We start from the raw sequence: 57,671 nt of genomic DNA, 5'->3' as shown, positions 1-57,671 counted from the left end.
CCCTTTTCACTGTTTTTCCATGCCCTTTATGATCATGAGCATAAACACCATATCCTGCTTCTAATAAAGCATCAATAAATTCTGTATAAACACCTGCATGTTCTGTCATACCATGTGCAATTTGAACAATTCCCCGCGGATTTCCTTCTGGTAACCATTTACGCAAGTAAATTTCCGATTTATCCAATGCCGTAACGAAATTTTCCTGTATGCTCATTCCGACAGCCTCCAAATCTATTATGTATATCTTTTTTTATAATGAATAAACATTCATTATTCTTATTATGTATTATATGCAATTGCTTTCATTATGACAAATGATCTATTTTTCCGATTACATATTAAACTATTATCTTGACGAATTTAAAATAAAATTATATAGTTACTTACATAAAGTAATTAATATATTTTTAGGAGGTTTTAATCATGATGCCCTCACTATTTTTAGCACATGGATCACCTATGCTTGCTATTCAAGATACAGACTATACACGCTTTTTAAAGACACTTGGAGAAACATATAAACCGAAAGCTATTGTTATTTTTACCGCTCACTGGGAAAGTGAAGTATTAACGATCTCCTCTTCAGATGAAGTATATGAAACAATTTATGACTTTGGAGGTTTTCCTCCTGAGTTATACGAAATCAAATATCATGCGAAAGGCTCTTCTAGCATTGCGTCTATGCTAGAAACAAAATTTAAAAACAAAGGCATTCCAGTCCATCATAATATGACGAGAGGTTTAGATCATGGCTCATGGACACTCCTGCATCGTATGTACCCAGAAGCCAATATTCCTGTCGTACAAATATCAGTAAATCCATTCCTTCCTGCAAAAGAACAATTTGAAATTGGAGAAGCACTAAAAGGACTTGGACAAGAAGATATTTTAGTAATCGGCAGCGGAGTTACTGTTCATAATTTACGAGCATTAAAATGGAATGAAACAACTCCGGAACAATGGGCGATTGAATTTGATGATTGGATTATAAATCATATGCATACTAGCGATAAAGATGCATTGTTTAACTGGGAAAGAAATGCTCCTCATGCACAATTAGCTGTACCAAGAGCGGAACATTTTGTTCCTCTATTTATCGCGATGGGTAGTGGTGAGAACGACGGTACGGTCATTCACCGTAGCTACGAGCTTGGTACATTAAGTTATCTTTGCCTTCAATTTTAATGAAAAAGGATGAAGCAATATTGCTTCATCCTTTTTCTGTTTTTCATTCACATAGTTAACTAACTTCCAAATGTCGTTTCTCTGATACCTCTTCGTTCTTACTATGAAAATAAACCCAAATGCACGCAATAAATAATAGTGATGATGTAGAGAAGAAAACATATTGGAAGCCTGCATGAGCTGCAATTTGTCCACCAAGTACTGGCCCAATCATATTTCCTAAAAACTGAAATGATTGATTATATCCAAATATTCGTCCCGTTACATGGGTTGGCGTATGTTGTTTTAGTAGAGTTTGTACGGAAGGTAATAGTCCTGCTTGTGCAATACCTAATAAAAAGCGAAGAATTAATAGTTGCCAAGCTGAGGTTACAAATGCTTGCGGAATAAAAATAATTCCTGCAGCAAACAACGCTACAACTAACGTTTTTTGAGGTCCAATATGATCTGATAATCTTCCTAGCTTAGGAGCTGCTAAAATAACTGCTAATCCTGTCGCAGACATGACTGCACCTGCAAGCATTTCAATATGATCTGTTCCTGGTCCTGCCAAATGCTTTACATACAACGTAATAATAGGTTGAATCGACATATTTGCAAGCTGAATAATAAACGTTGCTACAAATAAACTTATTATTAAATGTTTTGCAGGGACCATCGTCCATACTTTTTTCGGCTGTGCCTTTTTTTCTTTAGCAGAATGTTTCTCCTCATGTAAGAAGAAAAAGACGATAAGAAAGGACAGGAATAAGAAAGCTCCTGTAACTAGAAAAACATGGCGCATTCCGATTAACTCTGACAAATAACCTCCGAGTATCGGCCCAAGTAACGAACCGCTCACGCCTCCAGTTGAGATTGTAGAAATTGCCCAACCTGAATGTTCTTGCGGAGTTTCTGCAGCAATAAGTGTCATCGCTGTAGAAAGGAAACCTGATACCGATCCCATTAAAAACCGAAGTGCGACTAATTGATACACATCTGTCACAAACCCCATAAGCGTCATAATTATCGCCATACCAAGGCTAGCACGTATAAGCATCAATTTCCGTCCATGTATATCACCGAGCTTTCCCCATATCGGTGATACAATCGCACCCATTAAAAATGTTACACCAAATGCAAGTCCCGACCACTGTGCAATACTAGAAGTGCCGGTCACCCCTAATTCCTCAATATAAAAAGATAAAAAAGGAATTACTAAACTCATACCGGCTGCAGTGGTAAAACAACCTAGCCAACAAATCATTAAATTTCGTTTCCAGCTGGCCATTTTCACACCTTCTTTCATTAGATACCCATTCTACACTGTTTCCTGGAAAAAGTTTAGTAATTTGATTTATACGTAATATTAATTACAACTCCCGTTATTTTCAAAAAAATACAAATGTTTTTAATAAAAATCAACATCCTGATTCACAAATCCTCACTACATCGACGCACTATTTTCATAATAAAACCAACTCCACCGCAAATGGAGTTGGTTAATTATCCTCTATCGGTATTAAACGTGCATTGCAGCACCTCTCATAAAACTCAATCGGACCTGCTTGTCCTATAATTGCATACTCATATCCGCTTTTCTTCATGTTATATAAACAATGATTCAATAACGTCTTCCCAACACCGTTCACACGATTATGTTTCGCTGTACCCATCGGGCCAAACAACCCTTTCTTTCCTCTCACAACATCATAACAAGCGAAACCAATGATTTCTCCTCCTTGTTCAGCAATAAATATAGGTAACTCTTCTTTATATGTCCGAAATCCATAATCTAAAGATTTTAACCAACGCTCACCAAATTCATCCTTAACAAAACGTGCCAACTTTTCAAAATCAGAAGAGATCGCTTTTCTAATATTACAGCTTAAACTATTACAAATAGGATCAAATATTGTTAATGCAACCGTCAAGTCTCTTGGTTCAGATGTAATTTGCAACAGATCTTTTTTCATCTTTTCACTTATAACCTTATCAATAACTGTATCCCCTTGAAAAATTGCATATAAAACATGCCCTTCATTTATTACTATTTGCTGAAAACGTTCCATCCGTTTCTTCGCTACTTTTAAAACTTCTATCGTCTTATTTGAAACTTTAAACTCCCCAACATTTATGTATTCTATTTCATTTGCATAATATTGTTGGAGTAACGATATCTTTGCTAAAAAACCCATACCCACCGTGTGAAATAAATACATATGTAACTCCGCGCAAACTCCAGTACCTTCCTTACAAGCTCCTATAAATAGATGAACTGGATGGATAATACCTTTACTACACTCAGCCTCTTCTGCTGCAATCTCCAATATTTTATATGCACGTTTTGTAAATTGGAATTCCATCATCTATATCCCTTCCCCTAATGACTTATTATCAAACCATAACCGTATATAATAGAAACAATTACTCCAACCATTAATATGCCTGGAAGTAAATTTGCCACTTTAATTTTAATAAATCCAAGTAAGTTTAATCCGATTGCGAATATCATAATACCGCCAGTAGCCGTCATTTCCACTATAAATTGATTCATTAATTCTTTTGGAACAAAACTATTAATTTGTGTTGCAAAAACTGCAATACCTCCCTCATATAAAATCACTGGAATCGCTGAAAATACTACGCCAATTCCTAGAGTTGTCGTTAATATAATAGAAATGAATCCATCGATAATCGCCTTTGTAAATAAAATATCATGATTTCCGCGAATCCCACTGTCCAATGCACCAAGTATCCCCATCGCTCCGATTGCAAAAATAAGCGTGGCTGTTACAAAGCCTTCTGATATGCTCCCTTTCCCTTTCGATCCAACTTTATTTTCTAGCCAATCCCCTAACAGTTTTAACCTTTCTTCTAATTGTAGCCATTCTCCGATTACCGTACCAATAACTAAACTTAGTATGACAACAAGAAAATTTTCACTTTTTAATGCCATTTGAAGTCCAAGTACAGTAACCGCTAAACCAATTGCATGCATAATTGTTCCCTTCATACTTTCTGGAATCGCACTAAATAATTTACCAAGTAAAGTACCAAATATAATACAAATCCCATTTACAACTGCTCCTAATATAACCATTTCTCATTCTTCACCCTTCGAATTCTTTATTTCTATATTTTGGTTTATACATTGATTTACAGGTTACCTATATGTTAACGTAATATTGTGAATATTAACAAACGTTTTTCACTACATAACCCGCTATTTTTTTGTAACTATACAAAGACCGATTGCCTTTAGTAGATTCATTATTAATCTAATTGCGGGATAAACTCAAAAGGGAAGGTATTTATGAAAACTTTACTAAAACGATTTCTGTTAATAGCCTTTTTCATTACACCAATTGTTTTATTAATCAACTACTCTTTTATTTCAAAAGCGAAAGACAAACCTGATATGCAAAACAAATCTAGTAAAACAGCTTCAAAAAGTGAAAAGAAAACCGAAGACCCTGAAATCACACTCACCTTCTCTGGTGATACAATGTTCGATTGGCAATTACGTCCCGTAATCGAAAAAAATGGGGCTGATTATCCATTCCAACACGTAAAAGAAGAAATAACGAAAGCTGATATTTCTTTTGTTAATTTAGAGTCAGCATTTACAACGAGAGAAAAAAGAGTACCTGGGCAACAATTTTGGATTAAAAGTGATCCATCCACACTACAAGCCATTAAAAACACCGGATATGACATCGTGAACATTGGCAATAACCATACGCTTGATTATGGGCAAGATGGACTACTAGACACCATTTCTCACGTCGAAAAATTAAAACTACCTTACACTGGAGCCGGAAAAAATGCTGAAGATGCTTATACTGCTCGTGAACTAACTGTAAAAGGAAAAAAGTTTAAATTTCTTTCCTTTGTACGCTTTATGCCCAACTTTAATTGGGTAGCTGGTGACAATAAACCCGGCGTTGCAAACGGATATGACCTAGATCTTGTAACAAAAACGATTCAAGAGCAAAAGAAAGATGCTGATTATGTAATCGTCTATATGCATTGGGGCGTCGAAAAATCTAATCGTCCAATAGAATACCAGAAACAATATGTTCCGAAAATGGTAGAGGCGGGTGCTGATGCAATCGTTGGAAGTCACCCGCATTGGTTACAAGGATTTGAGTATTACAATAAAGTTCCTATCGCATACTCGTTAGGAAACTTTTTATTCCCGAATTATGTAAATGGAAAGAGTGCCGAAACAGGCGTATTAACTTTAACCTTTAAAGGTAAGGATGTCCAAATGTCATTCAATCCTTACATCATTCGCAACAACCAAGTTTCTCCTGTAAATGAAGAAGAAAAGAAAAAAGCACTGCAATATTTACAAACGGTTTCAACTGATGTAGAAATTGATGATACTGGGAAAATAATAAACAAACGCAACTAAACAGCACGAAATTCATTTCTCTGTAACATACATTACGGGATAGGTGATGAATATGCTGAAAAACTTATTAGAAAATATAAGTCTGTTAGAAAACGTGTATAAAATATCTATAGCGATCCTGCTTTTATGTTCATTTTTTTCTGTTAGACTTCTAAGAAAAATAAAGCGAGAGAGAAAACTTACTCCCTTTGAATTTACAATGTATGTAATCATTCGTATTGCAATACTTTTTTGGTTAACTAGCTTTATCCTTCTTGAATATGGAGCGTATTTCGTTTAACTTTCAAAGAATAAAAAAGATAGAACAAGCAGGATTTCCCTCCTGTATCTATCTTTTTTATTTCAAGTAGAATTGTATGTTAACTCTTTTCTTTTATTAAATAAGTAAATCAAACAGCACAGGATTTTTATTAAGCTCCACGAATTGAATGTTATTTTCTTGAAAACGAGTAATTAAAGCTTCATAGTCTTCCTTATGCTTTAATTCTACCCCCACTAAAGCTGGACCATTTTCTTTATTATGTTTCTTAATATACTCAAAGCGAGTAATATCATCTTCCGGTCCTAATCCTTTATCAAGAAACTCTCGTAGTGCTCCTGAACGTTGCGGAAATTCAATGATGAAATAGTGCTTTAATCCTTCATGAATAAGGGATCGTTCTTTCATTTCTTGCATTCTATCAATATCATTATTTCCACCACTTAACGTGCATACAACTGTTTTTCCCTTTATTTCATCTCTGTATAGATCAAGTGCCGCAATAGAAAGCGCACCAGCTGGCTCTGCTACAATTGCATTTTTCTTATACAGTTCTAAAATCGTCGTACAAACCTTTCCCTCTGGTACTAAAACTATGTCATCAATTACATCTTTACATGTTTCAAAAGTTAACTTTCCTACCTTCTTAACAGCTGCTCCATCAACAAAACTATCAATCTTTTCTAATGCAACATTTTCATTTTGAAGAAAAGCTTCTTTCATAGATGCAGCTCCCATCGGTTCTACACCGATTACCTTTGTAGTAGGACTAACCCCCTTTACATATGTACCAATACCAGATGCTAATCCACCACCGCCAATTGCTGTAAATATATAATCAACTGGTTTCTCCATATCATGCATAATTTCAACAGCGACTGTTCCTTGACCAGCAACGACATACGGATCATCAAACGGATGTACAAATGTCATCCTATTTTCTACACAATAGCGCTGCGCCTCTTGGAAAGAACTATCAAATGTATCACCAACTAATACAATGTCTGCGAAATCACCACCGAAAAATTCAACTTGTGATACTTTTTGCTTAGGTGTCGTTGTCGGCATGAAAATTTTTGACGGAATCTTCAATAAATTACACGTATAAGCAACTCCTTGTGCATGATTACCAGCACTTGCACAAACAACACCATTTTGTAACTTTTCTTTCGGTAAACTTTGAATTAAATTATACGCACCACGAATTTTGAAAGAACGAATAACTTGTAAATCTTCTCGCTTAACATATACGTCACATTCATATTTCTCAGATAAAACTGAATCTCGTTGTAACGGTGTTTTAATAACGATATCTTTCATGCAATTATGAGCCATTAAGATATCTTCAATTTTCACTCTCTCCTTTACATTTTGCACCATTTTATATCATCCTTATCTCTTTTTATATTGGCTCAATCAAAATTCGGGATTTTCAGAACTGCACCTGTATTCGCCGATGTTACCATTTGTGCATAACGTCCAAGCCACCCAGTTTTCACTTTTGGTTCTGGTCGTTTCCACCCTTTTTTACGCTTCTCTAATTCCTCATCACTAACTCTCACTTCTAACAAGCGTTCCTCAACATCAATACATACAATATCTCCTTGTTCAAGAAGTGCAATCGTTCCGCCAGCTGCTGCTTCTGGTGAAATGTGCCCTACCGAAATACCACGTGAAGCACCAGAGAAGCGACCATCAGTTAAAAGTGCAACATCTGCTCCTAATCCCATACCAGCAATTGCTGATGTTGGTGCTAACATTTCCGGCATACCAGGTCCGCCTCTTGGTCCTTCATAGCGAATAACAACTACATCTCCTTTCTTAACTTTCCCAAGCATAATGCCGGCAAGCGCCTCATCTTGTGAATTAAAAATAACGCAAGGTCCTTCAAATCGTTTTACTTCTGTTGCTCCGCTTTTAATAACCGCTCCGTCTTTCGCAAGGTTTCCTTTTAATATACGTAATCCTCCTTCTTCACTATGAGGATTTTCTAGAGAATGAATAACTTCCTTATCTTGAATCTCTGCATGAGCAATGTTTTCTCTTAATGTTTGCCCAGTAGCAGTTATACGATCAAGGTGAAGTACCCCTTCTTTTCGGCTCATCTCTTTCAAAATTGCACTAATCCCGCCTGCGCGATCGATATCTTCCATATGCCAATTAGAAGCTGGACTTACTTTACATAAATGCGGTACACGCCTTGAAACTGCATCAATGCGGTTCATATCGTAATCTAACCCCGCCTCTTGTGCTAGTGCTAACGTGTGTAATACTGTATTCGTTGATCCACCCATCGCCATATCAAGTGCAAACGCATCATCAATTGCTTCTTCTGTTACAATGTCGCGTGGTTTAATATCTCTTTCAATTAAAATTTTTAATTTTTCTGCTGCTTGTTTAATTAACTCCTCACGTCTTGGATCAATCGCTAAAATACTCCCGTTACCAGGAAGAGCTAAACCTAACACTTCACATAAACAGTTCATAGAGTTCGCTGTAAACATACCGGAACAAGAACCACAAGATGGACAGCCATGATCTTCAATATCCTTTAATTCTTCTTCTGAAATTTTCCCAGATTGATAGGCTCCTACCCCTTCAAAAACAGAACTTAAATCGACAACTTCCCCTTTAGATGTTTTCCCCGCTGCCATCGGACCACCTGAAACGAAAACAGTTGGAATGTTTATTCGAAGTGCAGCCATCATCATACCTGGTGTAATTTTGTCACAGTTTGGAATACAAATCATTCCATCAAACCAGTGTGCATTTACAACTGTTTCTACTGAATCTGCAATGATTTCACGACTCGGAAGCGAATAACGCATACCGATATGACCCATCGCAATACCGTCATCTACTCCAATTGTATTAAATTCAAATGGAACCATGCCTGCTGCACGTACTGCTTCTTTAACAAGTTTCCCAAACTCATTTAAGTGCTTATGACCTGGAATAATTTCAATAAAAGAATTACAAATTGCTATGAATGGTTTATCAAAATCTTCATCTTTTAAACCAGTTGCTTTTAATAAACTACGATGCGGAGCTTTATCAAAACCTTTTTTAATCATGTCACTTCTCATCTTGTCAAATCCCTTCTTACACATTTTTTCTCTTACTTAATCTATTTTTTAAAATAAAAACTCTCACCTCAGCAATCAACTACTACTTAATAGTAGCTTTGATTGCTGAGGCGAGAGTTTCGCGTTACCACTCAGCTTCCTTACACTTCTCACGAAATATAAGCTTTGTAGGTCCAACCAGACCCCCGTCCTTTTACCGGAGACGATACCGCCGCCCTCTACTCAGTTTCCCTTTCGCAAGCGATGCTCCGAGGTGATATTCAATGATTCGATGCTTACTACTCTCGCAGCCTTGGAGTAGCTCTCTGAAACGATCATAATCATCTACTTTCCTCTTCTTTGCATATACACAATACAAAGTCTGAAAATTCATAATTGACTTTTATTTGTTAAACGTATTATAGGACTTTGTTCTTTTCATTGTCAACATTTTTTTAAAAATTCATTTTTAAAGTTCAATTCATACACTAAAAGGTTGTTTATTTTTCTCAAAACAAAATCGGAATGAACTTCTTACACGTACTCATATATTACTTAAGTATGTTTGCTTTTCTACATAAAGAAAAATAACTTAAAAACATATAAAAAATTTATGAGGAGATGAGAGAACTATGTTAAAAGGTAAAATAGCATTAGTTACTGGCGCAAGCCGAGGAATTGGACGTGCTATCGCAAAACGTTTAGCAAACGATGGTGCATTAGTTGCTGTTCATTATGGTAACCGAAAAGAAGATGCTGAAGAAACTGTTCATGAAATTCAATCAAATGGCGGATCAGCTTTTTCTATCGGTGCAAATCTTGAATCTTTACACGGTGTAGAAAACCTATATAATTCTTTAGATACTGAATTGCAAAAGCGAACTGGTGCAACAAAATTTGATATTTTAATAAACAACGCTGGAATTGGACCTGGTGCTTTTATTGAAGAAACGACTGAACAATTTTTTGATAGAATCGTTTCAGTAAATGCAAAAGCACCATTCTTCATCATCCAACAAGCTCTACCGCGTTTACGTGACAATAGCCGGATTGTTAATATCTCATCAGCCGCAACTCGCATTTCTTTACCTGATTTCGTTGCATATAGTATGACGAAAGGTGCAATTAACACAATGACTTTCACTCTAGCAAAACAACTTGGCGCACGAGGTATTACTGTAAATGCAATACTTCCAGGCTTCATTAAAACAGATATGAATGCGGAACTCTTGAGCGATCCAATGATGAAACAATATGCTACTAACATTTCAGCTTTCAATCGATTAGGTGAAGTAGAAGACATTGCCGACACTGCTGCATTTCTCGCTTCTCCTGATAGTCGCTGGGTTACTGGACAATTGATTGATGTTAGCGGAGGATCTTGTTTGTAAATTCATTTACAATAAAAAAGCCAGCAAAAATGCTGGCTTTTTTATTAGTGTGTAAAACGATATCCTACTCCCCAAATTGTTTCAATGTATGATTTATCAAATGGATCGAGTTCAATTTTTTGACGAATATTTTTCACATGTACAGCAACCGTTGCTGCATCACCAATTACATCCATCCCCCAGACAGTTTCAAAGAGACGATCTTTACTAAATACTTGGTTTGGATGTTCCGCCATACAAGTTAATAAATCAAATTCTTTTCCTGTTAACATGACCTCAGTTCCATTTATAAATACACGTCGTGCCGATTTATCAATAAGCAATCCTCGAATACGAATTTCATCTTTTATTTGTTCTCGCTTCCCTGTTAAACGATCATAACGGGCTAGATGAGCGTTTACACGCGCCACCATTTCACTTGGGCTAAATGGTTTTATAATATAATCATCTGCTCCAAAACCTAACCCTTTAATTTTATCGATTTCCTCTTGTTTTGCGGACACCATAAGTATTGGTATGTCCTTTTTCAATCGAACTTGTTTACAAATTTCATATCCATCTATTCCCGGTAACATTATGTCTAAAATTAACAAGTCATAATCCTCCAGAAGAACTCTTTGTAAACCTTTTTCGCCAGAGTAATCAATATCTACTGTATACCCAGCAACCTCTAAATAATCCTTTTCTAACTCTGCTATAATAGCTTCATCTTCAATAATTAAAATTCTTTTCAAGATGCTCTCCTTTTTCTAATTGATTTTTTGTAATGTAAATGCCAGCGTCGTTCCTTTACCTTTTTTGCTTTCTACCCAAATATCACCACCATGTTGTGTGATAATCTGATGTGCAATTGACAAACCAAGTCCGCTTCCACCCGTTTTAGAATTTCTAGAATGATCTGCACGATAAAATCTTTCAAATATATAAGGCATCGCCTTCTCCTCTATTCCTATCCCATTATCTTTTATGTAAATCGTTACATAATCAATAGATTCGGTCATGCGAATTCCTATATATCCTTCTTCTTTATCCATATACTTCACACTATTCCAAATGATATTTGTAATAACACGACGTAATTTTTCACGATCACCTTTTACCAAAATAGAAGTATCCTTTTGAGCATCCCAACTCACTGCAATTCCCTTATCTTGCAATTCAAGCTGTAGTTCTTCTATACAATCAGATAAGTATTGATTAATTTCAACCTCTTCAAATTGAAACGGTTCCTCTTTCAAATCAAGTTTTGAAAAGAGAAAAAGCTCGTCAATTAATTGATCCATATCAAACACTTTATGATAAATAATCGTTAAATATTTATCTAATTGTTCTGGAGTTCGAGCGATACCTTCTTTAATTCCTTGTACATAACCTTTAATAGCCGTTATCGGCGTCCGTAAATCATGAGAAATATTTGAAAGCAACTCTTTACGATTCTTTTCATATTGCATTTGCAACTCGACCGATTCCTTCAACCTGCCACGCATCTCTTCAAACGATAAACTTAATTCACCTATTTCATCTTTCGCAAGTGGCTTTACTTGAAAATCTAAATCACCCTTTTGAATTCTTTCCGTTGCCTGCTTTAATGAATGCAATGGTTTAATAATACTCCGTGATATAAAATATGTTAATATTCCATTCGTAATAATTAACCCCAGTATTAAAGAGCATACGAAATACGGGAAAAATTCTCTAATCATTTCTTCTAAAGGATTTACATACTCAAATACAAAAATACTAACCTTATCCTTCTCTTCATCGTAGTAATCAAATTGCTTATAGTAAAAAGAATTACCCTCTATTTTCACATCCATTCCCTTTCTTTGTCCTTCCGTTTCAAATGCGGGTAGGTATTTATCAAACGAAGAGATTTTAAAATATGGGGATGAATATTTAAGCTCATCATTTTTTCGAATTAGTAATCCTGCTTGATTATCGTTTAATTCTTTATCAGTTTCCTTTAAAAAATTTATATCCTCCAATTTATCTGGAGCATACGATGAAAGAATTTTCAACCTACTAAAAATATCATCTTCATCTTCTTTTGTACGAATAGCTCCCTCCTGCTCTTTATCAATGAGAGAATGACTATTTTGATCAAGACCAATGATTGCTTTTGCAATACGAATATCACCAAATAAAGTAACACTAATTAACATAACTGCTATACCGCAAAAAACGATTGGAATAATTACCATCGCAACATACGACAACAGCAATCTAATACGGATTGACATTACAGAACTCCTATGAACATTATAATTTTAGCTAGTTACAGAATTCACCGGAAACGAAACTTGACTCATCCAAATACCAGCTAATAATACGAGTATAGCTAGAACAATTTCTAAGAGCAATAAACGGTGATTAACTGTTCCGATATCGTTACCCCATGTTTTCGTTTGTCTCCATGCTACAATTGTAATTATACATACAGTAAGAATCTTTATATTTAAAAGGTTCGTCCATATTGAATTAAAATTAAAAAGTACCCAATTCCTTGTCTGTAAAAACACAATTAATTCCCCAGAAAGAAATGCTAGAATAAATGAAGTACCAGCAATAATGCTAAAATGCTTACGGAAACTCTTTTGATCAAATGTAATTTTGTATAATGTTGTCCACGCTATAACAAGAGCTAAATAAATAAGTGCTCCTAGCCACACTGCAATACTCATAACGTGGACCATTCTAATTATAACTGCTGCCCAATTTGGATTAGTAATCCATACATGACCTGTGAAAGAAAAACTCGCAACAAGAAATCCCCAAATTAGCGCATACCATTCGTTCCCCATATGCCGCAAAGACATAAGAACTAATAATAGCAGTTGAATTATAATAATAACTGAAAATGGCGAATGAATAAGTAAACTTCCCTTTGGAATAACTGACTTATATACTATTAATTCGGCTATTAATCCTACTACAAGTATAGAGAAGAAAATCTTTTTCATATTCTTCATTCTTTGCAATATGGGAGGTAATCTATAACGCTTTACAAACATATCGAGCCACTTTACTCCTGCTCCAATTAAAATCATTCCCTCTACCACTACATTAGTTTGTACTTCTTCTCCAATTGAAAAGGGATAGCCTCCCTCACTCGGATGTCCGTCTGCAGAAATCATAGACCACCTTACTGTGTAAGTACCATTATTTAAGTTTGGTAATTTCACTTTTAATTTTGTTGGGTTATCTAATATTTCAACCTTTGATACTTGCACTCTCTTTGCACTTGCATCTAGCAATTCAATATTAACTACATTTCCCGCAACTGGTTCACTAAATTCAAGAATAATCTGTTCCGGTTGTACTGTAAGAACCTCACCCTCTTTAGGGGTGGCTCCTACAACACTTGTATGAGCAAATACACTACTATGAGAAAATAAAAATATACTTGTACTTATTACAATAAATACTATCATTCTATAAAGCATGAAAACCTCCGTATTATTATTCTGGATGATTACCCGCGTGATCTCCTGTAGAAAACGGAGTAGTTACCCCCTCATAATTCATCATCGTATGCATTCCTTTTTCCGCATGAACGAGATGATGACAATGAACCATCCATAGTCCACTATTATTTGCCTCTAGAGCAATTTCATATTCTTCTCCCGGAAAAACATTAACTGTATCTAAGTAAATCGGACTTCCCTCCATTGGTTTACCATTTTTAGAAATAACCTGGAATGTATGTCCATGCAAATGCATTGGATGAATTTCTTCCCCCTTATTTTTAAATCGAATCTTAACTTTATCCCCTTTCTCTACTTTAATTGGTGGAATGTCAGGTGATGTCTTTCCATTAATCGTATACACCCATTTTTCTTGTCCATTTACATCTTTCACACCTTCTGCCAAATCCATATCATAGACTTTTGTAAACTTTGAATCTATCGTAAACTTGCCAACTTCTTTTTCTCCATATTTCGTAAAGTCAAACCATGGATAACTCTTTATATCAACAGGTTTTTTCGGCAAAGAACCGTTCCCAATAGTCGTCGTTAACATTCGATTCATTTTCTTAGATGGATCAACATTAATAAGTTTTACACTCGTTGTTTCTGGCATTTTAAAAACAAGGTCATAACGTTGTGCAGCTCCCATCGGAAGAATTGCTTTATCTAGCTCGTCCCCACCTTTTATGTCACGACCATCTAATGCAATAATTTGAAATGGCGCCCCAACTAATGTCATTAAATGCGTATTATTCCCAGCATTAATTAAGCGAAGGCGTACTGTTTCACCTGGTTTTGCATCCAATCGTAGTCCCTCACTTGTATCATTTAATGTAAATACATCGTAATCATCTCCATCAGATAAATCTTTGAGTTGATCATTACTTGGCATCATTAACGGTCCTTCTAAAGTTTGCGCCTTTTCATTTCGAATATGATTGCTAGGGTAGCTATCCCAATCTTTATCTTGTTCGCCATTATGCTTACGGGTTTTTATGGCTCCTGTTTTCCATTCATGGATCGCCACTGTATAATCCTTTTCATATTTTACAGCTGGTTTATTCGGTTCAATAACAATGGTTCCAAATAGTCCCCGTTCCGTTTGTATTGCACTTTTTTGATGTGAATGATACCAATATGTTCCTACCTGATCAGCATTAAATGCGTATGTATATGTTTCACCTGGTTTTATAGCATTTTGCGTAACACCTGGAACACCATCTACCGCCGCAGGAACATCTAATCCGTGCCAATGGATTGTAACGGGTTCTGGCAATTCATTTTTCAAATTTACAACAATACGTTCACCTTGTTTAACTCGAATTTGAGTACCCGGTGATGTTCCATCAAAGGTCCATGCATCTACCTTTTTCCCATTTCCCAAATCTAAACTTGCTACTTTCGCCGTAATATTAAAAGTTTTTGCAACCCTTTTTTTGGCATCTGAATTCGTAAGAGATGTAATTGATTCTGAAGTAGATGTTACGTCTCTTAACTTCTTTTTTTCATTTGTACCTGGGTAATTATTAATTAAAAAATATCCGAAAATAACTAACCCTAATAGTAAGCATGCCGCAATCAATATATTTCTTAAATCACTTTGTATAAATTCCTTTTTCATATTAGTCTCTCTTTCATTTTTTGTTGTAAACTATTAATTTTCATACGTGGATTCATTGCCTATCACCTCACATATTCACTTCGATTTACATCATAACACTCAGAAAAAAAGAAACTTTGAAGGAATTTTAAAGACTTTATAAAGAAATATATTTCAATTTTTATTCACTTCTAAATCTTTTTTATTGCGCAATAAAACATTTTATATAATACTGTATAAAACATATATATTTAGGAGGATTACAGCAATGTCTGAAAAAACATACGAACTCGCAACCTTCGCAGGCGGTTGTTTTTGGTGCATGGTAAAACCATTTGATGAGCTTCCCGGTATTCAAAAAGTACTTTCCGGCTATGCAGGTGGTCATGTAGAAAACCCAACATACGAACAAGTAAAGACTGGAACATCTGGACATTTAGAAGTTGTACAAATTACATTCGATCCTTCTATTTTTCCTTATCAAAAATTACTAGATTTATATTGGCCACAAATTGATCCAACTGATGACGGCGGACAATTTTTCGATCGTGGTCCATCTTACCGCACAGCAATTTTTTATCATAATGAAACACAAAAAGAGCTTGCAGAAAAATCAAAGCAAACTCTAGCAGAAAGCGGTATGTTTAAAGGTCCTATTGTGACTGAAATCCGCTCAGCTGCACCTTTTTATGAAGCAGAGGAATACCACCAGCATTTCTATAAAAAGAATCCAGAGAAATATGCTACCGAGCAAAAAGAATCTGGCCGTGAAGACTTTATAAAAGAAAATTGGCAAAAAAAATAATAAAAACGCATCGTACCTTTTAAGTACGATGCATTTTTATCTTTGAAAAAAGTACCATACAATGATGAGAACAACCGCTGTTAATGTCCAAAGTACTATCTCGTTTTTTACTCTATTCTTTTTATTAGTCATTTCATCTCCTCCTAATAGCTATTAAACATATTCAAGATTTCCTCTGTTTAATTGTCCACCTTATATACGTGAATACATCCTTACAAATTCTTATAACAAAACCACCGACGATTCCGATTGCAATTGAAATTACTAACATCTGTACAAAACTAAGAGTAGTTGTGTATGTTATGTAGATAACAATGCATACAAGTAAAACATCCGGTAAAGAAAGCAAAAACTTTTTAAGCATTTCTTCAGCTCTCCTATGCTTTATTTGTAATTTATACTTTCTACTGTAGCTTTGAAATAAAGTTTGTTCAAAAATTCCATTTAGACACTCATTTTACGAAAAAAGAATAAGAACCTCTTTTAAAAAGGGATTCTTATCTACATATCCTATTCCATAATTACTCATAAAATAGAATAATATTACTGGTGATTTATTGTAAATTATCTATCAACAAATAGTTATTAAAAACTATTTACCGGGCAATCGGATACTGCGCCAACTACCTACATCGCATTGACCGTATGTATTATCACCTACTGCTACCACCGTGCCATCTAATTTCAGACCGACCGTATGCGCACAACCCGCCGCTATCGCTACAATATCACGCCAATCGCTTACATTACATTGACCATACTCATTCCAGCCGACTGCCACCACGGTACCGTCTGATTTAAGTCCGATTGTATGATTCGTACCAGCTGCTATTGCCATAATATCTTTCCAGCTGCCTACATCGCATTGACCAAGTTTATTATTACCCACTGCCATCACTTTGCCATCCGATTTCAAACCAACAGTATGAAGATAACCTGCCGCCAACTCCACCATACCACGCCATCCACTTACATTGCATTGGCCATATCGATTATTCCCCACAGTCGTCACAGTTCCGTCCAATTTAAGACCGACTGTATGCCAGTCACCCACCGCGACCGCCACAATATCTCTCCAGCTACTTATATTACATTCTCCTTCTTTATTTCGCCCCACTGCTATTACTGTGCCATCCGGTTTAAGGCCAATGGTACGACGCCACCCTGCCGCAACCGCTACAACATTATGCCAATCATTCACATCACATTGTTCATGCTTATTCCAACCCACTGCTACCACAGTACTGTCACATGCAAGACCGATTGTATGTGCATTACCCGTGTTCGTCGCCATATGAACATTACCCGCTGCGACTGCTTCAATATCACACCAGCTGCTTACATTACATTCTCCTTCTTTATTTCGCCCCACTGCTACCACCGTGCCATCCAATTTAAGAGCAACGGTATGACCACGACCTGCCGCTATCGTATCTTTAGGCCACCGTTTCGCTTTTAACATTTCTTTTTTCGGTGAAATGTAATTCATGTTTTACCTCCTTGTATATAAGCAACTGTATCCAAATAGATATTTTTATCTAATTTCATTATAAATGACCCGACTTTTTTTATAAATTTACAGCTACAAAAGAAGCCTATTATTACTTCTTCAAAAAATAAAAACCTCTAGTTTAAATACTAGAGGTTCCTTCTTTATTTCTTCAATCGTTCAATAAAATCGTTCAATTTATCAAGTGATTTCATATTCTGATTACAAGCTACACCATCTTTGCAAATATAGTTTCCCTTTTTCACGAAAGTTCCTGGTATATTACCTTTAATTTCAACTAAAAACATCCCTACTTCTTCATGTCCATGACATAATGAACAAATGCTCTTTTTATTTAAACTTTGGAACGTTCCTTGCAGACCAACAAACTTATTTTTATCATTTTTCGCTATAATAAATTTCCTGCTTGACCCTTTATCAATCCAGCTTAAATAAGATAATTCTTTCATGTCCAGTTCTTCCATATCAGGAAGTTTTAATTTTTTCGCTTTAGGAAATAATTTTTTTAATGTTTGCGCTGTAACTTCCTGAAACGGAATGACATACGGATTTATTTTCAGTAAAAACGATTCTGCATCTTCTCTATTTTGAACTGTTAATACCGTATCAATTAACTCTTTCTGTTCATCTGTTAAATTTTCAAATACATGTATTATTTTTTCAATCGCAAGTGATTTTAATGCTTGAATTACACCTCTATCATTTGCCGTTGCGTGCCCATTTGCTAAAATATAAGCTTGTGATTTTATAAAATTATATTGATCACTTCTAATAAAAGCTTCCATCTTTATCACTCCATACAAATTGTTGATCTAGTCTTATTGTATACAATGATTCAGCTTTTTGATATGTAAAAGATAACTTAGAAATGAACATTACATACTCTGACTATGTTCTACCGAGGCATTTCCTGACAAAAGAAACCATCATCTGTTTTCCATTCTGCATATAATACATCTTCAAATTTAGTAATCCCTTTTTTCTTTATTTGTTTATAAAGCCATCCTTCATCAAAACCTGCTTCCCTCAAATTATCTTTCACTACTTTTCCATCACTAATTAATGAAATCGGTAAGTATACAGGTTTATGTTTTAAGCTTAAATCATTTATAGTAGGAGATTCATATTTGCTTTTCTTCAGAACACTTATGTTTCCATTAGGTTCCAAAATCATATATTCAACTTCTCGGATTGAAAATATATCTTTTTGTTGTCTTAGCATTTGTTGTAGTTGATTAATATCCAAATGATTTGAACTTAGTTGTTCCCGGTCAATATATCCATTACGGATAATGATTGACGGAGAGCCTTCAAAAAAACTTCTCGTCCCCCTAAATTTTTGCGTTATCACTTCTATTGTATAAATTAACACTACCCATACAAGTACTGCATATAAAATAGACCATACTTTTATTTCCGGATCATATATAGTATTTCCTACTAATTCTCCGAGAACTATGGCAGAAATAAAATCAAATGGCGTTAACTGAGATATTTGTGTCTTCCCTAATATTTTAGTAGCAATCAATAGCACAAAAAAACCAAAAAATAGTTCTATCGTTATTTGTCCTAGATGATTCATATATGCTCACCTTTCTGCTTTTCACTCAAATGCTCTATATTCTATTTAGTAAAAAGCCGGCACATTTTTTCTATTATCTTGCCCATTCATATCCAATAGATACAAAACAAAAAGAGTCTAGTTCAATTTAATAATTGAACTAGACTCTTTTATTTTCATTTAGAATACACAATCTTTTTAATCGTTTCTCCGGAAAGAAAATGCTCCTCCGCAAGTTGATGAATGGAAATTCCACTTTTAAACGCTTCTTTAATAGCTTTGTTTCTTTCATCTAGTTGTTTTCTTCCTCCAGATTGTGTACCCCATTTATAATGTTTTGTTTCTTGTTTTGGAATGTAAATTGTTTCACCTTGTATATACTTTTGAATTTCAGCAATTAAACTTTCTGGTAAAACCGTCGCAGCTTTAACGTATTTCATTTCTGCTCGCCCCTTATTTTTTATGGTTCATTTCAATAAGGTGCAAAGCCAAATATAAAAAATGATACGAGCTCATTTAGGCGATTGTATATTACTTGTCTACCCCACGCAAAGTATCGCCATTTCCATACTTGGCTTTGCATGAGACGTTGCAGTGTCTGGCAATTGAATTATAATCGCCATATTAACACCTCCTAATATACCTTTTTCATTTTATTATATGATAAATTCCTTCCCCTTGCATCCACATCCTTTTTAAAGCACGAAGTTACTTAGTTTGATATAATACTTTTTAGTCCAATCCAAAAGTATAGTGAGGTTGCGTTATGAAAAAGAATATAATCATTACAATCGTTACATTATTCATTATTACTGTAGCATTATTCGGAACATACAAATTGATGAACGCAAGAAGTTTTCAATTGTTTGGAGGTTTAACAAACCGAGTAGAAACAAATGAAAAAGTGATTGCTTTAACTTTTGATGATGGTCCTACTAACAATGTAAAACAAATATTACCGCTACTAGATCGATACAATGCAAAAGCTACTTTCTTTTTAATCGGAAACGAACTAGAGAAAAACCTATCGTTAGGAGAAGATATCGTACAATCTGGACATCAAATTGGAAACCATACATACTCTCATAACAGAATGGTTTTCAAAACTCCTTCTTTTATTAAAGAAGAAATAGAAAAAACGAACTCGATAATCCGTCAAACAGGATATACAGATAAAATTGATTTTAGACCACCTAACGGTAAAAAGCTAATTGGTCTGCCCTATTATTTAAATAAAAACAATATCGAAACAATCACATGGAACCTTGAACCTGATACTTTTTATACATCTACAGCTGATAAAATTGAATATGTTAGTAAAAATGTAAAACCAGGTTCTATCATTTTATTACACTCTATGTATGATGAGTCTAATGAAAATTTACAGACCATTGAAGGTATTTTAGACTCTTTATCTAAGAAGGGCTATCAGTTCGTAACAGTAAACGAATTACAAAAAAGAGCAAAATAAAAAGGTAGCGTATCATAGAGCGATACGCTACCTTTCTTTTTATATAATTCCAAGTACATTTAGGAATACGATAATAATCGCAATTGGTGCAATATAGCGAAGTAAAAATAACCATAATACGAATAGTTTATAGCCTTTATTTTTACTTACACCAAGCTCTTTCATTAATACATCTTTCTTCATTTTCAACGGAACAAAGATGGAAACTAATAAAACACCAAGCGGCATTAGTATGTTACTAACTGCATAATCTGCTAAATCAAAAATTGTTTTTCCAAATGGTTTCACATCACTTAATAAACCGAATGATAAGGCTGATGGTACCCCAACAACGAAGATTAATAATCCAACGATTAAAGCCATTTTTTCACGCTTTCCTTTACCTTTTGCAGTTAAAGATGCAACACTAATTTCTAACATCGAAATTGCTGATGTAATAGTAGCAAAGAAGAATAGTAATAAGAAAACGATGAAGAATAATTTTCCGAACGCCATTTTACTGAAAATAGCTGGCAATACGATAAATAATAGTCCTGGTCCTTGAGATGGTTCCATTCCAAATGCGAACACAACTGGGAAAATTGCAAGCCCTGCAAGTAATGTAATAACAAGTGTTAAAGCTACGATAGAAAATGCTGAACGCGGTAAACTTTCTTCTTTCGGTAAGTATGAGCTATACGTTACCATAACGGCTACACCGACGGATAGCGAGAAGAACGATTGCCCCATTGCATATAAAATGATTTCTGATGTTACGTTTGAGAAATCAGGTTGTAAGAAGAATCGAACTCCTTCTCCAGCACCGTCTAACGTAAGTGCACGAACAATTAATACGAAGAATAAAACGAATAGCGCTGGCATGAAATATTTATTTACTTTTTCAACACCATTTTGTACACCTTTACTTACGATAAAAATAGTAATAAGGATGAATAATAGCTGTGATCCAACTGCTAAATATGGATTGGAAATGATTTCACCAAACGTAGCTTCGTATGCCCCATTTCCTTCCCATAGTCTACCTGTAATTGCATTCCATAAATATAATATAATCCAACCCCCTACAACGCTGTAGAAAGAAAGTAGTATGAAACAAGTTACAATCCCTAATTTACCTAACCAAGGCCATAGTGTTTTTGGTGCGATTTCTCTATATGCATCAACAGCCTCTTTTTGTGTACTTCTTCCAATAACGAATTCTGCTAATAATAGCGGTAAACCAATTAATAATGTGAATCCGATGAAAATAAGGAAGAACGCGCCGCCCCCTCCAATTCCGGCCATATACGGGAACTTCCAAATCGCTCCAAGACCAATCGCTGAACCTGCTGCAGCTAATACGAAACCTAATTTCGATGTCCATTGCTGTGAATTCATTTGTTAATCTCCTCTCTTTATCTTTTTCTGTTTTACAATCCGGTATTTATATTGTTCTATCCATACTCTTTTCTAATACGTTCACTTCCTCCCTAATAATAAAAAAACGCCCCTACGTAAATACGTAGGGACGACAAAAATATCGCGGTACCACCCTAGTTATGAAGATACAACAAAAGTAAGACCTAAATAAAAAACGTCCCTACGCAAATACGTAGGGACGATAAAATATCGCGGTACCACCCTAGTTATGAAGCCACACCAAAATTAGGACCTAAATAAAAAACGTCCCTACGTAAATACGTAGGGACGATAAATATCGCGGTACCACCCTAGTTGTGAAACAATCTTCACCACTTTATTTGATAACGGTATAAACTACCGTCTTTCATTTCCTCATAATGTGAGATTTATGAAAGATGCTCCAGGACGAACTTCATGAATAATCTATATACTGATTCACACCAAACATCAGCTCTCTGAAATAGGGAGATTTTCACTACTATACCCTTTCATTGCCCAAATATTATTTTCCGAATTGATTACTATCATTTTTATCATACATTAAAAATAGTGTCAACTTATATTTTGAAATTTTATGCATTACATTCTATTCAAAAATTCAAAATATGACTTTTGTATGAATAGTATTAGAACATTTATGGTTTATACTGTATTAACTTCTCTAGCAGGTTTATAGTAGTATACGATAAATGCAAGACAGCACGAGTAGGAGGAAAGAATTTTGTCTACTTCAAAAGTTTTAAAAGGTACCGCTTTATTAAGTGGTGCAACAATGATTTCACGAATTTTAGGTTTTATATACTTTTTCCCCTTTCAATTATTAGTTGGAACGCAAGGGGTCGCTTTATATGGATACGCATACTCTTGGTACGGTATTTTATTAAGCTTTTCAACAGCTGGTATTCCTATTGCCGTCTCAAAATTTGTTGCAAAACATAATGCACTTGGTGATTATAGTACAAGTAAAAAATTGTATAACTCGAGCGTAAAATTAATGATGTTTATGGGCTTTTTAGGATTTTTAACTTTATTTATTGGAGCACCGTACATATCACAATTTATTATTCGCTCGAAAACACCAGATCCACAATTTATCGCAGACGTAACACTTACGATGCGAGCATTAAGCTTCGCGCTTATTATCGTACCAGCTATGAGTGTTACACGTGGTTATTTCCAAGGTTTTCAACATATGAAACCAAGTGCTGTTTCTCAAGTCGTAGAACAAATCGCACGTGTCGTTTTCATTTTAGTTGGTAGTTTTATCGTCTCAAAACTATTAGGAGGTTCAGTAGCTTCTTCTGTTGCGGTTGCTACATTTGGTGCTGTTATCGGGGCACTTGCAAGCGTCTCTATTTTAATGATGTACTGGAAAAAATATAATGGATTAAAACCTCCTGAAGGTGAGCTGAAAACGAGATCATCAAACATTCCGTTAAGAAGTATTTATATGGAATTACTACGTTATGCAATTCCAATTGTATTTGTAGGCATTGCAATCCCGCTCTATACGTTAGTAGATCAATATACCGTAGCTGATGTCCTTAGAGCAATGGGAGAACCTTTAGAAACCGCGAATGCAGTTTTCGCTTATATAACGAACTATGCCCAAAAGTTAATTATGATTCCGGCTTCACTTGCAACTGGATTCTCATTAACAATTATTCCGGCTATAACGAAATCATTTACAAGCGGGAAGCTAGATGAATTACAAGGACAAATTTCAAAGATATTTCAAGTGTTGTTATTCTTCACTATCCCAGCCGCATTCGGTCTTGCTAGTATCGCTTACGATGCATTCCGCATGGTTTATGTAAATCCTGAAATTGCACTTGGTGGATCACAATATTTAATTTCATTTGCACCTTCTGCTGTATTAAGTGCAATTTTCACAGTTTCAGCCGCTATATTACAAGGAATTGATTATCAAAGAAAAACAATGATTGCATTCTCAGCCGGTATTCTCGTTAAAATTGTGGTGAACACACCGCTCTTACATTTATTCGGTGGACATGGTGCTGTACTTGGAACAATTCTTGGATATCTCGTTTCAAATATTATTATGTTATACTGCATCGTTAAGTTTGCGAAATTTAAAATTGGCGAAACAGCAAAAACAGTATTTCTAATTACGATTTACTCCGCAGCAATGTCTGCTGTTGTAATTGTATTAAGAGCAATTATAAGCTGGATTATTCCTGGACAATCTTATGTAGAATCACTGATCATTGTGTTTATATGCGCATCAGCAGGAGGACTTGTTTATCTTTTATTCGTATTAACGAGTGGACTTGCTTCGCATATTCTCGGTGATAGGATTCGACGATTACCTGTATTAGGGAAGTTAGTAAGATAACATGAAACTATAATCAGTGGGTGTTTTGTCCGTCCCCTACTGATTATTAGCCCACAAATAGCAGAGTAAATTTTGAAAATTAACTGCGGTTCTTATATTGGAAATTTTTTAGTTCTTTAAATGCATGAAGCTTGTTTTATCAACAAAAAAGTGGAGCCTCAAGAATAGCATCTTGAGGCTCCACCTTTTTTAACAATGAAATTTTAATCTCCTCTAATTCCGCCTAATTTACAACATCATAACATGACACTTATTTCAAATATTATTAGATTTTTTAAGAGTTTGATGGATACCAAGAGAATTTCGTGTCACTATCCAGCGGTTTATTCTTAGTTTCCTTTTTGATTAAGTTAAACCACTCATTTAACATTTGAGTTTTTGGCAATTGTGCGGCAGGATCATCTTCCCAGATAATATGTGAAAACCACGCTTTTGTTTCCCATTCAAATTGTAATTCTGCAAAGGAAATTGCAGGATGTTCAGCTTCATTAAATTGCTGATTTACTGCATTTGAAACTTCTGAGGCTTGAGGTAACAATTCGTTCTGAATTCTATTTTTTATATTCTCATTTTCTAATTGATCCCAAAAATACAATTGCCCGTTTATTTGATAGAAAATATCAAATGAAGCTTCACTTTTTTTCAAGTTCAGTAATACGAATGCACGTTCCACATTATTATCAGCTGCTTTTACAGCATTAATAATTATATTTTGTGCCATCGATACCCAATAACTATTTGCTTCTTCTATCGGTGATTCAACATATAATTCTTCATTCAATTCTGATAGAGTCGCCTCATGATTATTTACTTGTTCAACTTTTTTGAAAAACCTATTAAAAAACCCCATAACTGCCCCCTTGTTACCTTTTTCTCATTTAAGGTGTTTCCATCAATTTTATTCAAATAGCCCCATACTTAAATAGCGCTCCCCTGTATCAGGTGCAATACATAAAACCTTTTTACCAGCACCTAAACGCTTCGCTATCATTATTGCTGCGTAAACAGAAGCTCCTGAAGATGGCCCTACTAGTAATCCTTCTTGTCTTGCCAAGTTCCTCATTGTAGTTAATGCCTCTTCATCTGCAATTTGCATAATTTCGTTATACACTTCTGTATTTAAGTTTTTGGGAATAAACCCTGGGCTTGTTCCCACTAGTTTATGAGGGCCTGGAACACCACCAGATAACACTGGTGATCCTTTCGGTTCTACTACGGCAATATATAAGTTTGGTAGTTTCTCTTTTAACGTTTCACCGGTCCCTGTAATTGTTCCACCTGTTCCTGCGGTTGCTACAAATGCATCAAGTTCTCCATCCATTTGTTCATAAATTTCAAGTGCAGTCGTATAACGATGAATATTCGGATTTGCTGGGTTTTCAAATTGCTGCGGAATAAAACTATTTGGAATTTCTTTTTGTAACTCTACCGCCTTCGCAATTGCTCCTGGCATTCTTTGTTCTGCTGGTGTTAAAACTACTTCTGCGCCGTATGCTTTCAATAAATTAATACGCTCTTTGGACATATTATCTGGCATAATTAAAATAGCTTTATATCCTTTAGCAGCTGCATTCATCGCTAAGCCAATTCCTGTATTTCCACTTGTCGGTTCAATAATTGTATCACCTGGCTTAATGAGACCGTGTTCCTCGGCAATATGAATTAAGTTATAGGCAGCACGATCTTTCACACTGCGTGACGGATTAAACATTTCCAGTTTTACATACACATCCGCTGCGTCCTCTGGAATAAATTTAGATAATCGGACAACAGGTGTACCTCCTATTAATTCTGTAATGTTTTCACATAATTTCATAGCGCATCCCCTATTCTATCGTTTTCTTATCATTTGGCAGTAACAATGAAGTAAGTCCAATTAATGGTAAACCACTACATAATAGCATAATAAATTGAAGACTATACATATCAGCTAATTTCCCAAGGACTACAGCACCTAATGCTCCAAGACCAAACGCAAGACCGACAATTAATCCTGACACCATTCCAACTTTCCCTGGAACAAGTTCTTGTGCATATACAACGATTACACTAAAACTACTAGAGCTAATAAATCCAATGCATAAAAATAACGGTACAACCCACATAAGAGAAACGTGAGGTAACAATAGTGCAAGCGGCGCTGAACCGAGCATCGAAAAGACAATAATTTTTTTCTTACCGAATCGATCCGCTAGCGGACCACCAAAGAAAGTACCTAATACACCAGCAATCATAAAAGCGAAGACGAAATACTGTGCATTTTTTATAGATAAACCGTAATGCTCTATTAAATAAAATTGATAGAAATTCCCGATACCAGCACCGTACCAAGAACGTACGAATGTTAGAAAAACAAGAAGTATAATAACAAATTTAATGTGCGTACTTACAATCGCATTTTCAGCCTCAAGTGCAGCCCTCTTTTTCCTTCTTACAGCACCAGTGGCTAATTCATTTTTATACCAATTTGATACGAAAATTAGTAATACAATTCCAACTGCTGCAAAGGCTGTAAAACCTAAAGAACCAATTTGACCGAGCGGAACGAAAATTAATGCTGTAAAAATAGGTGCTAGAGAATTCCCTGTATTTCCCCCCACTTGATAAATCGCTTGTGCTAAACCTCGTTTTGCACCGGCTGCCATGTAAGCAACACGAGCGCCCTCCGGATGAAAGACCGCGGAACCTAATCCAATAAATAAAACAGAAATAATAACAACTATAAAGTTCGGTGCAAATGCGAGTCCAATCATCCCAAGCATACTCGAAAACATACCGAGCGGTAATAAAAATGGTGACGGCTTCTTATCTGAATACATCCCAAAAACCGGCTGCATAATCGATGACGTCATATTTAACGCAAACGCAATCCACCCTACTTGCATATAGGATAAATTCATCGTTTTTTCCAAAATAGGAAACAACGCTGGCACAACTGCTTGCATCGAATCATTCAAAAAATGTCCGAAACTAATCGCAAATAATATTCGATATATCGTCGGTGTTTCTACTGTATTTTTTTGTGAAACTGCCTGCATATGTGTATTTCTCCTTCCTGTACAAAATATATATTTATTACAGTTAGTTTGAGACTCCCACGACTAAAGTCGCAAGCCCGAATCCTTACGGAATTACGGGTGGGATTCTTGAATGACTAAACGTTCGCAGTCCATTTCTGTTTTGAACAGCCTTCAAGATGAGGGCATCTCATTGCCCCTCCTAAACCAGACCATATAGGTGCTTAGGCTGATTGACTGTTACCATCAATCACAGTTGCGTAGCGAATATTCATCGCCCCAACGATGTCACGGTGTGTCTCAAACCCACATTGACACTTGTACTTTCTGTCTTGTGCCCTGTTCTTTTCAGCGCATTTCGGACAGCTTTGACTTGTATAAGCTGGATTCACATATTCAACCTGAATATCAGCTAATATCGCTTTATATTCAATAAATTTTGACAAACGATAGAATGACCAAGTGTGTAGGTTTTTTTCGTTTTTACGGCTTGTTCTTGCCGTCTGTCTTATATTCGTTAATTGTTCTAATCGAATGACAGAAATATGATTTGCAATCGCAAAATTAATGATTTCACGACTTATTTTATGATCTTTATCTTGCATCCATCTTTGTTCTTTATCATCCAATCGCCGAATAGCATTCACTTTTTTGGCTTTTCCTAATTTCTTACGAATACACCGAAACTTACGCTTCTTACATTTGTTTTGCCTACCATTTCCAAAAAAACGAATCTTATCATCCTCTGTGATTGCTACTGCGGGGACCTTGAGACCTAAGTCTACTCCTAAAATTTTCGTTCCTGTCCTTTTATTTGTAGGAAGTGTGACAGATATTTGGGCTATCCACTTATTCGATTTCTTTGTGATGCGAAGTGTGCCTAATTTATGTTTTAATAGATTCAGATTGCGATTGTTTTTATCGCTTAATAAAGCTCGGATTTTTACACGAGTCGACTTTCCATTTACCTTAAACGGAATTGAAATATGAGTGGCGTCAAACGAATAATTTTGATTGTTCCATATACAAACAGGCCTCTTTAAAATCGGAATGATTTTATAATTGCTTTTCTTTACTTTTGTAGCAAACAAACTTTTCGCGTCTTTGATTGCTTGATTCTTCACCGCACTTGGAATATTTGCTTCGATATCTTTTGTGCTTTTTTTCGTACTTTTCTTTGCTTTAACCATTTCTGATACAAGTGTATTTATAACTTTGATATATTCGTGACTACTTTGTTCTAATAAACGGATTTGCTCTTTTGTTGGAATCAATTTCACTTTCACTGTTAGGGTCTGTGACATACGTTTCATCCCCTTGTTTTTTGATTTTCAACATCGTTCATTTGATACATTTCTAGCAATAGAAACAAAATAAGAACGTGTCCATAAACTTTACAACTACATGAGGTGAGGAGATTTTCCTCTCAAACACTTTGAAACGTACTTCTATCATCGTTGATTCTAGTTACAATGTATCATTTACTTTCGAAAAATTACAACAAAAAGACTCGAAGAAACTACCTATACTTTGGATACTTAAAGTACCACGAACCTTGCGATTTTCAGTGGCACTCCGTATCCAACCTCACTTTCATCCCATGCCTAAAGGCGATGGGCTTTCTCGTTCGGAAAGGGCTGCAATAAATTTAGACTTTAATCAGAATAAATTCTGAGTTTTGAAACATTTCTATTCTATACTGGTTTCATTTCTTTTTCCAGAAATTCAACTTCTAAAAAAATATATTTTTTCTATGTGCTTTGTCGGATTTATTTATATGAACTCTTTGTATTTTCTTTTATACTAAGGCAGGACGAAAGGAAGGCTTGCAATTATGAAGAAAAAGACGATCCTAAAACATATTAGGGTCGCCTTTTTTTATTAAATAGAAAAACGCTTATATTTCTCATAATCACTCGTCTTACATTCTAGTGCCATTTTCGTACCTTCGTTTTCATAACTCGTAGATAAAACGTGTGCATGATTGTTGAAATACGAAACTACCTGCCCTTGATCATACGGAATTAACATTTCACACTTCGTATACTCTTTATAAATGTGTGAACGAACTACTTCTACAAGCTCTTTAATTCCAACATGTTTCTTCGCAGATAGATAAACGCGATCTTCTTGCACTTTCGGAATTTCAACATCTACCAAATCTGATTTGTTGTATGCATAAATCGTCGGGATATTTTCCACGCCAATTTTCTTTAACGTTTCATTTGTAATATCAATTAATTGCTCATAATTGGGATTTGAGTAATCTACAACGTGAATAAGTAAATCTGCTTCCGCCACTTCCTCTAGAGTTGAACGGAATGCTTTCACAAGATGATGCGGTAATTTACTTACAAATCCAACAGTATCCGTTAATAAAAATGATTTATTATCCGGCAAATCAATATTTCGTACAGATGTCTCTAACGTCGCAAATAACATATCTTTTTCAAATACTTGTTTCTCTACAGTACCATTAAAAATTTCAAGCATTGTATTCATTATCGTTGATTTACCTGCATTCGTATATCCTACTAATGATACAACTGGCATTTCATTTTTCTTACGTTGTTTACGCTGCGTTTGACGCTGTGCAACAAGTGCCTCTAATTCTTTATTTAGAGCTGCAATTTGTTCTTCAATTTTACGACGGTCTAATTCCAACTTCTTCTCACCGACACCTTTATTTTTCGTGCCAACTCCCCCGCTCTGTCTTCCTAACGATTCACGAAGACCGATTAAGCGAGGCATCATGTACTGAAGATGGGCCACTTCTACTTGCAACTGCGCTTCTTTCGTTTTCGCACGCTGCGCAAAAATATCCAAAATTAAAATGGTACGATCAATTACTTTACAATCTAAATCCTCTTCTAAATTTCGAATTTGTGAAGGAGATAATTCGTCATTAAAGATGACCATATTTGCATCTGCTTCTTTCACATACGCTGCTACTTCTTCAATCTTCCCTTTTCCAATATAATGCGACGGATTTACTCGTTGTAAATTTTGCGTCACTTGACCGATTACTTCCACATCACAAGCTTCCGTAAGATTTGCTAACTCTTCCATCGAATATGCAAAATCAGCTTCCTTACCTAAATTTACTCCAACTAATATTGCTCTTTGTAATAATTCTTCCATATATTTATTCCTCCATTTCGATTACGCAAAATAAAAAACACAGGTCACTGCCTGTGTTTTTGTAAACGGATAAGGGTTGACCAAAGAAATAGAAGAAAGCAGTGCTTTCGTCCTATACATGGTCAAAAAGTCCCAAGATAGTATACGTATCCAACAAGTGTTCACCTATACTATCCCATTCTATTTATAAAGGCAAAACAAAAAGAGGGCGTATTCGTCCCTCCCTCTTTTTCACATATAAGCTTAATAAAGGGTTCCTTTAAAATAGGCAGACCAATCCCGTTCACTCTGTACACAGACAGAGCCTTTGAGCGCTATTCAATTATCGGCACAAAGTATTGAGACGTAATCTGATTAAGATCAAAGGAAGCCCCTCCGTTCATTTTAAGTTACATAAAGTGTAGCATAAGTAATTCGCTTTCACAAGATTAAACCACCTATAGAAACCGAAAGAAAATCTTTATATTTTTACTTTAATCGTCATTTTTTGCGAGTTCTTCTCACAATAAAAATAACAACAGCAATTAACAATAACACACCTATAGAAATGATAGTTACTTGCCACCAACTTAAACCGCTTACCATTTCATCTTTTAAATCCACTTTCTTCGTCGGAACAGACTCTTTTGCAATATGACGTAAAGCCATTTTCTCTATCTCTGCCTCATCTAATCTCTTCGTTCCACTGCAGCTAGATGTCTCCAACAGTTTCACTTCTCCTCTATGAGAAGAGAACACTAGGTACTCTCCTCCCTCTGCAAAACGAAACGCACAACTACTACTACTACTACTACTACTGCTTGTATATATAATAATTTGCGAAGAACTTGTCCCTTTCCAAATTTTCTTCACTTCAAATAATGTTTTCATTCTTCCGTCCTTCTCTTGAACTTCTAATACCTTACCTTCAAACACTACATCATTTTGTTGTAACCTCTCTTCTGGTGATGCTTTAGTACAATCACAAGCATAAGAGTTCTCTGGTAAAATAAAATAAGTAAAGCTACAAATTAAAACAAGAGACAATACATATACGATTCTTTTCAAGAATCTCAAACCCCTTCATTATCAAATTTAGAAGCTTTCCGTATATTATTTGGACATCACTCCTCAAATCCCTTTCCGTTTATTAAAATATATTAATTTTATTAAACAGAAAATCTTAATTGACATTTTATAACCTGATATTAGTATCATGTTATAAAAATTAGGAGATGTTCTTATGAATTCTCAATCTCGTATTACTGCAATTGGTACTTATGTTCCAGATCAAATATTATCTAATAACGATTTAGAAAAGAAGGAAAATTAAATAATGGAGATACACTTTTACTGTACGGATTTGGCGATGGGTGTATGCATTTAGGGCTTATTGTGGAGTGGGATTTAAACTGAAATTTCCTTTTATACAACTAACATTACGATAAATGAAATTATATCAACGATTCCAGTTAGACTATTAGTTGATCACAAAAAAGCGGCATTCAAAGATTGATTATCTCCCTTTGAACGCCGCTTCTTTTATCTGAATTTTATTTACCTGTCCGAGACCATATCACAACTGGAATAAGCAGTAAGGCTACAGCCCCTCCCGCTAATGATAATGCCGCATAACTTGAATTAGCTACTACCATACCTGACATCGCTCCACCAGAAGCTCCAGCTAACGCAACAAATACATCTATTTTTCCTTGTGTTTTTGCACGTGTAGAAGGTATAGTTGCATCAACAATTTGAGCTGTACCACTTATTAAACCGAGGTTCCACCCTAACCCAAGTAAAGACAGAGCAACAATTAATAATAGTAAAGAATCACTCGGCGCTATCGCAGCTATGACACCCGCCGCTAGTAAAATTACTCCACCAGCTATACTCATCGTAGTTCGGCCGATTTTATCAATTAACATTCCTGTAACGAGAGACGGAAGATACATTGCACCTACATGAAAACCAATTACAAGCCCTATTGCACTTAAACCATGACCATGATGCCCCATATGAACTGGCGTCATCGTCATAATCGCAACCATCACTATTTGAGTAAGTATCATTACGATTGCTCCAACAGTAACACCACGTTTATTTTCTATCATTTCTTCTGTTACTGGTTGCCCTTTATATGTATGTTCTTGTTTATATGTTTCTATTATGTTAGCAATAATTAATGGATCTGGACGAAGCATAACAAAAAGTACAAGACCCGCAAGTATAAATACCGCTGCTGATAATATGAACGGACCAGCAAGGTTAGGAATTCCAATTGAATGGGCAAAATCTCCCATTATGCCTACTAAATTTGGACCAGCTACCGCACCAAAAGTCGTCATAACCATCGTAATACTAATAGCAGTTGCTCGTTGTTTCTTATCTGCTAAATCGGTACCAGCATAACGAGCTTGTAGATTCGTCGCTGTACCCGCACCATATATGAGTAAAGAAACTAGTAATAGAATAATACTATTTGTTAACGCAGCCAATACAACTCCAATAGCTCCTAGTCCTCCTACTATAAACCCTGTTGCAAGTCCTATTCGGCGACCATATTTTTGCGATATCTTCCCAACAAAGAAAGCCGCTACCGCAGATCCCATTGTAAACATAGCAGCCGGTAATCCTGCATACGCATCCGTCCCAAGCATTTGCTGCGCAAGAAGTGCACCTACTGTAATTCCAGCGGCTAACCCGGCTCCGCCAAACATTTGTGAAATACTTACGATTATTAACGTTCGTTTATATAATTTTTGTTGCTCTTCTTCTGTATACATACGCTTACTTATTAAAGCATCTGCTGTATCTATCATTTCCTCACCCTCCCTATGAAACTAATATCTCTTGTTAATGTACTATAAAACAACAAAATCCCAAAATTTAAAGCGCTTAAATTTATCCATATTTCGTTACTCCTACACCTTAAATAATGCTAAGTTCCTTTCGTGAAGAAACTTAGCAAAAAAATTATTGTTTCCAAATAATGATTAAAGTGCGATTTATTACAAATACCATTCCAAGAATAATAGCTAAGGTTATTTGATCAACAACATATAGAGCAACTGAGGTAACTCCAAACAATATGATTTCCAACATAAACCTATATGGTTCTGGCAGTTTTAATGATGCTTTAGGTGCAATGAAAATCCCCCATATTGTCGCAAAAAGTAGTGGTGAGCCAATGCCAAAAATAAATTTCACATATACACTTTCCCAAAATTGAAAGCCCCAGTAACATAGTGATGCAAGAGCACCTAATTCTAGAAAAAATCGAATCGCTAAATTTATAGGTTTTATAAACATTTAAAGAACACCCCTTTGAAAAATATATTTAAAATCCTATGAAAATAATATTATGCATCCGTTATTTGAACTTGATACGTGCCCATTCATGACATGTAAAAAACAATTATACATCTTATTAATATTATTCAGTTTATCTTTCTAAACTTCGAAAACTTGATCTTGACGGATAATGAATGAAAGCAAATATTTAATGACAGTGATACATATGCCTATAATCACAAAATAAAGAACTCCACGGTTTACGTTTCGCCCATTACCGAGGAGTTCCCAAAATAATTCTATAAATTTTTTTGGCAGCTAACGTTCCATAATTAAAATGCGATTCATATTTAGCCTATTCCCCTACTACTCTTTCTTAAAGTTTCCCCTTCCTAAAACAACAAACTTACTACAGCACAAACTAAAATAATTGGTACACTCGCTTTATATAAATATATAAAATACTTCCAACTAAAAAGCTGTCTTGTAATTTGGTAAAACCAAATTACAAGACAGCTTCCCTTCATATTTCCTATACAAACCTTTTTACTATTTGACTCCTGCATCTTGCACAGATTCAATTTTCTTTTTCTTTCCTTCTTTTATTTCATTATAATAAGAAGGTAATTCTATATTATGCTCTAAGAAATAATCCTCAATTAATGAAATAATTACTTTCAATGTTTTCAAACGGGCGTATAATTTATCATTACTCGCGATAATATGCCATTTTGCATTCGGCTTATTTGTATTTTCAAACATGTCTTCTATTGCTTCGACATACTCATCCCATTTTTCACGATTTCGCCAGTCTTCATCTGTAATTTTCCACCTTTTAAGAGGGTTGTTCTCTCTTTCTGTAAATCTCTTTAACTGCTCATCTTTACTAATATGATAGAAAAACTTTCCTATTATGTAATGATCATCTGTTAATAGTTTTTCGAAATCATTAATTTCATCATACGCTCTCGTCCACTCTTCGTTTGTAGCAAAGCCTTCAACACGTTCAACTAATACACGCCCATACCATGAACGGTCGAATATAGTAATTTGCCCGTACTGAGGAAGTTTCCGCCAAAAACGTTGCAAATAATGATACCGTTTTTCATGAGGAGCAGGTGCTCCAATTGGATTTACTTGGAATCCGCGTGGATCAAGATGTTCAGTCACTCGCTTAATTGCTCCGCCTTTACCTGCCGCATCCCAACCTTCCATAACCATCATAACGGCTATTTTCTCTTCTTTTAATATTTGTTGTAGTGCCAATAAACGCATTTGATATTTTTCAAGTTTCTTATTGTACTTAGATTTTGATTCAATTTTTTTCGTTAAATCTACTTTAGCAAGATGCTCTTTTTCCATCAAACGAATCCCCCCTTGTTATATGACAATGTTATTTTAACATATTTATTGGTAATATTTTCATATTAATATCTCTTTTAACTAATACTCGTACCCCTCCACCTATATCTATCTTTTATAAGTTGGACGCTACTTTATATTAATAAATTAATCCCCCTGATATGCTTTTTCGTATCCTTTAGCAAGCATTTATTATTAATCAAAAAAACAAAATAAGGAAACTATGCCGAAAAATCTCTACACAGTTTCCTTGTTTTTTTAAATGTGCGTGTGACATACTTGGGAAGATTAATAACGAAAAGATAGGAGCTCTATCGATTCACTTATACTACAAACGAATTACAGCCGGAATATCTCCTTCTCGTAAAAAGTAAGCAAACACTGTAAATCCAATAATTAATATTGAAAATAATGTTATTATAATTCCACCTGGTAGTATTAGAAAAATAGTATTCAAGCTACTCTTCATAGGGAAAGCAATCGAGTATATTCCTAGCAGAAGACTGATTATAGCAATAGCCACATAAACCACTACCGCATACCATGGATTGAGTTCCAATAAAACAACAGAAATAAATATATACGAAAATAACAGTTGTAGAAACATGCTGCTTCCCATACTTACTAATTCTTTCAATATACCCTCCCCTAAACTACATGGTATATTATCTTAAAAAGAGAAGATAATAACAAATAAATCCTTTAAAGAATGGGAGCTCTCTAAAGATGAAACGAAAAATATTTTCTCTCTTTGCACTAATCTGCTTAGCACTACCAATACAAGCTAGTGCATACACATTTCAATCACTACCAATTGCGTCAAAGTCTAAACAGTGGTATATCGAAATTGACAAATCTCATAACTCAAACAAGCAAGCCGTGCAGCCAAAACAAGGTGTATATGATACGTATAGTTTACTCTTAAAAAATATTGGTAATGATGTTGCAAATGTATCGGTGGAAATACTTGATAACACACCTACATCTAAAGCTACCTTTAATCCTACTTCATCTAATAACAACGTTTCAAAAAGTCATACAAGCTTTGACTACATGGTATTCCCATTAGACTTTAATAGCCATAATTTTAAAGTTGTCATTACTTGGGAAGAAAAGAATTTCTCTTACAACGGTCATCCAGTACATGAGAGTAAAAAAATGAAGCAAACATTTGTGTTTAATGAAGAGTAAGTCCTAATTTGATTAGGGCTTACTCTTTATTTACAAAACCCGATTGAATTGCTTCTGTCACTTCTTTTGCAATATGTATTTTTGTAGCGTCTACACATATTTTTTTGTCCCAAACATGTACGGAAGGCTCTTCATTAGACAAATGCTTAATTAAGATGAATCGATTATATGTCATTTTATTTTCTATAGGAGTAGCAATATACACCGTGAAATTCCTTGCTTCAAATACCTTTTCTCCCAAAACGTATTTACATCCCAACTCATGTACTACTAAATCATGTAGATTTTCTATAGTCATATACCATCCCCCCCCTTTTTGCCTACATAATCAATCGAACCGCCGAATACTTGGTACAGACAATGCCATTCCAATTGTTATGAGTACTAAAATAGCTAGCATTATAATTGTTATCTTTCCACCTATTACAGTAGCTAACCAGCCTACAACCACATATCCTAATGGTAATAAAGCAAATGAACCTAACATATCAAGGCTTGCCACTCTTCCAAATGCTTCTTCTGGTACAAGCTCTTGTAAACTTGTTTCCCAAATGAGCCCAAATATCATAATACCGAATCCTTCAATTGCCATTAATCCAATTAAGACAGGTGCCCAAGAAACGAAAGGCATAATTAATAGTGCCATTCCACTTATTAAAACACCGCCATACGCAAGTAATCCTCTCTTATGCCACTGCTGCCTCCCACCAAAAATTAGCGCTGCAATTACAGCTCCAGCACCAGAAGCAGCCATACCCAATCCATATACGTAAGCTTCAAAATGATGATGAACATTAAACAACCATGGAATTAATACAACGATAATGCCTGCATAACAAATATTAACGAAAGAAAAGACTAGAATAGTAATCCACAACCACGGATGGCTTTTTAGAACAAGAATCCCTTCCATAAAATCTTGTTTGTAATTGACTTTATTTCTTTCAAATTTCTGTATTTTATTAAACTTTATTTCTTTTAAAAATAATAAACATAAAAATGATAACAAATACGTTGCTGCATCTAGTCCGAAGCCTATCCCTGCAGATGTAACTGATACTATCAACCCTCCAAGAGCCGGTCCAATTAATCGTATACCCTGATTACTCATTTGCGTTAATGCGTTAGCTGCATTTCGAATTTCCGGTACAAATACTTTCGCTCTTACAGCTGAATATGCCGGCTGAAATATCCCTTCCATAAGTCCATATAATGCAACAAGTACATATAAAAGTGGAATTGTTAAAATGTCCATAAATATAAGTGTTGCAAATAAGAGCATTAATATACAGCGAATTATATCTGTAAATAACATCAATTTCACCCGGTCAATTCGATCCACGACTAATCCAGCAAACGGTAACGCAAGAATATTAGGAAGCATGTATATTGCCATAGTCATTCCCATTACAACTGTTGAACCAGTTAATGAATACACAACGACTGGCAGAATAACCATCGTTATCGAACTACCTAAAGTCGAAAGTAATTGCCCAATCCATAAAAACTTAAAGTGCGGTGACACTTTAACTGGCAATAACACTTTACCGACATAACCTAAATTTTTCTCTGTTGGTATTTCTCCTTGCATATCTCTCTCCTCTTTTCAAATGATTATAGACTTTATAATGAATAACCGAAAATTAATAATATTCTATTTTTAATTATATAAGAAACTATTATGTTATGGTAAAATTATCAAAAAAAGATAAAGGAGAATACATTATTATGCCTCAAAATTCTCATAATATCGAGCACCGCATCTATACAATGTGTATGATCCAGCGAAATAATGACGCTTTACTTATAAAACGCCCCGACCATCGAGGTTTTCCTGGCTACATAGCTCCTGGTGGAAAAGTAGATTTCCCAGAAAGCATATTACAAGCTGCTATACGAGAATCGAAAGAGGAGACCGGACTCCACGTTTCTAATTTAAATTTCAAGGGGTTAGACGAATATGTAAATCCTAAGGAAAATGTTCGATATATGGTATTTAACTATTGGACAGATTCATTTGAAGGTGAACTCCTTTTGAATCCTCCTGAAGGCGAATTATTATGGGTGCCAATTGATACAGCACTCAATCTTCCTATGCAAGATTGGTTTAAAGAGAGATTCCCATTATTTTTTGAAAAAGGTACGTTTGAAATTCAGCGTGTTTGGGACCAAGACTTGGATAAACAAGTTGCTATGACAATTACCCATACATAAAAAGCTTGGAATCTCTCCAAGCTTCTCTTACTTCTCCTCTATTTTCTTAATCTCATAATCAATTTCTAAAAACTTGACTCCGAATATCCACATTCTATGGTGAGCTGTTAACATTTGGTCCGCGCTCTCTTTAATGATAAATGTCTCTGCTAATGGTAAACGTATTGTAAAGAAACGAGTATATAAATAAATCCCCTCATCCCCCCTGCCATTCTCTCTTAACTTACTTGTAATGATTAAAGCATTATCATCATTGCATAACTTCAAAATACCTGTCATATTCGAATATGGTAAAGGTAATGCGATATTCATATATGTATCTTTCTTGTATGTATGCTTTGAATAAAGAGCTACAAAAATTGTCTCCCCTGCTTCATTTTTTCTTAGCCAAGCCCTTACATTCTCTCTTCCATCCTTCTCATCTATTATCCCAATGATAGAGCCATGCATCGTTTCCCACTTGCCGCCCATTCCTAAATGTATTTGTCCTACACGCTTACTCATTTTCTCATAACAAAATGCAACCGGACGGAACCAACGAGTCCATTTAATATGCGATTGTAACTCATACTCTTTTGTATTTTCATAAAAACGAATAATACTTAAAGGAATCTTCGCCATGTCAACTGCCTCACTATGAAAATCATTCATTTTATCAACTAAACCTTTGTATTCCTTGCTATCTATTAAATTTCTGTTATGTAAAAATGCTTCACCAACTGTCGCATTTCCTCTTAACCTGCTCATTGTTTTCCCGTAATATTTATAATTCGGAGTACTCTTTTCAATCATCCAACCAACAAATGCTGGTAACGCTACTCCAATTCCATTTACAACACCGTGAATCCAAACCATTTTTGCAATTGTAATCGTCATTACTTGTTTGAAATTTCCGTATGAATATATGAGTGAAAACATTATTGTTACCATAAGTGTGCTAGAAGAAAGAACTAAAAGTACCTTCGCACTTATAGTATTGAATTTCGTTCTCCACACGTAAACTCCATATCCATAAATCGCACATAAATATATGAACACTGCAAAAAATTCAAATATCCTTGAGTATGTAATTCCTATCGCAACTGTCATAGGTGAAATGACTATGATAAACATAATAGCATCATATACTTTACTTCTCTTTTCTCTTTTCCTCCCTATTAAACCCGCTGATAATGGTAATAAAAACGCCGAATAATGAAAGTGTGCCGCTGTTAGTAAAACAATGTCAGAACTAAAGTGCATAATTGAAACCTTTGCTACTGAAGCAAAAAACCAAAAACCACCTAAAAACAAATAAATAAACGCACTATCTATAGCTACTTCTTCTAGAGGCTTCCATCCTCTTTCTAGCAATCTACTTACACCAAATAATGCAACGATTCCTGTATATGCAAACCAAAGTAGCGCAAAGAAATAGTGATTTGTTACGAAAGCTAGCATTGCACTGATTGCTGCGATTGGATATAAAAACGAGACAAATTTATAAAATAATACATACGATCCATTTCTTTTTTTCTTGTCAATAATACAAAAAGACATCGGGATAAATAACAAAATAGATAATAAAATAATTGCTTCAACAGGATTTACATTCGACCACTCGTATATTAGAAATACAATATAACAAGCAAGTCCAAATAGTATATTTTTCATCTCGTTTATTTCCTTTCTACAAATGTTCCCTTATATGAAAATAGTGGACCAATTAACGGATTTCGTACTTGTACATGAATTCGAAAGCATTGTAGTGTTTCATCATAATTTTCTACAATTTTTGCCTCTCCGTATAAAAATCTAGGTAACGGTATTTTTCTTCCAAACATAAAAAACCATTGTTTCTTTGAAGAAATATGCATCCCGCCTTTTTCATCAATGTAAAAATTCAATGTAGATACGAGTATATGCGGTTCGCCAAAATAATCTACAATTTCATTATTCTCTTCATCCAACTTCATAACGGCGTTAAAATACCTTTTCTTATTTTGAAAATAAAACGTACGATTCCATCTTACAAATTCTTTCCCCTGTTCATCTCCCTCAGCGGTATTATGTATCGTAAATGGCACTTTCTTTCCTCGCTCAGAAAAAAACATTCGAAACTTCGATGCAATTTTCAAAATCAATTTAACGAAAAAAGAGCCACCGTAAATTTCATCCATTTCCCCTTCGCCAATAAAGCTATTTTCCTTTGTTATCGCATATCGTTCCTGCAATTTTGGATGAAGCCTTTTATAAGAATCCCCTAATAATCTTTCATAAATATTAACCATATACTTATCCCTTTCTCGTCCTCTTGCAATTTTTTGCGCTCGGCAAATTAGTGCTATTTATATAACCGACAATCGATAACCCTATTAGAAGAAAATTTAATGTAATCGGATTAAACGGTTGCGTAAAACTAGCGATATTCGTCGAACCTGCCGCTAATGTTAAAACTATCAACAATATAATATGCAATATAAATAGTTTTCGCTTTTGAAGTGGCAATAGCCACATAACACCCCATATTATTTCTAAAAATCCAACTATTTTAAGTATAAAAATACTACTTTCATTCGATCCGATTAGTGCAGAAAGCATCTTTACTTCTTCTGAATGAGTAAACATCAATTTCGGTACAATCCCTTGATATAACCATACGAAAGCAAATAAAAAACAAACTAGCCAATACGTCATCGTTCTTCTAATTAGCAACTTAGGATGAAGTCCCTTTTCTAACCATAATTTTAAAGCATCAAAACTCCATGCTGTCGCCCAACCTAATAGTGGACGAAAAACATATAAATCTATCACATTTCCTATACGACCAAATCTCGTATCATAATCATATTGCGTTTCAAAATGAATATGTTCTTCATTCGGTGTATACTTCCAATAACCACGCCCTATTTGTATAAGTGATAATTGATTGTCTGTCCAAAATTTTAAAGAGGAAATGCGTTCTCCAGTTTCTTTTCTTATTTCACCTATCGATTCCCCTTCTCCGGCTATTTCAAGTCCAAATCCGATCTTTGTTTTATATAAAAACTTCTGTGGTTCTCCCTCTTTTTTTTCTAAATACGAAATCTCAGTAAAACGAGCATCCCACTCTGTATGTATATCAGGCTCTTGTGTATATGCCCATAGTTTCTCCGTTGTTGTGTTCATTTCTGTGGCTACATAAATAGGCTTTTTCTTCCCCATCCTTCCACCTCCCATGCGCTATATTTTCAATGTACATGCAATGAATCGATTTTGCTACATTTTTCACAAACTAATTTAATAAAAAGATAGAATTTCAAAAAAATACAAAAAACACTTGATTCCCCGAAAAATTTAAATTATTATAAAACAAATGTTACCAACAACTTCATAAATCATACACTCTCGCCTAAAACGTGAGATAGAGGTTGCAACGCTTATAAGTATTCTAAAGGAGACACAGAGATGTCTATGATTTTAGAGGAAAGGAAGTGTTGCCGAAATTGATAAATTTCTCTGCATTTATCAATTGGGGCTGTTTTCGAATAGAAACAGAACTGTCATATGTACAGACGTGTACGTATGAAGAGCTATCTACAAAAAAGAGATATCATTTTTATGATATTCCTTTTTTGGCGGTTTTTTTATTAGCTCCGTTTTCTGTTTCCCTTTTCCTGTAACAGCACCATCCTCACTTATTTGAGATGGTGTTTTTTATTTTTCTCTCTGGTAACTACAGGAATATTGGGATTTGTATATGTCCTAACCTATTCTTAAAAATGGACGAAAGAAGGAATTCGTAATGGAAACGATTGTACAAAAATTTGGCGGTACTTCTGTCGGAAGCGTCGAACGCATTCAACATGTAGCAAATTTAATTATTGAAGAATATGAACGAGGACATAGTATTGTCTCTGTCGTTTCAGCAATGGGAAAAAGTACGGATAAACTTGTAGCACTTGCTAACGCTATTACTGAAAATCCAAGTAAACGTGAAATGGATATGCTCCTATCTACAGGAGAACAAGTAACTATTTCATTATTAACAATAGCACTACAAACAAAAGGTTATAACGCAATTTCATTAACAGGATGGCAAGCTGGTATTACGACAGAATCTGTACATAGTAGTGCACGGATTACTGACATTAACACCACTCGTATTCAGTCTCACCTTACTGAAGGCACGATTGTTATAGTAGCTGGTTTCCAAGGAATAAGTGAAGAAAATGAAATTACCACACTTGGTCGCGGTGGCTCCGATACGACTGCTGTCGCATTAGCTGCTGCACTAAAAGCAAAAAAATGTGATATTTATACGGATGTGACCGGCGTATATACGACTGATCCACGAGTTGTACAAGATGCTTATAAATTAGATGAAATTTCTTATGACGAAATGTTAGAGCTTGCCAACCTCGGTGCTGGCGTATTACACCCACGCGCTGTTGAATTTGCTAAAAATCATAATGTAATTTTAGAAGTTCGCTCAAGTATGGAACAAGAAAACGGAACAATTGTAAGGGGAGAATGTAACATGGAACAACAATCAATCGTTAAAGGTATTGCATTTGAGGATAATATTACACGCGTCACAATTAAAGGATTAGAACAAGGTGCACTTTCAACAGTTTTCTCTACATTAGCAGCAGCACATATTAATGTAGATATTATTATTCAAAGTATTACAAATGAAGGAACTGTTCACCTCTCCTTCTCAATCCATTCTAATGATTTAAGAGAAACATTAGAAGTATTGGAACAAAATCAAGAAGCACTTCACTACGAATCTGTAGAACATGAAAATCATTTAGCAAAAGTATCAATTGTAGGATCTGGTATGGTATCTAACCCAGGAGTTGCTGCGAATATGTTCACTACTTTAAAAGAAGAAAATATTCATATTAAAATGGTAAGTACATCAGAAATTAAAGTATCTGTCGTTATTGACCGTCTTCATTTAGTAACGGGTGTTGAAGCACTTCATCAATCATTTATGGCGAAAATTGAACCTTTAGTGCAAATGATTTAATTTCCACCAGTAAAACTTACAACAAATTATATGAATCTATTTCCTTCCAATATAAATAGAAAGCTGTTTGCATAGTGGAAAGTGAGAAAAAGGTTATTTAGTTTAAAATAAAGTCGTTTGAAGAACAATAAAATTGTTAAAAAACGGAAGCAAGTCATTCTATTCAACAATCGGGCAGTTATCTCCCACCTAACTTCCTCGCATTCGCCGAATTTTGAGGTGGGAGTCTTATTGCCCGCAAATAGCGGGATAAATTTTTACACATAAGGAGATAAAGACTATGGCAAACAACAGATTACTAAGAATGGACAATGTCAGCATCGTTGTAGAATCTCTTGATAACGCAATCTCTTTCTTCAAGGAGATTGGATTAAAACTCGAAGGGCGAGCTACTGTCGAAGGTGAATGGGCTGGTCGCGTAACTGGACTCGGTTCTCAGTGCGTAGAGATTGCTATGATGGTTACGCCAGATGGTCACAGCCGAATTGAACTTTCGCGATTTCTCACCCCACCTACTATAGCAGATCACCGGACAGCTCCTGTAAACGCCCTCGGTTATCTGCGCGTCATGTTCACCGTCGAGGACATTGACGAAATGGTATCCAGACTTACTAAGCATGGTGCTCAGCTCGTTGGAGAAGTAGTTCAGTATGAGAACTCGTATCGACTCTGCTACATTCGTGGAACCGAAGGAATTTTAATCGGTTTGGCGGAACAACTCAGTAACAAATAAGTAAGTGATGTTTTATAAAAAGCCTTTACTGAAATATTCATTACTGAATTAAAAATATTTGAAGCACATTCTTACTCCATAAAACTTAAATTTTCAGCCCCGTCCTAACTTTAGAACGGGGCTATACTCGTTTGAGCTTTTAAAATTAAATAACTTTATTATCATTTTACACATAGATTTCAAGACTCTATACAAACAGCTTTTTAACATATTATCTATATCTATAAATCGTTATAAAACAATTAAATTATACGCAATACCTTTTCCTAGGAAATATAACGGACTCTTCTCACTTCTTATCATATATATCTTTTCCTTTAAATAACGAGCGAAATTCATTCAAAATAACTTTCTTCACGTCGGAATAAAAGACCATCATGAATAGCGCAGCCCCTAATAAAATCTCTTGAATTCCTTCGTAATCAATGAAAGCACTCATAATTAGCAAACCAAATCCAATATAAAAACCAAACTCATTCTCTTTCTCAAAATCCTCATCTTCTTCATCAATATGTATTTTCTCTTTAAAGCTTTGATTCCCTTTTATTAACTCATCAAGCGTAATATTAAACATTTCGCTCAGTAAAATTAAATTATCAATATCAGGGAAACTCTTATCATTTTCCCACTTGTACACAGCCTGCCTCGTTACACCGATTTTCTTAGCGACATCTTCTTGTGAAAACCCTTTTGATTCTCGTAATTTTTTTAGTTGTTGCCCTACGCTCATAACGTTCCCTCCTTTAACAAATTATTACATAAAAGGAGTAAGAAAAGAAAGTAACCATTGGTAAAACTCACTGTAAACTATTCGTTTACACAACAAAAAAGTGAGAGCAGCTCCGTGTTTGAGCTACTCTCACTTCTATTAAAACAAATGAATGTTTTCTTTCTTGCAAGCTTCACGTAAATCGTCAGGCCATACAGAAGATTGAACTTCACCGATATGTGCTTTACGTAAGAAGTACATGCACATTCTTGATTGTCCAATACCACCACCAATTGTTAATGGTAGTACATCTTCTAGAATACCTTTATGGAAATCATACTCACGTTTGAAATCATCACCAGTTTTCGTTAACTGTTCATCAAGTGATTTACTATCAACACGAATTCCCATTGATGATAATTCGAATGAAGCTTGTAGTACTGGGTGCCAGAATAAAATGTCACCGTTTAATTTCCAATCGTCGTAATCAGCTGCGCGTCCATCGTGCTTTTCACCTGAACGGAGTGCATCACCAATTCCAATAATAAAGACTGCACCATGTTCTTTCGCAATTGCATGTTCACGATCTTTCGGTGTTAACTCTGGATATTTGTCTTCTAGTTCGTGGGAAGTAATGAAAACAACCTCTTCTGGTAAATATTTTCCAAGGAACGGATATTTTTCAAATAAGTGATCCTCTAAATCTTTGAATATTCCATAAATTGTTCGTACTGTTTCTTGTAAGTAATCTACAGTGCGCCATTCTTTTTGAACGATTTTTTCCCAATCCCATTGGTCAACGTAAATGGAATGTGTTGCATCAAGTTCTTCATCACGACGAATCGCGTTCATGTTTGTATATAAACCTTCACCAGCTTCATATCCGTATTCATGTAATGCGAATCTTTTCCACTTCGCTAGTGAATGCACAATTTCTAATTCTTCTCCTGAATGTAACATATCAAATTCAATTGGACGTTCTACACCGTTTAAGTGATCGTTTAATCCTGATTTCTTCGTTACGAATAATGGTGCAGATACGCGGAATAGTTCAAGGCGTTTTGCTAATTGGTCCTCGAAAAATGTTTTAACTTCCTTAATTGCGATTTGAGTCTCTCTTACTGTCATTAATGATTGATACATGGTGGTTTCCTCCTAAAATGTTTGGATGTTGTGAAAAGAAGCCAACAAAAAAAGCCCTTCTTTCCCAAAAAACTGGGACGAAAGACTTTGGTTCCGCGGTACCACCCAAATTAGCAACAGAGGTTGCTCACTTATACAGTACGGAGATTAAAATCTCGATACTGTTCTTCTTGTAACGGCGAAGTTCCCGGCTAAGTCTACTTTCCTAAAAAGGATTTCGGTTAGCGACTCCAGGAGGTTCTTCATAATAGGCTTCGTATCAGGCTCACACCGTCCCTGACTCGCTTTAACTACATCCTACTACTACTCGTCCTTTCATAGTCGTTTTGTTGTCACATCTCTGAAACATTTTATTAATGATTATTCTATACAAAAAATAGATAAAGTCAACAAAAAGTTTTAAAATATTTTTCAATTCTTTATTTTATGCCTTTACCGACTGTTCTTAATATAACATTTTTATTTCCTTTGTCTCTTCAATCCAAAAAACATTTCACTAATTGAAACTAACATATATACAACAACTAGTGTGATTGTTCGAAAAATAGAATCCGCAGTATTTCTTATTATTTTCATTTTCTTTATAATTCCTTTCAGTTTACCCGCAATTTCATGATATACTATAGCATTCAAGCAGTTTGTTTTTACTTAAAGCAAGCATAGTCATTTATCGATAGTATTTTTCTAAAACATTGGCTATTATCAAATCAGATTTTTTATATAACGGAGTGATCATATGAGTAAAACGAAAGCAAAACCGAAAAAAGGTGTAGGACAAGGTACAGGAAGTAAAGGATGGAACCGTTGGCAATCAAGTGCGAAAAAGAAAGCTGCAAAGCCATACAAAAGTAAAGGTACAAAGAAATAAAATAAATAGTGGGAGATGAACAACTCCCACTGATTAAAGTTTCACTTTATCTCTTTACTTTGTACAAAACAAAATATAATTATTACAACAAAAAAGCTATGCTTTCATCTCTGTGAAAGCATAGCTTTTTCCATATTAAATCATAAGAATATCACGGATTTCTTCCTCCGTAATAGAAGATAACTTCTCTTCTCCTGGCTCGATAATTTCAGCGATTAAGTTTTTCTTACTCTCTTGTAACTCGTGCATTTTTTCTTCAATTGTTCCGTGGGCTACTAACTTAATAACTTGCACTGTATTTTTTTGTCCCATTCGATACGCCCTATCCGCTGCTTGTTGTTCAACAGCTGGATTCCACCACAAGTCGTACAATATAACTGTATCTGCACCTGTTAAATTTAGTCCTGTGCCACCTGCTTTTAACGAAATAAGAAATAGATCCCCTTCTCCTTCGTTAAACCGATTGCATAGCTCTACACGTTCTTGCGCTGGTGTACTCCCGTCTAAATAAAAGTATGGAACTGCTTGACGATTTAATTCACGTCCGATTATCGAAAGCATCTTCGTAAATTGGGAAAAGATAAGAATTCTCTTTCCTGTACTTCTACATTCCTCCAAAATTTCTAGCAGCTGATCAAATTTAGCTGAACTACCTTTATAGTCATCAACAAACAAAGCAGGATGACAACAAATTTGCCGTAGTCTCGTTAAACCAGCTAAAACCCGAATTTTATTTTTACGTAACGTATCTTTATCCAAATGTTTTAACGTTTCTTCTCTTAACTTTGCTAAATAAGCTGCGTAAAGCCTCTTTTGATCTGGTAAAAGTTCTGATGATTGTAAGTGCTCAATTTTTTCTGGGAGTTCGTGTAATACATCACCCTTTAACCTTCTTAACACGAATGGTTTTACCCGCTTCGCAATATCTTCTCGTCTTAAATCACCGAACTCTTTTCTTCCCGGTAATAATTCTGGGAAGACAACGTGGAAGATAGACCATAGCTCTTCTAATGAATTTTCTACAGGTGTTCCTGTTAATCCAAAACGGTACTCCGCCTGCACTGTTTTTACCGCTCTTGCAGTTTGCGTCGTATGATTTTTAAATGCTTGTGCTTCATCAAGAAATAGCGTATGAAATGGCTGCGCATATAACCTTATATCTCTTCTCAGTAAAGGATATGACGTAATTACTACATCAAATTTCGTTATACCTTTTAAAATTTTTCGGCGCTCTGCTTGATTTCCATCGGCAATAACTGCTCTAATATGTGGAGCGAATTTTTTTAACTCGCTAAGCCAGTTGTAAACGAGGGACGACGGAGAAACAACTAATATAGGCAGTTTCTTCTCTCGAATTTCCGGCAAAACAGAGTCTATAAAAGCAATACTTTGCAACGTTTTCCCCAGTCCCATATCATCAGCTAAAATGCCGCCAAAACGATAATAGGCAAGTGTTTTCATCCACTGGAATCCGTATGTTTGATACTCTCTCATTATCGCATCTAAGCCACTTGGCACCGCAAACTTCAGCTTTTTAGGATTTTGAATGTTCTCTACCAATTCTTGAACAGACTCATCTAAACTTAATACGTTTCCTTCTTGCAGTGAATTCATCCATTTCACACTACGAATAAGAGGGACATCTATTTCTTCGCCCTTTAAAAATTCTTTTCGAATACTAGATTCTTTTATAAACTGATTAATATCATTAAACTCTTTACTCTCAAGTGATAGTAGAGCACCACTTGCTAAACGATAATATTTTCGTTTCTCCTCAAGAGCGACTAATACCCCTTTAATTTCTGCCTCTGGAATACCTTTTATATCAAAGCGGAATGATAACCAATCAATTCTCTCTTTCCTTCTAACTCTTATAAGAGGAGCTGTGTCTCCCTTATGAATTCGTAATTTGATGGCTGACGTCGCATAAATATCAACTAAACCTTTTAACGTTGGAACAGCATGATATAAAAAGTTATACTCAGCTTCTTCATTATGCATAAAATAACCGCCTTCCGTTTTCGCGAAGGCACTTTCACTCATAATGTCTAAAATCTCTTTTTCCTTTTTCTCATCACGATTAAAAACAGATGGCTGCCCATCCTCTTCTAACGGATTAATCACGACGTTTCCATAATGAAATTCGAGACCTGCTAACAAACGATTTTTCACTCGATCTAAATACAATTTTGCTTTTAGCGAAGGCGTTTCCACACAATCTGATACTACCTCATCTATTCGCACAGTTCCTAGCTTCATTAACCCTGGTACAACTTTTGCTACAAAGTGCTCCATCTTATCTGCTGGAATATACAATTGGTTACTACTAGAACGATTCATCATTTTTTGTAATTCGATAAGTCGCTTACAATCCTCAGCATTCAACTGATACAGTTTCCCTCCAAATAGAGCATAACTATACGTATCCAGTACTTCTACTTGTTGTAAGCCGTCAATATAAAGTGTAAACCCACCGTTACTCCCTTTATTAAACTCAAAATGTAAAGGAAGTAGCCCTTTTGAAATTTGTAAACCGTGAAAAGATTTTCCATCTTGATTAAGTCCCACAAACTCAACTTTAGAAAGTAAAGAAAGCATATCCTTCCATGAAGCTGGCGGTATTAAAATCATACTATCATCTTGTTTTGCATGTACTTCCAGTGTATCCTCATACATTTTTTCATTATGATAAATTTTAATGAGCTGCTGAATAATCGCATCCGTTTCTTGCTTAAAGCTATGTACATCCGGTGTATATGTAAATTTATTCGAACAATTATAGGACTCTCTTTTCTCCACATTGGAAAGAAATTCTCTAATATGATTTACAAAATACATCTTGGCGAGTTTAAACTGAATACCTAGCAGTGCCCCACCATTTTTCGTAACTACTGGCGTACATATAAATTCAACATGAAGTATTTCACGTGTATCAAAACGGTGTTGTTTACTTTTTGGTCTTAATGGTTTTTCTGCAAATAAATGAAACATCCCGCTTGTTAATTGATCATTTCCACTCATATTCCCGCTACTAATAGGCACCATTCCACCGGTTTGCTGATTATAATTTATTTGTATCAATACTGCCGCAACATGTTGACAGTATGTTTGAAAAGACGCTAACGAAGGACAACTACATTTCGCAACAACATCACCTTTTTTAGCTTTTTCTACTGTAACATGAAAATCTTCGTTCCCTTTTACCGTCGCTTCGCAAATTTCTTTATTTTCATCATAATGATTTATTATTACTTTATTTGATTTATAATAAGCTTCGCCTCTTTTATATGAGGTTTCTCCGCATACTTCTTTAATAATCGATTTATTTAATGTAAAACCCATTGTTTTGACACTTCCTTACTTTAAAACCAGTTTCTCTTAACTAACATTTTACATGCTCCAAGAGAAAATATAAAATGTAGATTTAATAAAAAAAGATGCTTGTATATAAGCACCTTTTTTCACTCTATCTCCATCAACCTTTTCGCCTCAAAATACAACACTTGAATAAATTTCTTCGTATTAATTCGTATATGGCCAGAAGTTGCTACTTCATCCTTTGTCATTTCTGTCATTCGTTTTCTAACTACAGTGAAATCAAAAAATTTCGGAGCATAGCTTTCAAATTTCGGATTTGAAAAGTCTGTTAATCCAAGGGAAGCTAAGTGATTTAACGATTGATAAATCGCTCTACGTACCCTTTGTTCAGATGCTTTTCTCTCCTTATCTATATCTGCATCTGAAGCTATATTCTCTAATTTTCTTATAGTTATATGGTGAAAGATATCTTTTAGCGCAGGAAATCCAAATTCAAACGTTTGCTCTTTTTCTTGTCCATATAAATATTCCAACATACTAAGTAAATCTTTACTTCCATTCTCTCCCGCAATACCGAGTTCTGATAATAAATAGCGCCCTGAATCTGCTATTCTTTTTCCTTCCTGCATTGGCTCATTTCGAACTTGCGGCTGTTCCCACTTAAAAACGTTATTCAATGATTTTTGAATATCATGTATAGAGCGCTCTAAACGAATACGTTCCATTACTTTACGTACAACAGATATAACCTCAATTTTATTTAATGGTTTAGTAATATAATATTCAACACCAAGTGTATACGCCTCACCAATAAGCTGTTTCGATTCAACTTGAGAAATCATGATGATTTTCCCTGAAAAAGAGGACGCAATATGGCGAACTGTTTCAATCCCGTCTCGCATTGGCATTAATAAATCAATAAATAAAATATCTACTTTTTTAAAATTTAGTTGGTCGGCTTCAATAAAAGCTCCGTCTTCCGATTCTCCAATTACTTCCCCAAGATCACCATCTTCAATAATTTGTGAAAGCATAGAGCGGAAAACTTCATCATCATCTACGATATAATAAAACAACTTCATTCTCCTTCCCGCTTTAAACTGCACTCCGGTAAACAAACGACAAACTTACACCCTCCGCCAGTTTCTCGGTCTTCTAATCTCACTTCTCCTCCGAGCTCTGTTACCATTTCGTTTATGTAAGAAAGTCCAATTCCTGTTGATGGTGTTCCCGTTTGATCATACTTTGAAGTAAATCCAGGCTTAAATACTAATTTCTTATATTTTTGTGCAATACCAGGTCCATCATCAATTACTTCAAAGAATATATGGTTATCAAGTTTATATAACTTAATAATAATAACGCCATTATCCGCAATTGCTTCAACTGCATTTGCAACTAAATTATTAAAAATTGATAAGACCGTGTACACATGATATTCTGCATGCTCACCTTCTATATGTTTAGAAAAACGTATATCTTTTCCCAACATTTCAGCGTACTTCTCATTTATTCTCACAATCATTTCCGCAAGCTCATGTCCTTCTACATACTCAGCCACATTTTTATCTAATAACAGTTTAGATAACCCTGCAAAAATTCTTTGATTATCCTTTTTTATTTCATGTACTTCTCCCGCTATTTTCAATGCTGTTTTACTACTCGAATCATCGTTCGCTTGTAAATTCCGATATAATTGATACGCTGTTTGTGTAATTAACTCCGCATTTTGTAACGTTTTTTTCAAATGAACAGATTCCACATATAAGTTAGAAAGATGCAGCAACATTTTTTCATTTTCTTTTCGCACTTGTGATTCTTTTAATTTTGTTTCATACAAGTTCATCATATTTAAAAAACCAAGCGCAAAGAAACTACGAAAAATAGCAATAATAATTAGTTTATTCACTTCAGAAACTGTTATCGTTGTCCCCAGCACTAACATATGATAAAACGCAAGTTCAGACATACTTGCGATAATTTCAATTGTAATTCCAAGACATCCTATCACAATTGGCTTCTGATGAAACTTATTCACCCTACAAAGCGAAAAAAGACTTCCATAAATAAAATAATAAAAGAACACAGGATAACGCAAATAAAATGATTCTGTCATATGGAATGAACCTTGCAATACCCAGTCAAGACATACACGAAATAAGACTACAGATATACCTACAAGAATACCTGCAGCTGCTGCTGGCACTCTTCTTAAAAATAGTAATAAAAAGAAGAAAAGCGGTGTCCCGAAACTAACACGAAACATATCATTAAAAGGATGAAAATTCAGCTCTCCAGCAATCGGAACAACAACCATTAATATAATTAAAAGATACATATCTTTCTTCCATAATTGATTCCAATTCAAAGGTGCCACTTCCTATGCTTTTTTCAATTGTAAAAGTGAAAGCCCGCTTATAATTATAAACGGGCTTTATTTCTATATTCTAACCTTTTCTACCGCTTTTATTTGGCGATACTCCGGTTCCCATATTGCTTCTTTTACTGCAATCTTAATATCGTCATCACTTAAGTTCTCTCTAGCAACACCTTCTGCAACTGCGACTTTCGCTACTTCAATCGCAACCAGTTCAGAGATATTACGTAACTCTTCAACTTCTGGCAAAATAGGCGCTCCTGGCTGACTTGTATCTACCATACTTGCAACTGCTTCTGCTGCTGCTGCGAACATTCCATCCGTCATGACGCTTGCACGAACAACAATTGTACCAAGACCTAGTCCTGGGAAAATAAGTGCGTTATTTGACTGTCCAATCACATACGTTACACCGTTATATGTAACCGGTTCAAACGGACTTCCTGTTGCAACTAATGCTTTTCCTTCTGTCCACTCGATTAAATCTGCTGGTTTCGCTTCAGCAAGTGGCGTTGGATTCGACATTGGTAAAATGATTGGTCTTTCTACGTGAGAAGCCATTTCTTTAATAATTTCCTCTTTAAATGCGCCTGCAACAGTAGATGTACCAATTAAAATTGTCGGTTTTACATGTTTCACAACTTCAGCAAGTCCGATAGCATCATTTTGTTTCCAATCACTTACTTCAGCTTCTTTTCTTGCATATGGAATTTGGAAATCAAGAAGATCTTCCATATTATCTGTAACCAACCCATTACGGTCAATACACCAGAAACGATTATGTGATTCTTCGTCTGATAAGCCGACACGAACCATTGCATCTCTTACTTGATCTGCGATACCGATTCCAGCCGTACCAGCACCAAACACAACTACACGGTGTTCACTTAACGGTACACCAGAAGCTTTTACTGCCGATAATACAGCAGCAAGTGAAACTGCCCCTGTACCTTGAATATCATCATTAAATGTACAAATGTCATGACGATATTTATCTAAAATTTTTCGTGCATTTCGAGAACTGAAGTCTTCCCAATGTAGAAGTGCTTTCGGGAATTGTTTATTTACCGCTTGAACAAACGTATCAATAAATTCATCGTAAGCTCCACCTGTTATACGAGGGTGACGATTTCCAATATAAAATGGATTGTTTAATAATTCCTCACGATTTGTACCTACATCTAAAATTACCGGTAATACACGGCTAGGATCGATTCCAACTGCGGCCGTATATACAGCCAATTTCCCGATTGCGATGTTAATTCCACCAACACCCCAATCACCAATTCCTAATATACCTTCTCCATCCGTTACAACGACTAAATCAATGTTTTCAGCTGTTGCACCGATATTTGCAAATGCATCTTCAATACCTGATGGATCGTTAATTGATAAATAAATGCCACGTGGTTTACGGTATTCATGACTATATCTTTGAATTGCTACACCTACAGTTGGTGTATATACAATCGGTAACATTTCACGTAAATGCTCTGTTAAAATACGATAAAATAACACTTCATTTCGATCATGTAACGCTGTTAAGTATACATTCTTTAATAAATCATCCGGCTGAGAACTAAATTGTTCATACGCTCGGCGTGCTTGTTCTTCTAACGTTAAAACCGCTGGCGGTAATAACCCTTTTAAACCTAACTCTTCTCTTTCCTCTTGTGTGAAAGCTACCCCTTTATTTAAAAGTGGTGTTGATAATACTTCTGCTCCTCTTAATGTTGTTTCTAATGCACCATTAGAAGCCACTGTAAACTTACTCATAACATCCCTACCTCTATTCATATATAGCATTTCTATATTGTAAACAAAAAAGAGGGGATTGTCCCCCTCTTCTTTTAATTTTTCTTTAAAAGAGTTGCTCCTGCAATCCCTGGGTGTGTCATTTCGAATGGATCTAGAATTAACTCTAATTCTTCTTGTGACAATACACCATTTTTCACACATAGTTCTCGAACGGATTGCCCTGTCGCAATTGCTTCTTTCGCAACGCGAGCTGCTGCTTCATAGCCGATATGAGGGTTCACGGCTGTAATAATTCCTACACTCTTCTCAACGTACTCTTTTAAGCGATCTTCATTCGCTTCAATTCCTTTTAAGCAATTATCTGTAAAGGCACGGAAACCGTTATTCATAATGCTAATAGATTGAAGTAAGTTGAAAACAAGTACTGGTTCCATAACATTTAATTCTAATTGTCCTGCTTCTGAAGCAAGGCAAATTGTATGGTCGTTACCAATTACTTGGAACGCAATTTGATTAATTACTTCTGGCATAACAGGGTTTACTTTCCCTGGCATAATAGATGAACCTGGTTGACGAGCTGGTAGCATAATTTCCGCTAATCCAACGCGTGGACCTGATGCCATTAGACGAAGGTCGTTCGCAATTTTAGACATGTTCATCATACATACTTTAAGTGCTGCAGATACTTCAGTGTACGCATCCGTATTTTGAGTTGCATCTACTAAATCTTCTGCACCAACAAGTGGTAGTTCACTAATTGTAGCTAAATGTTTTACAACTGCTTCAATATATTCTGGATCTGCATTTAAGCCTGTACCAACTGCAGTTGCTCCCATATTTACTTCATATAAATGTTGACGTGATTGCTTGATACGTTTCATGTCACGTTCAAGTACGCGGGAGTATGCTTTAAATTCTTGTCCAAGACGAATTGGCACAGCATCTTGTAAATGTGTACGACCCATTTTAATAACATGATCGAACTGTTCTGCTTTTAATCCAAATACATCATGCATATAACCCATTGTTTGTAATAAGCCTTCTAATGCATTTAATGTTGCAATATGAATCGCTGTTGGGAATGCATCGTTTGTTGATTGCGCCATATTTACATGACTGTTTGGACTAATATAATCATAGTCTCCCTTTTCCATTCCTAATAATTCAAGGGCACGATTGGCAATGACTTCATTTGCGTTCATATTCATTGAAGTACCTGCACCACCTTGAATTGGATCAACGATGAAATGATCATGCCATTTCCCCTCAAGGATTTCTTGTGATGCTTCTGCGATAGCACCACCCTTTTTCAATTCCAATCTTCCTACATCTGCATTAGCAAGTGCTGCCGCTTTTTTTACAATTGCTAACGCTTTAATTAAACCTTCATGGACTTTGTATCCTGTAATCGGGAAATTCTCTACTGCACGCATTGTTTGTACACCGTAGTACGCATAATTTGGTACTTCTTTTTCACCTAAAAAATCTTTTTCGATTCGTACTCCATTTTTAACTTCAGTTAATGTTGCCATGATTACTCACTCCTTAACAATCTCTTACGCTGCTTTTGTTTGTTTGACCGTTTCTACATATTGTTTTGCTTTCTCATCATCGAATTCGCCTTCCCACTTCGACATAACAATGGCAGCTAATGCATTTCCTAATACATTGACAGCTGAGCGAATCATATCTAAAATGCGGTCAATTCCCGCAATTAATGCGATGCCTTCTAGCGGTAAGCCCATTGATCCTAACGTCGCTAATACAACAACGAATGATGCACCCGGAACTCCCGCCATACCTTTGGATGTTAACATGAGAACGAATAATAGCGTTATTTGCTCCGTCAGTGACATGTGTACACCGTACATTTGTGCAACAAACAATGCCGCTAACGCTTGATAAATAGCTGATCCAGTCAAGTTAAATGTATAACCTGTCGGAATTACGAAAGAGGCAACTGCCTTTGGACAACCGAACTCTTCCATTTTTCTCATTATATTAGGTAAAACAGCTTCTGAACTTGCTGTCGTAAATGAAAGAATAAGTTCTTCTTTTAAAATTTTCATTAATGTAAAAATATTTACTCCAACCATTCGCGCATTAATACCTAATACAATCACAACGAATAGTATAACAGTTACGTATACAGCTAGCACTAGTTTTCCTAAAGGAAGTAGTGTTGCTACACCAAATTTTGCAACCGTAACAGCAATTAATGCGAATACACCAAATGGTGCGAATTTCATCACTTGATTTGTAACCCAGAACATCGCTTCGAGCACACCTTCAAAAAAGTTAAAAACAGGCTTTCCTTTTTCTCCGATTGCTGCAACTCCTAAACCGAATAGTACTGAGAAGAATATAATCGGTAATAAGTCACCTTGTGTAATAGACTCAAATATATTTTTCGGCACAATATGAACAATCGTTTCTGCAAAGCCTTTCTTCTCTGTTGCATCTGCCGTTTGTTTATAAGAAGAAATATCACTTTGCTGTAAATTACTCATATCAACGCCAGTACCTGGTTGGAATATATTCGCTGCAAGTAATCCCATTAAAATAGCAATCGTCGTAATAATTTCGAAATAAAGAATTGTCTTACCGCCCAGTTTCCCAAGCTTTTTCATATCGCCTACACCAGCTACCGCAACAATTAATGCTGAAATAACAATTGGTACTACAATCATCTTAATTAAGTGAATAAATATATCCCCAATTGGTGTGATATAAGAAATCGCCGTTTTATTGCCATAAAAGATTGCCCCTACTACAATCCCTAAAACAAGCGCGACAAAAATTTGTGTTGCCAATCCGAATTTTTTCATTTATGTTCATCCCCTTCATGCGAACGCTTTCAATTTGAATTTATAAAAGCTACTCACACATCATATAAGCGAACCTACAAAATCATACAAAAACCTACAAGTTCGTCACAAAAAATTCAAATTTATTTCTTATAATATTCATTGACACTTTTTTATAAAAAAGAAATAAAATAACCTTGATAAAACATCAGATTATTTCGTATAATCTAAAAGATATACGTATTCTAAATAAATGGGGATGAAAAGGAGTGGATGTTATGAAAAATCACGTGA

The 57,671-nt window shown here is 35.3% G+C and carries 53 protein-coding genes, 1 pseudogene, 1 riboswitch and 2 other annotated features (1 of these 57 only partly in view); of the genes and pseudogenes, 14 read left to right on the top strand and 40 right to left on the bottom strand.

Features of this window, described 5'->3' with window-relative positions; translation table 11 throughout:
* A protein-coding gene (locus MKY70_RS09520) for an alpha/beta hydrolase (RefSeq protein WP_341024036.1) crosses the window boundary here: on the bottom strand, positions 1-217 show its 5' portion. 707 nt of this gene lie to the left of the window's left edge; only the first 217 of its 924 coding nucleotides appear in the window; its start codon is at positions 215-217; its stop codon lies off the left edge, out of view.
* Positions 218-426: 209 nt separating this feature from the next.
* On the opposite strand from MKY70_RS09520, the gene MKY70_RS09515 reads away from it, so the two are divergent.
* Entirely contained in the window at positions 427-1,188 is a 762-nt protein-coding gene (locus tag MKY70_RS09515) for a DODA-type extradiol aromatic ring-opening family dioxygenase (protein ID WP_002012144.1), read from the top strand.
* A 55-nt stretch (positions 1,189-1,243) separates the two neighbouring features.
* Here MKY70_RS09515 and MKY70_RS09510 read toward each other — a convergent pair whose 3' ends face one another.
* The 3 genes from MKY70_RS09510 to MKY70_RS09500 form a co-directional block, all read right to left on the bottom strand.
* On the bottom strand, positions 1,244-2,458 hold the full coding sequence (locus MKY70_RS09510; RefSeq protein WP_002086285.1) for a multidrug efflux MFS transporter: 1,215 nt from the start codon (positions 2,456-2,458) through the stop codon (positions 1,244-1,246).
* Positions 2,459-2,669: 211 nt separating this feature from the next.
* Positions 2,670-3,536, bottom strand: a complete 867-nt coding sequence (locus MKY70_RS09505; protein ID WP_088032468.1) for a GNAT family N-acetyltransferase — start codon at positions 3,534-3,536, stop codon at positions 2,670-2,672.
* A 14-nt stretch (positions 3,537-3,550) separates the two neighbouring features.
* Positions 3,551-4,270 carry a DUF554 domain-containing protein gene (locus tag MKY70_RS09500; RefSeq protein WP_000236011.1) on the bottom strand — a complete coding sequence of 240 codons (720 nt, stop codon included), beginning with the start codon at positions 4,268-4,270 and terminating at the stop codon, positions 3,551-3,553.
* A gap of 213 nt (positions 4,271-4,483) precedes the next feature.
* Between MKY70_RS09500 and MKY70_RS09495 the strand changes: the two genes are divergently transcribed.
* A complete protein-coding gene (locus MKY70_RS09495) occupies positions 4,484-5,587 on the top strand; it encodes a CapA family protein (protein WP_002141275.1) in 1,104 nt (367 codons plus the stop codon).
* 52 nt (positions 5,588-5,639) lie between these two features.
* Positions 5,640-5,867 carry a hypothetical protein gene (locus tag MKY70_RS09490; protein ID WP_012260734.1) on the top strand — a complete coding sequence of 76 codons (228 nt, stop codon included), beginning with the start codon at positions 5,640-5,642 and terminating at the stop codon, positions 5,865-5,867.
* A 96-nt stretch (positions 5,868-5,963) separates the two neighbouring features.
* Here MKY70_RS09490 and ilvA read toward each other — a convergent pair whose 3' ends face one another.
* On the bottom strand, positions 5,964-7,226 hold the full coding sequence (ilvA, locus tag MKY70_RS09485; RefSeq protein ID WP_002012149.1) for a threonine ammonia-lyase IlvA: 1,263 nt from the start codon (positions 7,224-7,226) through the stop codon (positions 5,964-5,966).
* Between the two features lie 32 nt (positions 7,227-7,258).
* A complete protein-coding gene (gene ilvD, locus MKY70_RS09480; RefSeq protein WP_002012150.1) occupies positions 7,259-8,932 on the bottom strand; it encodes a dihydroxy-acid dehydratase in 1,674 nt (557 codons plus the stop codon).
* Between the two features lie 611 nt (positions 8,933-9,543).
* Here ilvD and MKY70_RS09475 point away from each other — a divergent pair.
* On the top strand, positions 9,544-10,302 hold the full coding sequence (locus MKY70_RS09475) for an SDR family oxidoreductase (protein WP_214934022.1): 759 nt from the start codon (positions 9,544-9,546) through the stop codon (positions 10,300-10,302).
* A 44-nt stretch (positions 10,303-10,346) separates the two neighbouring features.
* On the opposite strand, the gene MKY70_RS09470 is transcribed toward MKY70_RS09475, so the two are convergent.
* Genes MKY70_RS09470 through MKY70_RS09455 form a run of 4 tightly spaced genes read right to left on the bottom strand, consistent with a single transcriptional unit; the run spans position 10,347 to position 15,390 of the window.
* Positions 10,347-11,036: a response regulator transcription factor gene (locus tag MKY70_RS09470; protein WP_002031197.1), complete on the bottom strand. Its 690-nt coding sequence runs from the start codon at positions 11,034-11,036 to the stop codon at positions 10,347-10,349.
* A 15-nt stretch (positions 11,037-11,051) separates the two neighbouring features.
* Entirely contained in the window at positions 11,052-12,542 is a 1,491-nt protein-coding gene (locus MKY70_RS09465; protein WP_088032463.1) for a sensor histidine kinase, read from the bottom strand.
* 27 nt (positions 12,543-12,569) lie between these two features.
* Positions 12,570-13,745: a copper resistance CopC/CopD family protein gene (locus MKY70_RS09460; RefSeq protein WP_341074496.1), complete on the bottom strand. Its 1,176-nt coding sequence runs from the start codon at positions 13,743-13,745 to the stop codon at positions 12,570-12,572.
* Between the two features lie 16 nt (positions 13,746-13,761).
* Positions 13,762-15,390: a multicopper oxidase family protein gene (locus MKY70_RS09455; protein ID WP_088032458.1), complete on the bottom strand. Its 1,629-nt coding sequence runs from the start codon at positions 15,388-15,390 to the stop codon at positions 13,762-13,764.
* Positions 15,391-15,637: 247 nt separating this feature from the next.
* Between MKY70_RS09455 and msrA the strand changes: the two genes are divergently transcribed.
* On the top strand, positions 15,638-16,174 hold the full coding sequence (gene msrA, locus MKY70_RS09450; RefSeq protein ID WP_088032456.1) for a peptide-methionine (S)-S-oxide reductase MsrA: 537 nt from the start codon (positions 15,638-15,640) through the stop codon (positions 16,172-16,174).
* 163 nt (positions 16,175-16,337) lie between these two features.
* Here the strand turns inward: msrA and MKY70_RS09445 are convergent, their stop codons facing one another.
* From MKY70_RS09445 to MKY70_RS09425, 5 genes are all read right to left on the bottom strand, one after another.
* Positions 16,338-16,538 carry a hypothetical protein gene (locus MKY70_RS09445; protein WP_002141267.1) on the bottom strand — a complete coding sequence of 67 codons (201 nt, stop codon included), beginning with the start codon at positions 16,536-16,538 and terminating at the stop codon, positions 16,338-16,340.
* 228 nt (positions 16,539-16,766) lie between these two features.
* Positions 16,767-17,663 (bottom strand): RCC1 domain-containing protein, encoded by an 897-nt coding sequence (locus MKY70_RS09440; RefSeq protein WP_088032454.1) that lies wholly within the window; start codon positions 17,661-17,663, stop codon positions 16,767-16,769.
* A 164-nt stretch (positions 17,664-17,827) separates the two neighbouring features.
* Positions 17,828-18,469 carry a FusB/FusC family EF-G-binding protein gene (locus tag MKY70_RS09435; RefSeq protein WP_002012159.1) on the bottom strand — a complete coding sequence of 214 codons (642 nt, stop codon included), beginning with the start codon at positions 18,467-18,469 and terminating at the stop codon, positions 17,828-17,830.
* A gap of 110 nt (positions 18,470-18,579) precedes the next feature.
* Positions 18,580-19,266, bottom strand: a complete 687-nt coding sequence (locus tag MKY70_RS09430) for a DUF421 domain-containing protein (protein WP_341024029.1) — start codon at positions 19,264-19,266, stop codon at positions 18,580-18,582.
* 155 nt (positions 19,267-19,421) lie between these two features.
* Entirely contained in the window at positions 19,422-19,685 is a 264-nt protein-coding gene (locus tag MKY70_RS09425) for a CD3324 family protein (RefSeq protein ID WP_002012161.1), read from the bottom strand.
* A gap of 326 nt (positions 19,686-20,011) precedes the next feature.
* On the opposite strand from MKY70_RS09425, the gene MKY70_RS09420 reads away from it, so the two are divergent.
* Positions 20,012-20,716 (top strand): polysaccharide deacetylase family protein, encoded by a 705-nt coding sequence (locus MKY70_RS09420; protein WP_088031564.1) that lies wholly within the window; start codon positions 20,012-20,014, stop codon positions 20,714-20,716.
* Between the two features lie 39 nt (positions 20,717-20,755).
* Here the strand turns inward: MKY70_RS09420 and MKY70_RS09415 are convergent, their stop codons facing one another.
* Positions 20,756-22,093 (bottom strand): sodium-dependent transporter, encoded by a 1,338-nt coding sequence (locus MKY70_RS09415; RefSeq protein ID WP_001088176.1) that lies wholly within the window; start codon positions 22,091-22,093, stop codon positions 20,756-20,758.
* 302 nt (positions 22,094-22,395) lie between these two features.
* Positions 22,396-22,618 (bottom strand) — a binding site (T-box leader).
* Between the two features lie 220 nt (positions 22,619-22,838).
* Between MKY70_RS09415 and MKY70_RS09410 the strand changes: the two genes are divergently transcribed.
* Complete coding sequence (locus MKY70_RS09410; RefSeq protein ID WP_341024028.1) at positions 22,839-24,473, top strand: putative polysaccharide biosynthesis protein; 1,635 nt, start codon at positions 22,839-22,841, stop codon at positions 24,471-24,473.
* Between the two features lie 274 nt (positions 24,474-24,747).
* Here the strand turns inward: MKY70_RS09410 and MKY70_RS09405 are convergent, their stop codons facing one another.
* The 6 genes from MKY70_RS09405 to MKY70_RS09380 all read right to left on the bottom strand — a co-directional run bounded on the left by MKY70_RS09405 (position 24,748) and on the right by MKY70_RS09380 (position 31,678).
* A complete protein-coding gene (locus MKY70_RS09405; RefSeq protein WP_002126764.1) occupies positions 24,748-25,323 on the bottom strand; it encodes a hypothetical protein in 576 nt (191 codons plus the stop codon).
* A 48-nt stretch (positions 25,324-25,371) separates the two neighbouring features.
* Positions 25,372-26,289, bottom strand: coding sequence for a cysteine synthase A (gene cysK / locus MKY70_RS09400; RefSeq protein WP_088031566.1), 918 nt, complete (start codon positions 26,287-26,289; stop codon positions 25,372-25,374).
* Between the two features lie 10 nt (positions 26,290-26,299).
* On the bottom strand, positions 26,300-27,511 hold the full coding sequence (locus MKY70_RS09395; protein WP_002012170.1) for an MFS transporter: 1,212 nt from the start codon (positions 27,509-27,511) through the stop codon (positions 26,300-26,302).
* A 203-nt stretch (positions 27,512-27,714) separates the two neighbouring features.
* Positions 27,715-28,794 (bottom strand): RNA-guided endonuclease InsQ/TnpB family protein, encoded by a 1,080-nt coding sequence (locus tag MKY70_RS09390; RefSeq protein WP_088031567.1) that lies wholly within the window; start codon positions 28,792-28,794, stop codon positions 27,715-27,717.
* A 577-nt stretch (positions 28,795-29,371) separates the two neighbouring features.
* Positions 29,372-30,631 carry a GTPase HflX gene (gene hflX, locus MKY70_RS09385; RefSeq protein WP_061675719.1) on the bottom strand — a complete coding sequence of 420 codons (1,260 nt, stop codon included), beginning with the start codon at positions 30,629-30,631 and terminating at the stop codon, positions 29,372-29,374.
* A gap of 480 nt (positions 30,632-31,111) precedes the next feature.
* Complete coding sequence (locus MKY70_RS09380; RefSeq protein WP_341074495.1) at positions 31,112-31,678, bottom strand: cobalamin biosynthesis protein CbiN; 567 nt, start codon at positions 31,676-31,678, stop codon at positions 31,112-31,114.
* A 175-nt stretch (positions 31,679-31,853) separates the two neighbouring features.
* Between MKY70_RS09380 and MKY70_RS09375 the strand changes: the two genes are divergently transcribed.
* Entirely contained in the window at positions 31,854-31,943 is a 90-nt protein-coding gene (locus MKY70_RS09375; RefSeq protein ID WP_002141258.1) for a 3-oxoacyl-ACP synthase, read from the top strand.
* Positions 31,925-32,026: pseudogene (locus tag MKY70_RS09370) on the top strand (ketoacyl-ACP synthase III); the annotation flags it as partial. The gene MKY70_RS09375 and the pseudogene MKY70_RS09370, both read left to right, overlap by 19 nt.
* A 137-nt stretch (positions 32,027-32,163) precedes the next feature.
* Here the strand turns inward: MKY70_RS09370 and MKY70_RS09365 are convergent.
* The 4 genes from MKY70_RS09365 to MKY70_RS09350 form a co-directional block, all read right to left on the bottom strand.
* On the bottom strand, positions 32,164-33,432 hold the full coding sequence (locus MKY70_RS09365) for an MFS transporter (RefSeq protein ID WP_341024023.1): 1,269 nt from the start codon (positions 33,430-33,432) through the stop codon (positions 32,164-32,166).
* Between the two features lie 154 nt (positions 33,433-33,586).
* Positions 33,587-33,922 (bottom strand): YrdB family protein, encoded by a 336-nt coding sequence (locus MKY70_RS09360; RefSeq protein ID WP_326996432.1) that lies wholly within the window; start codon positions 33,920-33,922, stop codon positions 33,587-33,589.
* A 531-nt stretch (positions 33,923-34,453) separates the two neighbouring features.
* Positions 34,454-35,266 (bottom strand): polyphosphate kinase 2 family protein, encoded by an 813-nt coding sequence (locus MKY70_RS09355; protein ID WP_016103118.1) that lies wholly within the window; start codon positions 35,264-35,266, stop codon positions 34,454-34,456.
* Between the two features lie 328 nt (positions 35,267-35,594).
* Entirely contained in the window at positions 35,595-35,903 is a 309-nt protein-coding gene (locus tag MKY70_RS09350; protein WP_016103117.1) for a hypothetical protein, read from the bottom strand.
* 89 nt (positions 35,904-35,992) lie between these two features.
* On the opposite strand from MKY70_RS09350, the gene MKY70_RS09345 reads away from it, so the two are divergent.
* The gene (locus MKY70_RS09345) at positions 35,993-36,457 is read left to right on the top strand and encodes a hypothetical protein (RefSeq protein ID WP_002086342.1); all 465 of its coding nucleotides are present in this window, start codon (positions 35,993-35,995) and stop codon (positions 36,455-36,457) included.
* 19 nt (positions 36,458-36,476) lie between these two features.
* Here MKY70_RS09345 and MKY70_RS09340 read toward each other — a convergent pair whose 3' ends face one another.
* On the bottom strand, positions 36,477-36,755 hold the full coding sequence (locus MKY70_RS09340; RefSeq protein WP_002135550.1) for a hypothetical protein: 279 nt from the start codon (positions 36,753-36,755) through the stop codon (positions 36,477-36,479).
* Positions 36,756-36,785: 30 nt separating this feature from the next.
* Complete coding sequence (locus tag MKY70_RS09335) at positions 36,786-38,048, bottom strand: MFS transporter (protein WP_088031574.1); 1,263 nt, start codon at positions 38,046-38,048, stop codon at positions 36,786-36,788.
* Positions 38,049-38,185: 137 nt separating this feature from the next.
* Between MKY70_RS09335 and MKY70_RS09330 the strand changes: the two genes are divergently transcribed.
* Positions 38,186-38,671 (top strand): 8-oxo-dGTP diphosphatase, encoded by a 486-nt coding sequence (locus MKY70_RS09330; protein ID WP_088031575.1) that lies wholly within the window; start codon positions 38,186-38,188, stop codon positions 38,669-38,671.
* A gap of 27 nt (positions 38,672-38,698) precedes the next feature.
* Here the strand turns inward: MKY70_RS09330 and MKY70_RS09325 are convergent, their stop codons facing one another.
* The 3 genes from MKY70_RS09325 to MKY70_RS09315 are packed head-to-tail and all read right to left on the bottom strand — an operon-like array spanning position 38,699 to position 41,854.
* On the bottom strand, positions 38,699-40,324 hold the full coding sequence (locus MKY70_RS09325; RefSeq protein WP_088031576.1) for a YndJ family protein: 1,626 nt from the start codon (positions 40,322-40,324) through the stop codon (positions 38,699-38,701).
* A 5-nt stretch (positions 40,325-40,329) separates the two neighbouring features.
* Complete coding sequence (locus tag MKY70_RS09320; RefSeq protein WP_088031577.1) at positions 40,330-40,941, bottom strand: DUF4166 domain-containing protein; 612 nt, start codon at positions 40,939-40,941, stop codon at positions 40,330-40,332.
* Positions 40,942-40,945: 4 nt separating this feature from the next.
* Positions 40,946-41,854, bottom strand: a complete 909-nt coding sequence (locus MKY70_RS09315) for a DoxX-like family protein (RefSeq protein WP_341024021.1) — start codon at positions 41,852-41,854, stop codon at positions 40,946-40,948.
* Positions 41,855-42,046: 192 nt separating this feature from the next.
* Positions 42,047-42,233, top strand: a riboswitch (Lysine riboswitch).
* A gap of 201 nt (positions 42,234-42,434) precedes the next feature.
* Between MKY70_RS09315 and MKY70_RS09310 the strand changes: the two genes are divergently transcribed.
* Positions 42,435-43,664 (top strand): aspartate kinase, encoded by a 1,230-nt coding sequence (locus tag MKY70_RS09310; RefSeq protein ID WP_341024020.1) that lies wholly within the window; start codon positions 42,435-42,437, stop codon positions 43,662-43,664.
* A gap of 280 nt (positions 43,665-43,944) precedes the next feature.
* Positions 43,945-44,397, top strand: a complete 453-nt coding sequence (locus MKY70_RS09305; RefSeq protein WP_088039161.1) for a VOC family protein — start codon at positions 43,945-43,947, stop codon at positions 44,395-44,397.
* Between the two features lie 289 nt (positions 44,398-44,686).
* On the opposite strand, the gene MKY70_RS09300 is transcribed toward MKY70_RS09305, so the two are convergent.
* The 3 genes from MKY70_RS09300 to MKY70_RS09290 all read right to left on the bottom strand — a co-directional run bounded on the left by MKY70_RS09300 (position 44,687) and on the right by MKY70_RS09290 (position 46,882).
* Positions 44,687-45,127 carry a helix-turn-helix domain-containing protein gene (locus MKY70_RS09300; RefSeq protein WP_088031579.1) on the bottom strand — a complete coding sequence of 147 codons (441 nt, stop codon included), beginning with the start codon at positions 45,125-45,127 and terminating at the stop codon, positions 44,687-44,689.
* 138 nt (positions 45,128-45,265) lie between these two features.
* On the bottom strand, positions 45,266-46,249 hold the full coding sequence (gene asnA / locus MKY70_RS09295; RefSeq protein WP_341074493.1) for an aspartate--ammonia ligase: 984 nt from the start codon (positions 46,247-46,249) through the stop codon (positions 45,266-45,268).
* 70 nt (positions 46,250-46,319) lie between these two features.
* Positions 46,320-46,577, bottom strand: a binding site (T-box leader).
* Between the two features lie 131 nt (positions 46,578-46,708).
* Entirely contained in the window at positions 46,709-46,882 is a 174-nt protein-coding gene (locus MKY70_RS09290; protein ID WP_088031580.1) for a hypothetical protein, read from the bottom strand.
* A 103-nt stretch (positions 46,883-46,985) separates the two neighbouring features.
* Here MKY70_RS09290 and MKY70_RS09285 point away from each other — a divergent pair, with 103 nt between their 5' ends.
* Positions 46,986-47,117, top strand: a complete 132-nt coding sequence (locus tag MKY70_RS09285; protein ID WP_000047589.1) for a DUF3934 family protein — start codon at positions 46,986-46,988, stop codon at positions 47,115-47,117.
* Positions 47,118-47,252: 135 nt separating this feature from the next.
* Here the strand turns inward: MKY70_RS09285 and MKY70_RS09280 are convergent, their stop codons facing one another.
* The 6 genes from MKY70_RS09280 to MKY70_RS09255 form a co-directional block, all read right to left on the bottom strand.
* Complete coding sequence (locus MKY70_RS09280) at positions 47,253-50,459, bottom strand: DEAD/DEAH box helicase (protein ID WP_088031581.1); 3,207 nt, start codon at positions 50,457-50,459, stop codon at positions 47,253-47,255.
* 119 nt (positions 50,460-50,578) lie between these two features.
* On the bottom strand, positions 50,579-51,511 hold the full coding sequence (locus MKY70_RS09275; RefSeq protein ID WP_002141232.1) for a response regulator: 933 nt from the start codon (positions 51,509-51,511) through the stop codon (positions 50,579-50,581).
* Positions 51,512-51,513: 2 nt separating this feature from the next.
* Positions 51,514-52,812 (bottom strand): ATP-binding protein, encoded by a 1,299-nt coding sequence (locus MKY70_RS09270; RefSeq protein WP_088031582.1) that lies wholly within the window; start codon positions 52,810-52,812, stop codon positions 51,514-51,516.
* Between the two features lie 63 nt (positions 52,813-52,875).
* Positions 52,876-54,588: an oxaloacetate-decarboxylating malate dehydrogenase gene (malS, locus tag MKY70_RS09265; protein ID WP_140152320.1), complete on the bottom strand. Its 1,713-nt coding sequence runs from the start codon at positions 54,586-54,588 to the stop codon at positions 52,876-52,878.
* A 74-nt stretch (positions 54,589-54,662) separates the two neighbouring features.
* Positions 54,663-56,102, bottom strand: a complete 1,440-nt coding sequence (aspA, locus tag MKY70_RS09260) for an aspartate ammonia-lyase (protein ID WP_088031583.1) — start codon at positions 56,100-56,102, stop codon at positions 54,663-54,665.
* A 24-nt stretch (positions 56,103-56,126) separates the two neighbouring features.
* Complete coding sequence (locus tag MKY70_RS09255) at positions 56,127-57,398, bottom strand: cation:dicarboxylate symporter family transporter (protein ID WP_060751549.1); 1,272 nt, start codon at positions 57,396-57,398, stop codon at positions 56,127-56,129.
* Positions 57,399-57,671: the final 273 nt, after the last annotated feature.

This window comes from Bacillus sp. FSL R9-9492, from assembly GCF_038007365.1.
GTDB classification, from domain to species: domain Bacteria; phylum Bacillota; class Bacilli; order Bacillales; family Bacillaceae_G; genus Bacillus_A; species Bacillus_A mycoides.
The sequence above is the reverse complement of the archived record's forward strand: the minus strand, read 5'-3'. Positions and strand labels throughout refer to the sequence as shown.

Coding starts and splice junctions, on each gene's coding strand:
- MKY70_RS09445 (WP_002141267.1), bottom strand. CDS start 16,538: ATGCTTAAAAAGTTTTTGCTTTCTTTACCGGATGTTTTACTTGTATGC.
- hflX (WP_061675719.1), bottom strand. CDS start 30,631: ATGGAAGAATTATTACAAAGAGCAATATTAGTTGGAGTAAATTTAGGT.
- MKY70_RS09285 (WP_000047589.1), top strand. CDS start 46,986: ATGAGTAAAACGAAAGCAAAACCGAAAAAAGGTGTAGGACAAGGTACA.
- MKY70_RS09360 (WP_326996432.1), bottom strand. CDS start 33,922: ATGTTTATAAAACCTATAAATTTAGCGATTCGATTTTTTCTAGAATTA.
- MKY70_RS09420 (WP_088031564.1), top strand. CDS start 20,012: ATGAAAAAGAATATAATCATTACAATCGTTACATTATTCATTATTACT.
- asnA (WP_341074493.1), bottom strand. CDS start 46,249: ATGTATCAATCATTAATGACAGTAAGAGAGACTCAAATCGCAATTAAG.
- MKY70_RS09315 (WP_341024021.1), bottom strand. CDS start 41,854: ATGGGGAAGAAAAAGCCTATTTATGTAGCCACAGAAATGAACACAACA.
- MKY70_RS09345 (WP_002086342.1), top strand. CDS start 35,993: ATGAAACGAAAAATATTTTCTCTCTTTGCACTAATCTGCTTAGCACTA.
- MKY70_RS09440 (WP_088032454.1), bottom strand. CDS start 17,663: ATGAATTACATTTCACCGAAAAAAGAAATGTTAAAAGCGAAACGGTGG.
- MKY70_RS09460 (WP_341074496.1), bottom strand. CDS start 13,745: ATGCTTTATAGAATGATAGTATTTATTGTAATAAGTACAAGTATATTT.
- cysK (WP_088031566.1), bottom strand. CDS start 26,289: ATGAAATTATGTGAAAACATTACAGAATTAATAGGAGGTACACCTGTT.
- MKY70_RS09415 (WP_001088176.1), bottom strand. CDS start 22,093: ATGAATTCACAGCAATGGACATCGAAATTAGGTTTCGTATTAGCTGCA.
- MKY70_RS09405 (WP_002126764.1), bottom strand. CDS start 25,323: ATGGGGTTTTTTAATAGGTTTTTCAAAAAAGTTGAACAAGTAAATAAT.
- MKY70_RS09280 (WP_088031581.1), bottom strand. CDS start 50,459: ATGGGTTTTACATTAAATAAATCGATTATTAAAGAAGTATGCGGAGAA.
- ilvD (WP_002012150.1), bottom strand. CDS start 8,932: ATGAGAAGTGACATGATTAAAAAAGGTTTTGATAAAGCTCCGCATCGT.
- MKY70_RS09325 (WP_088031576.1), bottom strand. CDS start 40,324: ATGAAAAATATACTATTTGGACTTGCTTGTTATATTGTATTTCTAATA.
- MKY70_RS09375 (WP_002141258.1), top strand. CDS start 31,854: ATGAATTCTCAATCTCGTATTACTGCAATTGGTACTTATGTTCCAGAT.
- MKY70_RS09515 (WP_002012144.1), top strand. CDS start 427: ATGATGCCCTCACTATTTTTAGCACATGGATCACCTATGCTTGCTATT.
- ilvA (WP_002012149.1), bottom strand. CDS start 7,226: ATGGTGCAAAATGTAAAGGAGAGAGTGAAAATTGAAGATATCTTAATG.
- malS (WP_140152320.1), bottom strand. CDS start 54,588: ATGAGTAAGTTTACAGTGGCTTCTAATGGTGCATTAGAAACAACATTA.
- MKY70_RS09435 (WP_002012159.1), bottom strand. CDS start 18,469: ATGGAAGCTTTTATTAGAAGTGATCAATATAATTTTATAAAATCACAA.
- MKY70_RS09340 (WP_002135550.1), bottom strand. CDS start 36,755: ATGACTATAGAAAATCTACATGATTTAGTAGTACATGAGTTGGGATGT.
- MKY70_RS09305 (WP_088039161.1), top strand. CDS start 43,945: ATGGCAAACAACAGATTACTAAGAATGGACAATGTCAGCATCGTTGTA.
- MKY70_RS09335 (WP_088031574.1), bottom strand. CDS start 38,048: ATGCAAGGAGAAATACCAACAGAGAAAAATTTAGGTTATGTCGGTAAA.
- MKY70_RS09425 (WP_002012161.1), bottom strand. CDS start 19,685: ATGAAATACGTTAAAGCTGCGACGGTTTTACCAGAAAGTTTAATTGCT.
- aspA (WP_088031583.1), bottom strand. CDS start 56,102: ATGGCAACATTAACTGAAGTTAAAAATGGAGTACGAATCGAAAAAGAT.
- MKY70_RS09510 (WP_002086285.1), bottom strand. CDS start 2,458: ATGGCCAGCTGGAAACGAAATTTAATGATTTGTTGGCTAGGTTGTTTT.
- MKY70_RS09490 (WP_012260734.1), top strand. CDS start 5,640: ATGCTGAAAAACTTATTAGAAAATATAAGTCTGTTAGAAAACGTGTAT.
- MKY70_RS09365 (WP_341024023.1), bottom strand. CDS start 33,432: ATGATAGATACAGCAGATGCTTTAATAAGTAAGCGTATGTATACAGAA.
- MKY70_RS09355 (WP_016103118.1), bottom strand. CDS start 35,266: ATGGAAAAAGAGCATCTTGCTAAAGTAGATTTAACGAAAAAAATTGAA.
- msrA (WP_088032456.1), top strand. CDS start 15,638: ATGTCTGAAAAAACATACGAACTCGCAACCTTCGCAGGCGGTTGTTTT.
- MKY70_RS09300 (WP_088031579.1), bottom strand. CDS start 45,127: ATGAGCGTAGGGCAACAACTAAAAAAATTACGAGAATCAAAAGGGTTT.
- MKY70_RS09390 (WP_088031567.1), bottom strand. CDS start 28,794: ATGTCACAGACCCTAACAGTGAAAGTGAAATTGATTCCAACAAAAGAG.
- MKY70_RS09495 (WP_002141275.1), top strand. CDS start 4,484: ATGAAAACTTTACTAAAACGATTTCTGTTAATAGCCTTTTTCATTACA.
- MKY70_RS09475 (WP_214934022.1), top strand. CDS start 9,544: ATGTTAAAAGGTAAAATAGCATTAGTTACTGGCGCAAGCCGAGGAATT.
- MKY70_RS09330 (WP_088031575.1), top strand. CDS start 38,186: ATGCCTCAAAATTCTCATAATATCGAGCACCGCATCTATACAATGTGT.
- MKY70_RS09465 (WP_088032463.1), bottom strand. CDS start 12,542: ATGTCAATCCGTATTAGATTGCTGTTGTCGTATGTTGCGATGGTAATT.
- MKY70_RS09310 (WP_341024020.1), top strand. CDS start 42,435: ATGGAAACGATTGTACAAAAATTTGGCGGTACTTCTGTCGGAAGCGTC.
- MKY70_RS09255 (WP_060751549.1), bottom strand. CDS start 57,398: ATGAAAAAATTCGGATTGGCAACACAAATTTTTGTCGCGCTTGTTTTA.
- MKY70_RS09505 (WP_088032468.1), bottom strand. CDS start 3,536: ATGATGGAATTCCAATTTACAAAACGTGCATATAAAATATTGGAGATT.
- MKY70_RS09395 (WP_002012170.1), bottom strand. CDS start 27,511: ATGCAGGCAGTTTCACAAAAAAATACAGTAGAAACACCGACGATATAT.
- MKY70_RS09320 (WP_088031577.1), bottom strand. CDS start 40,941: ATGGTTAATATTTATGAAAGATTATTAGGGGATTCTTATAAAAGGCTT.
- MKY70_RS09455 (WP_088032458.1), bottom strand. CDS start 15,390: ATGAAAAAGGAATTTATACAAAGTGATTTAAGAAATATATTGATTGCG.
- MKY70_RS09500 (WP_000236011.1), bottom strand. CDS start 4,270: ATGGTTATATTAGGAGCAGTTGTAAATGGGATTTGTATTATATTTGGT.
- MKY70_RS09430 (WP_341024029.1), bottom strand. CDS start 19,266: ATGAATCATCTAGGACAAATAACGATAGAACTATTTTTTGGTTTTTTT.